The organism is Limnomicrobium aquaticum (assembly GCF_040545545.1).
Taxonomy (GTDB): Bacteria; Pseudomonadota; Alphaproteobacteria; order Rhizobiales; family Rhizobiaceae; genus Ensifer_A; species Ensifer_A aquaticum.
The window spans coordinates 1-56,440 of the sequence record NZ_JBEPMB010000001.1 but is presented as its reverse complement, the minus strand read 5'-3'; the positions used below and the strand labels follow the sequence as shown (position 1 = coordinate 56,440).

At 60.7% G+C, this 56,440-nt stretch carries 56 protein-coding genes (1 of these 56 cut by a window edge); 35 read left to right on the top strand and 21 right to left on the bottom strand.

The genetic code is table 11. The annotated features are described in order from the left end of the window. The 11 genes from ABID16_RS00280 to ABID16_RS00230 form a co-directional block, all read left to right on the top strand. Nucleotides 1-435: the 3' portion of a phage portal protein family protein gene (locus ABID16_RS00280; protein ID WP_354553975.1), read on the top strand. 2,505 nt of this gene lie to the left of the window's left edge; the window shows 435 of its 2,940 coding nt (coding positions 2,506-2,940); its start codon lies off the left edge, out of view; its stop codon occupies nt 433-435. Between the two features lie 109 nt (nt 436-544). Further along, nucleotides 545-1,147 carry a phage virion morphogenesis protein gene (locus ABID16_RS00275; protein WP_354553972.1) on the top strand — a complete coding sequence of 201 codons (603 nt, stop codon included), beginning with the start codon at nt 545-547 and terminating at the stop codon, nt 1,145-1,147. Between the two features lie 258 nt (nt 1,148-1,405). Then, the gene (locus ABID16_RS00270) at nt 1,406-2,512 is read left to right on the top strand and encodes a hypothetical protein (RefSeq protein ID WP_354553968.1); all 1,107 of its coding nucleotides are present in this window, start codon (nt 1,406-1,408) and stop codon (nt 2,510-2,512) included. Between the two features lie 20 nt (nt 2,513-2,532). Next, nucleotides 2,533-2,868, top strand: a complete 336-nt coding sequence (locus ABID16_RS00265; protein WP_354553964.1) for a capsid cement protein — start codon at nt 2,533-2,535, stop codon at nt 2,866-2,868. 15 nt (nt 2,869-2,883) lie between these two features. Next, nucleotides 2,884-3,840: a major capsid protein gene (locus tag ABID16_RS00260; protein WP_354553960.1), complete on the top strand. Its 957-nt coding sequence runs from the start codon at nt 2,884-2,886 to the stop codon at nt 3,838-3,840. A 14-nt stretch (nt 3,841-3,854) separates the two neighbouring features. Further along, the gene (locus tag ABID16_RS00255) at nt 3,855-4,400 is read left to right on the top strand and encodes a hypothetical protein (protein WP_354553956.1); all 546 of its coding nucleotides are present in this window, start codon (nt 3,855-3,857) and stop codon (nt 4,398-4,400) included. A gap of 89 nt (nt 4,401-4,489) precedes the next feature. Further along, nucleotides 4,490-4,909 (top strand): gp436 family protein, encoded by a 420-nt coding sequence (locus tag ABID16_RS00250; RefSeq protein ID WP_354553953.1) that lies wholly within the window; start codon nt 4,490-4,492, stop codon nt 4,907-4,909. Continuing rightward, nucleotides 4,909-5,331 (top strand): phage tail terminator protein, encoded by a 423-nt coding sequence (locus ABID16_RS00245; protein ID WP_354553950.1) that lies wholly within the window; start codon nt 4,909-4,911, stop codon nt 5,329-5,331. The genes ABID16_RS00250 and ABID16_RS00245 overlap by 1 nt, the downstream gene beginning before the upstream one ends. A 162-nt stretch (nt 5,332-5,493) precedes the next feature. Next, nucleotides 5,494-6,426, top strand: coding sequence for a phage tail tube protein (locus tag ABID16_RS00240; RefSeq protein WP_354553947.1), 933 nt, complete (start codon nt 5,494-5,496; stop codon nt 6,424-6,426). Between the two features lie 57 nt (nt 6,427-6,483). Then, entirely contained in the window at nt 6,484-6,858 is a 375-nt protein-coding gene (locus ABID16_RS00235) for a hypothetical protein (protein WP_354553943.1), read from the top strand. 98 nt (nt 6,859-6,956) lie between these two features. Next, complete coding sequence (locus tag ABID16_RS00230; RefSeq protein WP_354555866.1) at nt 6,957-7,229, top strand: DUF1799 domain-containing protein; 273 nt, start codon at nt 6,957-6,959, stop codon at nt 7,227-7,229. An 89-nt stretch (nt 7,230-7,318) separates the two neighbouring features. Here the strand turns inward: ABID16_RS00230 and ABID16_RS00225 are convergent, their stop codons facing one another. Continuing rightward, on the bottom strand, nt 7,319-8,149 hold the full coding sequence (locus ABID16_RS00225; RefSeq protein ID WP_354553939.1) for a hypothetical protein: 831 nt from the start codon (nt 8,147-8,149) through the stop codon (nt 7,319-7,321). Here ABID16_RS00225 and ABID16_RS00220 point away from each other — a divergent pair. From ABID16_RS00220 to ABID16_RS00180, 9 genes are all read left to right on the top strand, one after another. Beyond that, nucleotides 8,105-11,038, top strand: coding sequence for a phage tail tip lysozyme (locus ABID16_RS00220; protein ID WP_354553936.1), 2,934 nt, complete (start codon nt 8,105-8,107; stop codon nt 11,036-11,038). The two genes, ABID16_RS00225 and ABID16_RS00220, sit on opposite strands and share 45 nt — an antisense overlap. After that, nucleotides 11,035-11,385: a hypothetical protein gene (locus tag ABID16_RS00215; RefSeq protein WP_354553932.1), complete on the top strand. Its 351-nt coding sequence runs from the start codon at nt 11,035-11,037 to the stop codon at nt 11,383-11,385. Before ABID16_RS00220 ends, ABID16_RS00215 begins: the two co-directional genes overlap by 4 nt. Then, entirely contained in the window at nt 11,382-11,885 is a 504-nt protein-coding gene (locus ABID16_RS00210) for a DUF1833 family protein (RefSeq protein WP_354553928.1), read from the top strand. The genes ABID16_RS00215 and ABID16_RS00210 overlap by 4 nt, the downstream gene beginning before the upstream one ends. Further along, entirely contained in the window at nt 11,885-12,277 is a 393-nt protein-coding gene (locus ABID16_RS00205) for a C40 family peptidase (protein WP_354553924.1), read from the top strand. The genes ABID16_RS00210 and ABID16_RS00205 overlap by 1 nt, the downstream gene beginning before the upstream one ends. Beyond that, nucleotides 12,274-15,948 carry a host specificity factor TipJ family phage tail protein gene (locus tag ABID16_RS00200; RefSeq protein ID WP_354553920.1) on the top strand — a complete coding sequence of 1,225 codons (3,675 nt, stop codon included), beginning with the start codon at nt 12,274-12,276 and terminating at the stop codon, nt 15,946-15,948. Before ABID16_RS00205 ends, ABID16_RS00200 begins: the two co-directional genes overlap by 4 nt. Before the next feature lie 11 nt (nt 15,949-15,959). Further along, nucleotides 15,960-17,180: a hypothetical protein gene (locus ABID16_RS00195; protein ID WP_354553916.1), complete on the top strand. Its 1,221-nt coding sequence runs from the start codon at nt 15,960-15,962 to the stop codon at nt 17,178-17,180. A gap of 3 nt (nt 17,181-17,183) precedes the next feature. Continuing rightward, a complete protein-coding gene (locus tag ABID16_RS00190; protein WP_354553912.1) occupies nt 17,184-17,654 on the top strand; it encodes a hypothetical protein in 471 nt (156 codons plus the stop codon). 172 nt (nt 17,655-17,826) lie between these two features. Then, nucleotides 17,827-18,012 carry a Com family DNA-binding transcriptional regulator gene (locus tag ABID16_RS00185; protein ID WP_354553908.1) on the top strand — a complete coding sequence of 62 codons (186 nt, stop codon included), beginning with the start codon at nt 17,827-17,829 and terminating at the stop codon, nt 18,010-18,012. Further along, a complete protein-coding gene (locus ABID16_RS00180) occupies nt 17,987-18,898 on the top strand; it encodes a DNA cytosine methyltransferase (protein WP_354553904.1) in 912 nt (303 codons plus the stop codon). The genes ABID16_RS00185 and ABID16_RS00180 overlap by 26 nt, the downstream gene beginning before the upstream one ends. A 57-nt stretch (nt 18,899-18,955) precedes the next feature. Here the strand turns inward: ABID16_RS00180 and ABID16_RS00175 are convergent, their stop codons facing one another. After that, nucleotides 18,956-19,906, bottom strand: coding sequence for a LysR family transcriptional regulator (locus tag ABID16_RS00175; protein WP_354553900.1), 951 nt, complete (start codon nt 19,904-19,906; stop codon nt 18,956-18,958). Nucleotides 19,907-20,040: 134 nt separating this feature from the next. On the opposite strand from ABID16_RS00175, the gene ABID16_RS00170 reads away from it, so the two are divergent. Continuing rightward, complete coding sequence (locus tag ABID16_RS00170) at nt 20,041-21,549, top strand: MFS transporter (protein WP_354553896.1); 1,509 nt, start codon at nt 20,041-20,043, stop codon at nt 21,547-21,549. A 396-nt stretch (nt 21,550-21,945) separates the two neighbouring features. Here ABID16_RS00170 and ABID16_RS00165 read toward each other — a convergent pair whose 3' ends face one another. Then, a complete protein-coding gene (locus tag ABID16_RS00165; RefSeq protein WP_354553892.1) occupies nt 21,946-22,335 on the bottom strand; it encodes a nuclear transport factor 2 family protein in 390 nt (129 codons plus the stop codon). Then, the gene (locus ABID16_RS00160; RefSeq protein ID WP_435532373.1) at nt 22,332-22,781 is read right to left on the bottom strand and encodes a VOC family protein; all 450 of its coding nucleotides are present in this window, start codon (nt 22,779-22,781) and stop codon (nt 22,332-22,334) included. Before ABID16_RS00160 ends, ABID16_RS00165 begins: the two co-directional genes overlap by 4 nt. 45 nt (nt 22,782-22,826) lie before the next feature. Here ABID16_RS00160 and ABID16_RS00155 point away from each other — a divergent pair, with 45 nt between their 5' ends. After that, on the top strand, nt 22,827-23,420 hold the full coding sequence (locus tag ABID16_RS00155; protein WP_354553885.1) for a TetR/AcrR family transcriptional regulator: 594 nt from the start codon (nt 22,827-22,829) through the stop codon (nt 23,418-23,420). 315 nt (nt 23,421-23,735) lie between these two features. Here ABID16_RS00155 and ABID16_RS00150 read toward each other — a convergent pair whose 3' ends face one another. The 14 genes from ABID16_RS00150 to ABID16_RS00085 all read right to left on the bottom strand — a co-directional run bounded on the left by ABID16_RS00150 (nt 23,736) and on the right by ABID16_RS00085 (nt 39,979). Next, the gene (locus ABID16_RS00150) at nt 23,736-24,485 is read right to left on the bottom strand and encodes an SDR family oxidoreductase (RefSeq protein WP_354553881.1); all 750 of its coding nucleotides are present in this window, start codon (nt 24,483-24,485) and stop codon (nt 23,736-23,738) included. A 113-nt stretch (nt 24,486-24,598) separates the two neighbouring features. After that, nucleotides 24,599-25,519 carry an AraC family transcriptional regulator gene (locus ABID16_RS00145; RefSeq protein ID WP_354553877.1) on the bottom strand — a complete coding sequence of 307 codons (921 nt, stop codon included), beginning with the start codon at nt 25,517-25,519 and terminating at the stop codon, nt 24,599-24,601. 261 nt (nt 25,520-25,780) lie between these two features. Beyond that, complete coding sequence (locus ABID16_RS00140) at nt 25,781-26,905, bottom strand: zinc-dependent alcohol dehydrogenase family protein (protein WP_354553873.1); 1,125 nt, start codon at nt 26,903-26,905, stop codon at nt 25,781-25,783. Between the two features lie 28 nt (nt 26,906-26,933). Next, nucleotides 26,934-28,850 (bottom strand): hypothetical protein, encoded by a 1,917-nt coding sequence (locus ABID16_RS00135; RefSeq protein ID WP_354553869.1) that lies wholly within the window; start codon nt 28,848-28,850, stop codon nt 26,934-26,936. Then, complete coding sequence (locus ABID16_RS00130; RefSeq protein ID WP_354553865.1) at nt 28,850-29,275, bottom strand: hypothetical protein; 426 nt, start codon at nt 29,273-29,275, stop codon at nt 28,850-28,852. The genes ABID16_RS00135 and ABID16_RS00130 overlap by 1 nt, the downstream gene beginning before the upstream one ends. Nucleotides 29,276-29,343: 68 nt before the next feature. Further along, entirely contained in the window at nt 29,344-31,014 is a 1,671-nt protein-coding gene (locus tag ABID16_RS00125; protein WP_354553861.1) for a flotillin family protein, read from the bottom strand. Between the two features lie 48 nt (nt 31,015-31,062). Next, nucleotides 31,063-31,764: a bacteriorhodopsin gene (locus ABID16_RS00120; protein WP_354553857.1), complete on the bottom strand. Its 702-nt coding sequence runs from the start codon at nt 31,762-31,764 to the stop codon at nt 31,063-31,065. A gap of 48 nt (nt 31,765-31,812) precedes the next feature. Then, on the bottom strand, nt 31,813-33,174 hold the full coding sequence (locus ABID16_RS00115; protein WP_354553853.1) for an ABC transporter permease: 1,362 nt from the start codon (nt 33,172-33,174) through the stop codon (nt 31,813-31,815). Then, nucleotides 33,174-34,577 carry an ABC transporter permease gene (locus tag ABID16_RS00110; protein ID WP_354553849.1) on the bottom strand — a complete coding sequence of 468 codons (1,404 nt, stop codon included), beginning with the start codon at nt 34,575-34,577 and terminating at the stop codon, nt 33,174-33,176. The genes ABID16_RS00115 and ABID16_RS00110 overlap by 1 nt, the downstream gene beginning before the upstream one ends. Continuing rightward, nucleotides 34,574-36,424, bottom strand: a complete 1,851-nt coding sequence (locus ABID16_RS00105) for a sugar ABC transporter ATP-binding protein (RefSeq protein ID WP_354553845.1) — start codon at nt 36,422-36,424, stop codon at nt 34,574-34,576. The genes ABID16_RS00110 and ABID16_RS00105 overlap by 4 nt, the downstream gene beginning before the upstream one ends. 109 nt (nt 36,425-36,533) lie before the next feature. Beyond that, nucleotides 36,534-37,700, bottom strand: a complete 1,167-nt coding sequence (locus ABID16_RS00100; RefSeq protein ID WP_354553841.1) for an ABC transporter substrate-binding protein — start codon at nt 37,698-37,700, stop codon at nt 36,534-36,536. Nucleotides 37,701-37,744: 44 nt separating this feature from the next. Beyond that, nucleotides 37,745-38,515 (bottom strand): AttM family quorum-quenching N-acyl homoserine lactonase, encoded by a 771-nt coding sequence (gene attM, locus ABID16_RS00095; protein WP_112693969.1) that lies wholly within the window; start codon nt 38,513-38,515, stop codon nt 37,745-37,747. Between the two features lie 193 nt (nt 38,516-38,708). Further along, on the bottom strand, nt 38,709-39,557 hold the full coding sequence (locus tag ABID16_RS00090; protein ID WP_112693853.1) for an alpha/beta fold hydrolase: 849 nt from the start codon (nt 39,555-39,557) through the stop codon (nt 38,709-38,711). Nucleotides 39,558-39,589: 32 nt separating this feature from the next. Beyond that, nucleotides 39,590-39,979, bottom strand: a complete 390-nt coding sequence (locus tag ABID16_RS00085; RefSeq protein ID WP_112693854.1) for a hypothetical protein — start codon at nt 39,977-39,979, stop codon at nt 39,590-39,592. 163 nt (nt 39,980-40,142) lie between these two features. On the opposite strand from ABID16_RS00085, the gene ABID16_RS00080 reads away from it, so the two are divergent. Next, nucleotides 40,143-40,949, top strand: a complete 807-nt coding sequence (locus tag ABID16_RS00080; protein ID WP_354553836.1) for an IclR family transcriptional regulator — start codon at nt 40,143-40,145, stop codon at nt 40,947-40,949. Nucleotides 40,950-41,100: 151 nt separating this feature from the next. Then, nucleotides 41,101-41,946: an alpha/beta fold hydrolase gene (locus tag ABID16_RS00075; protein WP_354553833.1), complete on the top strand. Its 846-nt coding sequence runs from the start codon at nt 41,101-41,103 to the stop codon at nt 41,944-41,946. A 14-nt stretch (nt 41,947-41,960) separates the two neighbouring features. On the opposite strand, the gene ABID16_RS00070 is transcribed toward ABID16_RS00075, so the two are convergent. Beyond that, the gene (locus tag ABID16_RS00070) at nt 41,961-42,743 is read right to left on the bottom strand and encodes an IclR family transcriptional regulator (protein ID WP_354553831.1); all 783 of its coding nucleotides are present in this window, start codon (nt 42,741-42,743) and stop codon (nt 41,961-41,963) included. Between the two features lie 152 nt (nt 42,744-42,895). Here ABID16_RS00070 and ABID16_RS00065 point away from each other — a divergent pair, with 152 nt between their 5' ends. Further along, nucleotides 42,896-43,711 carry an AraC family transcriptional regulator gene (locus tag ABID16_RS00065; RefSeq protein WP_354553828.1) on the top strand — a complete coding sequence of 272 codons (816 nt, stop codon included), beginning with the start codon at nt 42,896-42,898 and terminating at the stop codon, nt 43,709-43,711. 73 nt (nt 43,712-43,784) lie between these two features. Here ABID16_RS00065 and ABID16_RS00060 read toward each other — a convergent pair whose 3' ends face one another. Continuing rightward, nucleotides 43,785-44,309: an invasion associated locus B family protein gene (locus tag ABID16_RS00060; RefSeq protein ID WP_354553826.1), complete on the bottom strand. Its 525-nt coding sequence runs from the start codon at nt 44,307-44,309 to the stop codon at nt 43,785-43,787. Between the two features lie 550 nt (nt 44,310-44,859). Between ABID16_RS00060 and ABID16_RS00055 the strand changes: the two genes are divergently transcribed. Then, the gene (locus ABID16_RS00055) at nt 44,860-45,564 is read left to right on the top strand and encodes an outer membrane protein (RefSeq protein WP_354553823.1); all 705 of its coding nucleotides are present in this window, start codon (nt 44,860-44,862) and stop codon (nt 45,562-45,564) included. 394 nt (nt 45,565-45,958) lie between these two features. Then, nucleotides 45,959-47,062 (top strand): helix-turn-helix domain-containing protein, encoded by a 1,104-nt coding sequence (locus ABID16_RS00050; RefSeq protein ID WP_354553821.1) that lies wholly within the window; start codon nt 45,959-45,961, stop codon nt 47,060-47,062. A gap of 3 nt (nt 47,063-47,065) precedes the next feature. On the opposite strand, the gene ABID16_RS00045 is transcribed toward ABID16_RS00050, so the two are convergent. Then, on the bottom strand, nt 47,066-48,457 hold the full coding sequence (locus tag ABID16_RS00045; RefSeq protein WP_354553819.1) for a putative bifunctional diguanylate cyclase/phosphodiesterase: 1,392 nt from the start codon (nt 48,455-48,457) through the stop codon (nt 47,066-47,068). A 226-nt stretch (nt 48,458-48,683) separates the two neighbouring features. Here ABID16_RS00045 and ABID16_RS00040 point away from each other — a divergent pair, with 226 nt between their 5' ends. From ABID16_RS00040 to ABID16_RS00005, 8 genes are all read left to right on the top strand, one after another. Beyond that, nucleotides 48,684-49,205, top strand: a complete 522-nt coding sequence (locus tag ABID16_RS00040) for an L-lactate permease (protein WP_354553817.1) — start codon at nt 48,684-48,686, stop codon at nt 49,203-49,205. A 131-nt stretch (nt 49,206-49,336) separates the two neighbouring features. Further along, nucleotides 49,337-50,122 carry an FCD domain-containing protein gene (locus ABID16_RS00035; RefSeq protein WP_354553815.1) on the top strand — a complete coding sequence of 262 codons (786 nt, stop codon included), beginning with the start codon at nt 49,337-49,339 and terminating at the stop codon, nt 50,120-50,122. Between the two features lie 6 nt (nt 50,123-50,128). Next, nucleotides 50,129-51,262: an FMN-dependent L-lactate dehydrogenase LldD gene (lldD, locus tag ABID16_RS00030; RefSeq protein WP_354553813.1), complete on the top strand. Its 1,134-nt coding sequence runs from the start codon at nt 50,129-50,131 to the stop codon at nt 51,260-51,262. 62 nt (nt 51,263-51,324) lie between these two features. Beyond that, on the top strand, nt 51,325-51,645 hold the full coding sequence (locus ABID16_RS00025; RefSeq protein ID WP_354553811.1) for a YnfA family protein: 321 nt from the start codon (nt 51,325-51,327) through the stop codon (nt 51,643-51,645). A 187-nt stretch (nt 51,646-51,832) separates the two neighbouring features. Next, nucleotides 51,833-52,762 (top strand): DUF1003 domain-containing protein, encoded by a 930-nt coding sequence (locus ABID16_RS00020; RefSeq protein WP_354553808.1) that lies wholly within the window; start codon nt 51,833-51,835, stop codon nt 52,760-52,762. A 249-nt stretch (nt 52,763-53,011) separates the two neighbouring features. Next, nucleotides 53,012-53,287, top strand: a complete 276-nt coding sequence (locus ABID16_RS00015) for a hypothetical protein (protein ID WP_354553805.1) — start codon at nt 53,012-53,014, stop codon at nt 53,285-53,287. Nucleotides 53,288-53,569: 282 nt separating this feature from the next. Next, nucleotides 53,570-54,892 carry an acetylglutamate kinase gene (locus ABID16_RS00010; protein ID WP_354553803.1) on the top strand — a complete coding sequence of 441 codons (1,323 nt, stop codon included), beginning with the start codon at nt 53,570-53,572 and terminating at the stop codon, nt 54,890-54,892. 229 nt (nt 54,893-55,121) lie between these two features. After that, a complete protein-coding gene (locus ABID16_RS00005) occupies nt 55,122-55,913 on the top strand; it encodes a hypothetical protein (protein ID WP_354553800.1) in 792 nt (263 codons plus the stop codon). Nucleotides 55,914-56,440: the final 527 nt, after the last annotated feature.

Here is a 56,440-nt window from a genome sequence, read left to right as displayed (position 1 = left end):
TACGTGGATGCCTTCTTGCAGGCATTCGGCGCAAAGCGTGGTGAAGCGGTGCTCTTCACTGACGTTGCCGGCGACGTGATCCCGATTTCGGATCAACTGTTCAAGGATGCGCAAGGTCAGATGAAGGTGATGAAGCGCGGGCGGAATATTCTAACGCCGCTGATGGCTGAAACGCTCCTGGACCCGGACGAAATCTGGATTGGGGTCGCAAGCAAGTCCGATCCCATCAATCCCGATGTCGAAGAGCTGATCGTTGACCGCAGGTATATTCGTGTTGACCCGCGAAACGGCATTCAGGTCGTCTTCGAGATCGGACAACGGTTCTGGGAGGCTGTCACCTCTTACAACCCGACCACCAAGAAAGGGGAGCCGGATTTCAAGGCGATCGATAAGCGCCGTGGCGGAAAGCTGCTCTACAAGCGGCCGACAAAATAAAAAAGGCCGGGAATGATCCGGCCTCTATGCCAGGGAGCTACCTGGACCATCATCGGTCATCGCGTGCCTGACATGTCCAGATATAAGGTTTGAGAGAGGAGTTGTCCACATGACCGGCGTCACCGTCACCTACAGCCTCACGATCAATGACCAGAGCATGGTAGGCCAACTCGGCTCACTCGTCGATCACATGGACAACCCGATGGGCTTCTACAAAAACGTCGGCGAGTACCTGCTGAACTCCATCCATGACAGTTTCGACCGGGAGGAAACGCCCGCCGGCATGGCATGGCAGGGGCTGAAGGAGAAGACGAAGCACCGGCGCGAACAGATGCGCCTGACGCCGATCCGCATCCTGCGCGCGCGGGGCCGTCTCTCAGGTTCATTTTCTTCGGTCGCAACGGTGACGGAAGTTCGTGTCGGGACTCCGGTGCCCTATGCTGCGATCCATAACTTCGGCGGCGACATCGAGCAGCCCGCCCGCAAGCAGACGATCTACCAGCGCTATGATGAGAAGACGGATACGCTGCATCAAAAGTTCGTCCGGAAGTCGCGGTCGAATTTCGCACGGGATGTCGATGTCGGTGCGCACACGATCACGATACCGGCACGTCAATTTGCCGGCGTCACCCAGGAGGGGGAAAGGATAATTTTGGGCATTGCCCAGGATTGGCTTAGGGTCGAAGCGGATGGTCAGAAAACCCGCCCGTAGACGCGCGCGCCGGGTCGCGATGTCCGCTCATACCGGATTCCGGATCGACCCCCGTTAGACCCCCGTTAAAAATCGATTGTGAGGGCATCCGAATGGCATCTTGGCTTACCGATCGCAGCCCGGCCTTGAAACGTCGCCTGACCTGACGCATTGTGGCCGCTGAAGGGGAGTGGGTCCGCTTGACCGGACCTATTGTCCAGACGCGGCAAATCACCCGCTGATGCATGGTCTATCCAGTATTGCACTGGAAAGAACCACATGCAGAGCCCCGCTCCGAAAAAAACCGCACGTATCGAAGTTTTCCGCACCGGCACCTTCACGGCGATGGACGGCCGGCAGCTTTCCTTTAGCGCGGCCGACCTGAAGGCGATGGCGGATGCCTATGCCTATGCGACCGCGCCGGCCCCGGTTGTCGTCGGCCATCCGAACACGGATACGCCGGCCTTCGGTTGGGCCAAGAGCTTCGACTATGATGCCAAGGCCGATCGCCTCTTCGCAAATGTCGGTGAGATCGCGCCTGCCTTCGCCGAAGCCGTGAAGGCTGGGCACTACAAGAAGGTCTCGCTTTCCTTCCATAGCCCGGAAGCGCCGGCCAATCCGATCCCCGGCACCTGGTATCCGAAGCACATCGGCTTCCTGGGCGGAACGCCGCCGGCCGTCACGGGGCTCGCCAACGTCCAGTTCTCCGCCGACGACAGCGGCAACGCCGTCACCGTCGAGTTTGGCGGCTTCGAGGACGCGGCGGGCCTCTTCAGGCAGCTCCGGGAATTCTTCATCGACAAGTTCGGCCTCGACGATGCTGACAAGGCGCTGCCCGGCTACCGCATCGACTGGCTGGAGGAACAAGACCCCGAGCCGGGCCGCTATCCGAACTTCTCTTCACCCACCAACAAGGAACCTCCTGTGACGAACAAAGCCGATCCGGCCTTCGCTGCCCGCGAAGCCGAGTTCTCCACCCGCGTTGCCGCGATTGAAGCGCGCGAACGCGAAATCGCTAACGCCGACAACGTTGCCTTCGCGGAATCGCTGGTCACCGGCTGCAAGCTGCTGCCCGCGTCGAAGGACAAGGTCGTTGCGATCCTGAACGCGCTCCCGGCGGCAACTGCCGTCTCGTTCGCTGATGGCTCTTCGACCGTTTCCGTTTCTCTGCACAAGGCGCTGCGCGACGTGCTGGAAGCGCAGCCGAAGATCGTCTCGTTCGGCGCAACGGAAATGCCGCCCGTCGGAAAGGATGCTGCCGTGAGCTTCGCTGCTGACGGTCACAGCGTCGATCGCGAACGGCTGGACACCCATGTCAGGGCGCTCGCCTACCAGCGCGAACATCCCGGCACCGAATACATCATCGCCGTCAAGGCCGTTTCCTGACCTGAAGGAGCCCACCGACAATGCAGTATCTCATGGATGTGTTTTCGGACACGAGCACACTCACCACGGATGTCGAGGCCTTCGACCTCGTGGGTTACAACGACGCAAAGGTCACGGCCGATGACGCGCCCGTGAAGGGCGTCGCCAAGAATCCCGGCAAGGCCGGCGACGATATCGGCGTGGTGCTGATCGGCGCTGCCCGCGTCCGCGCGAAGGGCGCGATTGCGAAGGGAGACAAGCTCGTTTCGGCCGCAACGGGCGGTGTGAAGACGGCGGGTGCCACACCTGCCAACGCCTTTGCCCGCGCACTCACCGACGCGGCCGATGGTGCCTTCGTCAAGATTTTCATTCGCTAAGGACTGTCTTCGCTCATGGTCAATGTTCTCAACAATCGCACCGCCGCCGTCGTCGATCCGATCCTTTCGACCCACGCACGCGGCTATCGCAACTCCAGCTTCATTTCGCACGAGCTGTTCCCGCGCGTGACGATCCCGAACCGCTCGATGCGCGTCATCAAGTTCGGCAAGGAGGCTTTTCGCCTTCTCAACACGCGGCGCGCGCCGGGCACGGATAGGAAGCGCGTCCAGTATGGCTATGCTTCCGATCCGGTCTCTCTCGCCCAGGACTCGCTTGAGGCCGTCGTGCCGCTCGAACACCAGCAAGAGGCTGAAAGCGTGCCCGGTATCGACCTTGGCGCCGGCGCAATCAACATGGTGCTCGAAGTCGTGGATCTCGGCCTTGAGGTCGAGACGGCGAATATCGCTCGCCTGGCCAGCAACTACGACAACAATCACAAGCTCATGCTTACCGGGTCCGATCGCTGGAAAAGCCCGACGAGCGACCCGAAGGATGACTTCGACACGGCGAAGGAAGTCATTCGTCAGTCGATCGGCCGCTACCCGAACACGCTGGCCCTCGGCCCCAGCGCCAAGAATGCGCTCAGTAAGCACCCCAAGATTATCGAACAGTTCAAGTATACGGGCCGTGACAGCATCACGGTCGAAATGCTGGCTGCCTATTTCGAGATCAAGAAGGTCGTCGTGGGCGCTGCCGTCTACCTGCCGGAAACGGCCGACGACTCCATGCTCGCAAACGATGTCTGGGGTGACGATGCCATCCTCGCCTACGTGCCCGACGCGGGCGACAATTTTCAGGTGCCATCCTACGCCTACACCTACGAGCTTTCCGGCTATCCGCAGGTCAACCAGCCGTATTTCGAGGACCGGAACGGTAGCTGGATTTATCCGACGACGGTGGAGCGCCGTCCGATCCTCACGGGTGCCGAGGGCGGCTTTCTCTTCATCGGGGCCGGCGCGCAGCCGTCGTAAGGGGAGGATGAGCCATGGACGATAACAAGGTTTCAGTCACGCTTGCGGCTCCCGCCAAGATTGGCGGCAAGGTTCTGAGCGCTGGCGTAACGGTCACTGTCTCCGCCGGTGTTGCAAAGCAGCTCGGCGAGCCCTTCGACACGTCTGATACGCCGCTGGCGGTGGACTTCGATACGGAGGTCGAAGAGGTCGCGAAGGTTCTTGCCGATCAGCGCATTAAGGACGCGGTTGAGACTGCAGTTGCGACGATCGCCAGCGAAAACGAAAAGCTGGTGGCCGAGAACGATCACCTGCGCAAGTCGCTGACCGATGCCAACAACGCAGTTGCAACGATTTCCAGCGAGAACGAAAAGCTGGTGATTGAGGTCGATCGCCTGGGTAAGGCGCTTGAAGATGCGAAGGCCGAGGTTGCCGCTGCAACGGACAATCAGAAGGACGCCGCCGGTACGATCACCGATCTCCGCAATCGCGTGACCGAACTGGAGACGGCTTTGGCCGATGCGACGAAGCCTGCCACTGAGGGCGACCCTGCGCCCGCTGCCGGCAAGGCGACGAAATAGGGCCGTTCCGAAGTCTCCCAAGCCGGCCCTGAAGAGGGGCGGATGATGCCACCATCCGCCCCGATTTCCCGAAAACCAATGGTAGTCCGATGACCTATGCAACGCTTGATGACCTGATTGCGCGCGCTGGCGAGACCGAAATCCGCCAGATTGCCGACCGCGATCGTGACGGTGTGATTGACGCCGGCGTCGTCGCCGACGCCTTGGCTCATGCCGACAACCTGGTCAACGGTTATGTGGCGACCAAGTACACGCTTCCATTTTCCGTCGTTCCCGATCTCGTCCGCACCTGGGCAATCGATATCGCCCGCTGGCGCCTTCACTTTGCCGACCCGCCGGAATGGGTCGTGACCGATTACGACAACGCGATTGCCGCGCTGAAGGATGTCGCCAAGGGCGCGATCACGCTGCCAGTTTCTAACGGCGATACGCCCAGCCAGTCTTCCGGAACGACGATGTTTTCAGCACCCGACGAAGTCTTCTCCGAACACGCTTTGAGGGGGTGGTGATGCTGGACCTGGTTGAACAGCGTCTGAAGGACCGCGCCGCCATCCTGCCTTCGGTCGATATGGCCGAGGACCTGGACGCGATCGGCAAGGCGACGGCCCGGCCGAGCGGAACGACGTTCGTCATTCCGTGGCGTGAGAAGGCCAATGCCAACAAGCTCATGGGCGGGTTCCGTCAGCTCGTGGTCGAACAGTTCCTGACCGCGATCATCCTTCGCCACTACGGCGATGCGCTCGGCTCGATGCGTGCCGCCGAGTTCAGCGAGTTCAAGACCGCCATCGAGCAGGCCATCGCAGGGTGGCAACCCACTGACATGAGCGACCCTTGCGAGCTTGTCGGCGGCCAGAACACGCCGCTCGGAAACGGCGTCTCAGTCTACGTCCAGACGTGGGAAACCACGCGATATCTAACGCTTGAGGAGTGACATGGATCAGCCAGAGACAGGCGGGCGTTGGGTCCGCGATCCCCAAACCGGCGCGCTTTCGAAGCTCGAAGAGCCTGTTGGCTCGCCCGAGCCTGCAACTGAGGCCGACACTGAAACTGACGTGAAGGCCGAAAAGCCCACCACTGCCAAGAGAGGCGAAGCATGAGCAACTCGCGATTTTTCAGAAAGCTTGCCATTCTGGTCAAGCCGGAAGTCACCCAGGGCGTCGACTCCGTGCCGGTGGCGGCGAATGCCGTTATCTTGTCGAATGTGACGTTCACGCCCATGACCGGCGACCGCGTTTCGCGCGACCGCCTCTTGCCCTACATGGGCAACCAGGGCGTCATTCTCGCGGGCATCTATGGCCGGATCGAGGGCGATCTTGAGCTTGCCGGCTCCGGCACGCCGGGCACGCCGCCTAAGTTCGCTAGCCTTCTGCGTGCAGCCAACTTTGCCGAGACCGTCACGGCTGCCACGAAGGTCGAATACACCATCATCGAAGACGGTGATGAGACGGTTTCGATCTATTTCATCTCGGACAAGGTCCAGCATGTCTTCGTGGGCGCGAAGGCCAGCATCGCGCCGTCATTCGTGACGAAGAACTATCCGAAGGCTCGCGTGAATATCGTCGGCATGCTCGGCTCGATCACCGATCTCGGGTCCATGCCTGCAGTGAGCGATACCGGATGGGGTACGCCTGTCCATGTCAGCAAGGCCAATACGACCGTGAGCCTGCATGGCTGGAACGCAGTCGCGGAAAGCATTTCGCTCGATCTCGGCAACACGCTCACGCCGCGCTTCCTGATTGGCGATGAACGCGTCGTTGTCTCCAATCGCTCGTCTACCGGCACGGCGGTCGTCGAGGCTAAGGCGCTCTCCGAGGTGAACTGGTTCGACAAGTCGCTGACGAAGGTAGGCGGAGCTTTGTCGATCATCCATGGCACCCAAGCCGGCAACATCCTGACCATCACCGCCCCCAAGGTGCAGATCGGTGAGCCGAGCCAGGGGCAGACGGATGGCATCCTCAACTATTCGCTTCCGCTCGATCTCGTGCCCGTCAACGGCCGCGACGAACTGAAACTCACCTTCACCTGATCGGCCTCCGATCGGGCGGCGATCCAACCAGCTCATTACCTTCAGGAGACACAAGGTATGAAATTCGTTCTTGAGACCACGCATCGCTACTGGTGGCCGGTCAAGGTCCGCATTCCGGACCCGGAAGCGGCCGGCAAAATCATCGAACAGACCCTGAAAATTCAGTTCGAGCCGAAGGGGCGTGACGAGGCGCTGGCGTCTGACGAGGTTTATCAGAACCTCACGACTGCCAAGGACCGCGCGGACCACGAGCAGAAGCAGCTCATGGATGTCTGCAAGGGCTGGGATGACGTGGTGGGCTCTGACAAGTCGGCCGTCGCCTTCACGGAAGAAAACTTCCGGCTCGCTCTCCAGCACAGCTGGTTCCGCACTGCCGTTTATCAGGCCTATGCCGACAGCCTGAACGGGCAAGAGGCGCGCCTGGGAAACTGAGGGCGGCGGCGCGCGCGTGGGCTTTCTCACGCCTCGGCCGCGCCGATCCGCAAGAAGCCGCCACTCTCGATGAGGATGTGGCGGCTCAATTCGAGGCGATGGGACACCGCGTCGATCAATCGGAAATCAGCCGACAAGAGAGTGAGGCATTCAAAGTGGCACCTTCGAACTGGGATAGCGTGATGGCTTTTCTCGCCTGCGATACGCAGTGGCGGGTCGTTGCCTTGCCGTCCCGTTTGAGTTGGATTGGCCTTGATTATGCCGGCGTCGATGTTGTGCTGCGCCGCTTTGAATTTCCATCGTCTGTCTTTTCTGATCTTCAGGTGATGGAGCATGCGGCTCTCTCCGTTCTCGAAGGGAATTCTGCATGAGCGCTCAGATGCAATTCGAGATGGTATTCAAGGCCAAGACCGCCTCGGCGAGGGCTGCTACCAATGACCTGCGGAAAGATGTCGGCGCGTTAGGAACAGAGGCCGTTCAGAGCGCCGGCGCGCTGGACCGGCACGCATCGTCCATGGACCGTGATGCAGCGGCGGCGACCTCGCTGTCTCGCTCCAGCGAAAATGCGCGCCGAACGCTGGCCTCTATCGGAGCTGCGGCCGGATCGGCGCAGCCGAGCATGGATAGGCTCATCGCCACCTTCGCGCGCCTTGATGCGCCTGCCGCCAATCGTAACGGCCGCGTTGCCGACATTACAGCCTATGGGCAGGAGCTTGACCGGCTTCAGGCGAAGTTCGATCCGTTGTTTGCAGCCCAGCAGCGTTATCAGGCGAAGATTGCTGAAATCACGCAGGCCGAGCAGGTCGGCGCGCTTTCGGCCACCAACGCAATCGAAATCAGGCTGCGGGAAAAGAACGCCTATGATGCGCTTATCTCTAACGTTGATCGCCTCAATATCGCGCGGAAAGCGGCTGCTGAAGGTGTCGTGTCCAGCCGTTCGATCGTTCCGGATCGAGGGTCTGATATCGAGGCCTATGGCCGCCAGCTTGATCAGCTGCGCACGAAGTTCAATCCGGTCTACGCGGTCATCAGCGGTTATCGGGAGCGGCTGACCGAGATCCGCGAGGCGAACAGGATCGGCGCGATCTCGACGGATGAAATGACTTCCGCCATCCAGCGTCAGCGTCAGGCGGCTTTGGCCTCGATCGATGTGATCAAGGGGCGAAACACGGCGGTTCGCTCCGGTGGTGCTGCCAATAATAATATTGCGGCAAGCAACGCGATGTTCCAGTTTCAGGACATTGCCATGACATCGGCTATGGGGATGAACCCCCTTATGGTCGGGATGCAACAGGGCTCACAGCTTGCGGGCGGCTTTGCCGGAATGTCCGTAAAGCAGGCGGCTTCGACCGCTCTGAGTGGACTTGCCGAAATGGCCAGCATGACTTCGCTGGTCACGATCGGTCTCACCGTAGCGGCTTCTGCCGCAATTCAGTTTTTCACCACGTCGTCGTCGCAAGGGAAAACTGCAAACGATGTAATTGAGGAACAAGCGAACCGCGTCAAGGAACTAGGCGAAGCGTGGGGCGTCGCGACCAATGAGGCGAAGACGTACACTGAGGCGCAGAAGATCATTGCTCAGACAAATGCGAGCGCCGGCCTTGTCGAGACACAAAAGCAGCAGCAGAAGGCCTTTGATACCCTCAACGCCAAGTTCTTTGATTTCGCGGTGGGCAAACAGTACGCGAATATTCCCGGATTTGCCGAGCAGTTCGGAAAGGCGTTCTCCGATCTGGAAACCAGCATCAAGAATGGCAGTGCCGATGTCGATGGCTTCGTTGAAGCGATCAAGCGGATCGATGATGCCAATCCGGGTTTCGCGAAGGTCGGCAACGAGTTCATCAAGCTTGCAGAAGATCTCTACAAGCTGAACGGTGAGGCCAAGAAGACAGTCGATATCATGGCGCAAATTGCCCTTCAGGGTTCGCGCCTCGATCCGCTCGGCGTGTTCGACTCCGGAAAGCAGCAACAGCGGCTCGCCGAGCTGACGCCGTCGAAGACAGAGTTGCAGACTCAACAGATCGACGCTTACCGGCTGACGACGGATGCTAAGAGCCCCCAGGAGAAGGCCGCAGCTGCACGAGCGACCGCCGCCGCGCAGTTCAATCCGTCCGAAAGCTCCACGGATCGGGCAAACAGGATTGAACTTGCCGGGCAACAGGCGCTGATTTCTGCTGAAAAGCAGCTTGCCGAGGCGAAGCGCGATCGGGCACGTTCCATCGATGACACGCTGACCAGCGCGCGACTGGAGCTGTCGCTGATCGGGCAGACGACATCGTCCATCGAATCGCAGCGGATGGAGCTTCGGTTGCTCACCGAAGCCAAGACGGCTGCCGAAAAGGCAGGAACTACTGTCTCCGGCGAAGAAATCACGCGCATTAAGCAGGCGGCTTCCGAGTATGGCCGTCTGCAAGAGGCCATCAAGGCCACGAACATCCTGCGCGATCAGGCGGACAATCTCCAGCAGCTCCGCCTCGAAATATCGCTGATCGGCCAAAGCGAAGCGGCGCGGTCCCGCGCTCTGGCGCTCGCCAAGGCGGAAAAGCAGATCCGTGACCAGGGCATCACCGCCAATAGCCAGCTGGCACAACAGATGCGCGTAGGCGCAGTTCAGGAGGCGGACCAGGCCACAAGGCTTAGCCGCTTGCAGGATGCCTGGAACACCCTTCAGACGACGGGCGAAAGCGCGATCGATTCAATTGGTGACGCGCTACGGACAGGTGATTGGGCCGGTGCGGTCAATTCCGTTCTCGCCGACATCCAGAAGTCGTTCATCCAGCTCGGTTTTAGTAACCCGCTGAAGAACGCATTGTTCGGGACGAATTATGGCACGCTTGCAGACGCCGGCGGCCTCATCGGATCGATATTGGGTGGCTCGGCCGTCTCTTCAACGACAACGTCGTCGATCGGCGCAATGAATGTGAACGCAGCCAGCGTCATTATCAACGGCGCGGTCGGTTCGGGTGGTCTGTTGAGCGGTCTTTCCGGTGCCGCCAACGATAATTTGGTCGGCGGTGCGGTGGCAATGACCGACAAGGGCGGTGTGGGTGCTCAAGTCTGGAACTTCTTTGCGAGCAAGGGACTGAAAGATTTCCAGATTGCCGGCATCATGGGCAATGTAGCGCGTGAAAGCAGTTTCAACCCCACGGCTGTCGGCGATGGTGGGGATGCGCTCGGGCTATTCCAATGGAACGATCGCGCACCAGCGATGCTGAACGCGATCGGCGGCCGTGGTAATCTCTCTAACGTTTCAGCGCAATTGAACTATGCTTGGAAGGAATTGCAGAGTTCAGAAAGTGGCGCTCTGTCGAGGTTGCTCAAATCGACGAACCTGAATGACGCAACTGCGGCGTTTGCAGGTTTCGAGCGTCCGCGTGGCTGGTCCCTCCAGAACCCGCAGGGGGCGGATGGTTTCAGCGCCAGGCTGAGCGGCGCGGAGTCAGCACTCGCAAAGTTCGGCTCTACAACAAACGCTACCAGCACTGCTTCGGATGCGCTCGGTCGCGGTCTGACAGGTGCAACGGATGCAAGCGGGAAGCTTGGCACTGGTCTGAACTCGGCCGCGTCCGGATTGAGCCAACTAGGTTCAGGTCTTGACCGTTTCGGCCAAGCGCTCGCGGCAGCTCAATCAGGTGGCAATTCTGGCCTTACTGATCTTCTAGGCTCATTCACGAAGGTCGGTGTCAGCGCGTTTAACACATCCGCGCAGTTCCAATCCGCCGTGATGTCGGGCTTTCCGGGCCTTTGGTCTGAAGGTGGCTTCACCGGCAATATCGATGAGAAGTCGATTGCCGGTTATGTGCATGGCGGTGAATTCGTCTTCTCAAAGCGTGCCGTCGATAAAATCGGCCTCGGCCCTCTCGATGCCATGCACCGCCAGGCGCGTGCAGGTTACGCCTCGGGTGGATACGTCGTGCCCGTTGCCAATAGCAATATCCCGGCCGCGCCGACGTGGCCCGCAGCGGGTCAGACTTCTGTCGCCTCGGCTGCGCCGGTCATCAACATCATCAACGGCAACGGGTCAAACGTGAAGGTTCGCGACCGTTCGACGGCTAACGGTGTCGCCATTGACGTGATGATTGACGAGGCAGTCGCAGAGAAGGTCTCGAAGGTCGGATCGAACACCGGCCGCGCGATCCAGTCTCAGTTTGGGCTCAACAGGAGCTTGTCGCGTCGATGACAGCATCTTGGCCCAACACGCTCCCGCAACATTTTCTGCGCGAGGACTTCGCCGGAACATCGCCGGATAACCTCGTTGCATCCGAAATGTCCATCGGCCCTGCCAAGGTGCGCCGCCGGTCAACGGCGGCCGTTTCGACAATGAACGGGTCGATGGTCATGACAGACGCAGAGTTCACCATCTTCGAAGCCTTTGTTGCCAACGATCTTGCAGGCCGGGCGAAAGCCTTCAACTTCCCACATCCACGCGGCGGCGCGCCCGTGCTCGTTAGAATGACGAAGTCCTATACCTGGGTTCCAGATGGCATCGAATGGAGGGTCAGTATTCAGCTTGAGGTGCTGCCGTGAGCCGGAACCTTTCGCCAAGATTTCTAACGGCAGCATTTGCCCAGGAGACCGATGAAGTCGTCATCTGTCTACTGACGATCACGCATCCGGACCTCTCTGCGCCGATTTACCTGTCGTCGAACCCGACCGAGCGGATTTCGGATGATCCGCTGATTTATGCGACGAACAGCCGTGGTAATCAGTATCTGTTCCTGCCGTTCGACTTCACGATGCCGGACGACCAGGCCGACAGCGCACCTCGGGTTCAGCTTGTAATCGACAACACCGAACAGCAGTTAGTCGCGATGCTGAGGTCGATTTCGACGCCAGCGACGATCAGGGTCGAGATCGTCCTGGCGTCAGCTCCTGATCAAGTCGAAATTGCGCTGCCAGGCCTCCAGCTTGGCAATGCCAAGATCGGCGAAAAATCTGTCTCGATCGACCTTGTAGCCGATCCGCTCGTCAATGAACCGTTTCCGGGCGGTTCGTTCACGGCCGGCGCATTTCCGGGGTTGTTCTGATGGACGAGCGCTTCATTGGCATCCCCTATATCGCGCACGGCCGGGACTATTCGGGCGCCGATTGCTGGGGGATCGTGTTCCTTTTCTACCGCGACGTGCTCGGCCTTCAGATACCTGCCTATTCGGCCGAAATGAAAGCCCGTGCGTTTCACCATCGCGAAATCGGTGCGCTGATCGAGGCAGAACGCGCCGCGCACTGGATTGAGATTTCTGAACCTGCAAACGGCGATGTAGCCCTGATGCGCAGCGGTCGGGATGAAAGCCATGTTGGCATCTTCGTCGCCGGCGGAATGATCCTCCATTCCGAGGGCGAACCCGGCTCATGTCTCGTTCGTGCCGACGACATGCGGGTTCGCTCCCGCCTCGTCGGATACTTCCGGGTGCGCGCATGAAGCTGGAAAACCTTAGTCAAGTGGAGATTATAGAGCCCGGCGCCGGCGTTGACGTTTGGCTTCGGCGTTCGCCACTCCGGACAGAGCGCGAGCATTTCATAGCGCCGGTTGGTCTCACGCTGGCCGAGATCGTCGAACTGGCCCGCGATCTCCACGGTCTCCATATCAGTCGCGCGATGTATGTGACGATCTCCGGTCATCCGGTTGAGCGGAGCCGCTGGCATCGCGTCCGTGTCAAGCCAGGCGCGACCGTCAATATTGTCGTTATTCCGGGTCAAAATGCCTTTCGGGCGATCCTGGGCGTCGTCGTCTCCATCGCGGCAGTGTTCCTTGCGCCTATCCTTGCAGCCCCGATTATTTCAATACTCGGCGTCGGCGGCACGGTCATCGCGACGGCGATTACCGGCGCGATCGGCGTCGGCCTTTCGGTCGCCGGATCACTTGCCATCAATGCGCTTTTTCCTGTCTCAAACTCCGCGCCGACCAATAGCCTCGGCCAAAGTGACAGCACACGGACACTCTATTCGATTGCCGGAGGCCAGAATTCCGCTCAACGTTATGGAGCGATCCCGGTCATTTTCGGGACACACCGGATTTCGCCACCCTATGGCGCGCGTGAATATACGGAGATCTCGGGTGACGATCAGTATCTGCGGATGCTCTTTGTCATCGGTTACGGCACGATCGACGTCTCGGATATTAAGATCGGTGAGACGCCAATTTCGAAGTTCGAAGGTGCACAGGTCGAAATCATCACCGACAGCACGTCGCAAGCTCTGACGCTGTATACGGCACCCGTCTATGAAGAGAGCGTGTCTGTGTTGCTGCAGAGCACCGACGACTGGACGGTGCGCACCACGGCCGACAAGATTGAGACGATCTCGGTCGATTTTTCGTTTCCCAACGGCGTCTACCGCTACCAGAAGTCCGACGGCAACCGCGTCAACTATGCGGTGACCGTCGAAGTGCAATATGCGGCGAAGTCGAGCGGTGCATGGGTCTCGGCCGGTACCGTGTCGATCGCCAGCAGCTCACCGCAGGCCGTGAGGCGAACGCTCGCCTGGAGCGTTGCATCCGGTCAGTATGACGTTCGGGTGCGCAAGATCACCGCCGATTATTCGGGCAGCGATACAGTTTCTGAATCGGTCTACTGGATTGCCGTTCGCGGGCGCCGGCCCGTGAAGCCCGTAAACTTTCCGAAGAAGCTGACCCTTCTAGACCTCAAGATACAGGCGACGAACTCGCTGTCCGGCACGGTCGACAAGCTGAACATGATCGCAAAGCCGCGCATGAAAGCTTGGAACGGTGCGACATGGGTTGACGATCAGAATACCAGGAACCCGGCCGACAATTTCCGTTATGTGCTTCAGGGCGACGCAAACGCGCGGCCCGTGCCTGACAGCATGATCGACCTGCAGTCGATTCAGGATTGGCATGCCTATAATGTCGCCAATGGCTTCGTGTTCGACTACGTCACGACTGAGGCCAAGTCGGTCTATGACACGCTAACGATGATCGCTGCTGCCGGCCGCGCAGCTGTGTCGATCCGCGATGGAAAATGGGGTGTCGTGTGGGATGTCGAGAACTCACCGATCGTCCAGCATTTTTCGCCGCGCAACTCCTGGGGTTTCCAGTCGGCGCGGGCCTATGCGGACCTCCCGCATGGCTTTCGGGTCTCGTTCATCAATGCGAAGAACGGTTATCAGCTCGATGAACGCGTCGTCTATGATGACGGTTATTCTGTAGGCAATGCGACAAAGTTGGAAGGCATCAATTTTGAAGGTCAAACAGAACCAGACTTGATCTGGCGTCATGGCCGCTATCACATCGCTCAGCTCAGACTTCAGCGCGAGGTCCACTCGCTCTACGCGGACTTCGAGCACCTGGTCTGCACCCGTGGCGACCGCGTTCGCGTCAACCACGATACTGTGCTCTGGGGCGCTGGCTCGGCGCGCGTGAAGTGGGTCTCGGCCGCGCCGGACGTCGTCACCATCGATGACACCTTTATCATGGAGGCCGGCAAAACCTATTCCATGCGCTTCCGGCTCGTGGACGGCTCGTCGATCGTGCGGACGATTGTCGGTGTAGCTGGAGGGTTCAGAACGTTCAATCTGGCTGGCTCCGGCGCACTGCCTGAAGCAGATGATCTTGTACTCTTCGGCGAGAACACACTCGAAAGTGTTGTGCTGCGCGTGAAGTCGGTGACGGCGCAGGCCGATCTCACCGCGAAGATTGAACTCGTAGACGACGCGCCGGCCATCATGCAGGCCGACAAGGGCGCAATACCGGCGTTCTCAACAGGCATCGCAGGACCGATTGACTACGGCGCGGTTGCTCCGGCCAACCTCTCTGTGGTCGAAAGCGTTTGGTCCACCAGCCCCGCATCGTCTGCCCTCACAATCAGCTGGACCATGTCGGACGTCGCCACGGTCTTGCGCTTTTATCTGCAATATGCGCCGCGTGGCTCAGATCAGTGGTCATCTGCAATCACGACAACGACGCATCAGGCAACTGTGACCGATGTAGCGGTCGGCTCCTATGATATCCGGGTGCGGGCGATATTCTCGAATGGTCAAGTGTCCGGCTGGCTTTTTGGCAATGCGACTGCGTCCATCTTTGCAGGGGCACCCGGCGACGTCTCAAACTTCAGGATATCTGTTACTGGCGATAATTCGATCCTCCAATGGGATCAGACACAGGACGAAATCACTGGATATTACGAGATCCGTTATTCCTCGTTGCGGGCCGGAGTTTCATGGCAGACTGCCACGGTGCTCGTGACAAATGTCACCGGCGGCCAGGTGCAGATCGGCACGATGGCTGGCACCTACTTGATCAAGGCAGTGAGTGTTGCCGGGATCCCATCTGAAAATGCTGCGTTGATCGTGTCTGACGTGACGTCGGTGACCGCCTTCAACGCTGTTGAAACTGTCGTTGACACCGCATTCGTCGGCGCGAAAACAAACACGTCCTTCGATGGTGAGACCTTGCGTTTGACCGTGCAGGGCGACTTTTTTGGCGACGCAGATTTCTTCGATGGCACCGATTTCTTCCTCGGCGATGGCGGATATTTCGCGACCGGTTACTACGACCTCGACAACACGATCGACCTGGGGGACACCTATACCGTTCGTATCAGCGCTCAGATTGATGGCGGCGGTGTTCAATCGAGTGTCGACTTTTTTGGCGATGGAGACTTCTTCGACGGCTCCGATTTCTTCGGCGATGTGGCGAACAAGTGGGACGTCTCCATTGAAGTCGCACTCACGCAAGACAACCCTGCCGGCGTGGCCACATGGTCGGACTGGGTGCCTCTGACAATCTCGCACGTCGCCGGTCGCGCCTTCAAATTCCGGGCAAAATTGATATCCGGTCAATCTGACGTGACGCCGGTCGTATCCTCATTGGTCATTGTGGTCGATATGCCCGATCGCATCGTCGCTGGAAACGACCTGCCAGTTGGCACCGGTGGCGCGGCCATCACATTCAACCCGCCATTCAAAGCGCTCCAGGGTCTCGGCATTGCCGCTCAAGACCTTCGGACCGGCGAATATGCCGAGATCAGCGGGAAATCGGAAAGCGGCTTCTCGATCATCATCAAGGATGCCACCGGATCACCGGTCGTCAGGACCTTCGACTACGTGGCCAAGGGCTACGGCGCAGTTCATTAGAGGATAAAATTATGGTGCAACCAGCAATATGGGGAATGCAATCGGCCGCTCCGGCGGCGCGAACGGATGTCGCTGCTCGTCTGAACGGGAGCCTGGATGGCGCATTGTCGTGTCATGAGGGAGCTGCAGCACCGGCATATAAGTTGGTCGGTACGATTTGGGCAGATAGCTCTGTCGCGGGCTATCTCTCATACAAGATTTGGGATGGCACAGCATGGCGCCAATTCATGCGCATCACGAAGGCCAGCGGAGCGGTTGTCTTTGCCGATGGCGTCAATATTGATGCATTATCGAAACTGCAGGACATAGCGTCGCGCGGCTCACTTTCTGGCCAGCGGAACAAGCTTCTCAATACATCAGGTCAGCTTATTCAGCGTGGCAGTGCGACCATTGCGGCCGGGTCATCAGCGTACGTTTTTGACCGCTGGTACGTGACCAACAACACGAACCAGAGCGTCACCGTTTCACAAAACTTGTTGGCACTTGGCAGCGGTTTCGCCATGAACGCACGCACCACGATGCGTCATACGTTCGCGTCGGCACCGACAACAGGAACACTTCGCATCGAGCAAAGAATAGAGTTTGTTGATGCTCTCGCATCCGGATTGGCAACATTTACGAGCTGGATGAGCGGCCCGGCCGGAGCGGAGACGCTGGCGGCTGAGATTGTTCAGAACTTTGGCACGGGCGGTTCGCCGTCAGCGCAGGTCGTCACCACCATGATCTTCGCTGGTAGCAGCCCGACCACAATCTACAACTCATCGACAAATCGACGCTGCTGGGTCGTCACTATTCCGTCGATCGCGGCAAAGTCTAGAGGCAGCGCCGGAAACGACTACTTGGCTGTGGCGAAGATTCTAACACCGCGCCAAGCTGGCAATTACGATGTTACGTGGGAATCGTTTGTCGAGGGAGATGCGTCCAACGAGAACGATCCACAGTCGCCTATTCATCCTTCGCTTCTTGAACTGTACTGCTTCCGCTATTTCCAATCGTTTGCCCACATTATCGATTTTGCCGGTTCTGCTTCATATTCTCCTTATCAATCGACGCGATATCTGGCGAGGATGAGGGCTACGCCTGCTCTAGTACCGACACGAACATCATTCAGTGGTTCGTTTACAGGACCGTCATTCTACCCATACGTCGACTCGTTCAACGCATATTTGTCGTCGCCGAGCGGAAGTTCGAACACATGGGTGGGCAACATTTCTCTCAACGCGGAACTCTAAAACATGACATATAAGCTTGATCGAATGGGCTGGATAATTCGTATTGACGATGGCGCTGTTATACCTGCAGATCCGGGAAATCGCGACTACGGCCTGTATCTTGAATGGGTTGCGGCCGGCAATAAGACAGCGCCCTACGCTGAGGCTATCACCTCCGAGATGATCCGCGCTGAAGGCGCCCGCCGCCTTGCACTGATTGGCTCCCCATATTCTCAGGAAGAGCGGGAGACTTGGTCGCAACAGGTCACCGAAGCAAAAGCAATCATTGCGGATGCGAGCGCAGATGCGCCGCTACTCTCTATTCTTGCCGCCGCAGATCAAGTTCCGGTCGCTCAGATGGCCTCAACCGTGCTCGCGAAGGCTGATGCCTTTGCCGCAGCTGCCGGCGCGGTGCTGGCTGCGCAGCGCACGCTTCTATCAATGGACCCGCTGCCGGCGGATTACGCCGGAAATAGCCGGTGGGTTCGATCTTAAACAAAATGTGGTCGCCGACGGCGACAGCAATCGGAAAGTACCAGGTGCCGGCCCGAAGGCCGGAGGCGGGATGAAGTTTGGCGACCGAACCCGCCCGGAAGCGACCAAGGATAACCTCCGCACCTGTGGCCCCGAGGGGCCGACTGGGTTGTGGATTACGTCTGGTTAAAAAATGGAGAATATACGCTGCCAGTGCGGCGCTTTGCTTTTCCAAGCAGAGGCGATTCGCGCTGTTATCAAGATCAAATGCCGTCGTTGCGGCACCATGAATCATCTGAGGCCAATGAGCCCTTCACAAGATCGCCGAGAGCGACCTAATTGGAGAAACTCGTGTGGCTTTATATTCCCAGAGAAATGATAGGCTTAACGGACTTGCCCTCTGCGCTGGCGTTGGAGGACTGGAGGTCGGCCTCCATATCGCAGAACCCGGATATCGTACTGTCTGCTACGTTGAGCGGGAAGTTTTCCCAGCGGCCACCCTCGTGGCGAGGATGGCTGACGCGGCCTTGGATAACGCTCCTGTTTGGGACGATGTTACCACCTTCGACGGCGTGCCTTGGCGTAGAAAGGTTCATCTCGTCACTGGAGGATATCCATGCCAACCATTCTCCTTTTCCGGCTTGCGAAAAGGAGAAGACGACCCCCGCCATCTTTGGCCTAGCATCCGACGCATCGTCTCCGAGGTCGAACCGGAATGGTGCTTCTTCGAGAATGTCGAAGGTCACTTGTCGTTGGGAGCCTCCACTGTCATCGGCGACCTTCGATCAATGGGTTTCAGAGTTAAAGCGGGCTTGTTCAGCGCGCTCGAATGTGGCGCGAGCCAGATTCGGAGACGCGTCTTCATTATGGCCCACGCCGACAAAGTCGCTATACTGCAACCGGATCGAACTGGAGCTTTCGTCGGCCGGGATGAAGTTCAGGGACGACCCCACTCAAACGGGCTCGCAGGTTGCTCTGGGAAAGGTGGCGCGCCTCTGGACGCACATCTGGCTTTTGATGAAAGCCTGCGGGGCGACGCCAACACGGACGTTCAGGTTCCAGTCTTCGCACCCGCTCCACATCAGTTTGCAAGCTGGGCCGAGATCCTCGACAGGAGACCTGACCTTCAACCCGAATTTTTCGGACTGGGTGATGGGCTGGAAAATCGGATGGACCGATCCGATGCGGCCGGTAACGGAGTGGTCAGCTTGGCTGCAGCTTATGCGTGGCGAACTCTTAAGGCTGCCATGCTGAAGGGTAACTAAGAATGCTGATGGGCGTGCACTTTCTTCGATTGCCCGCGCCCATCAGCAACCCAATCGTTAGCGACGTTCTATTTTTTGTTTTCGTGTCCGAAAGCTAACGCCGTTTTGTCCAAAAGGTCGCGCCGCGCCACAGAAAAGGCGTCCGACCACGAAGTCGATAAAGGCCCTCAGGCGCGACGACATCTGCCGCCCCGACGACCATAGGATGGAGAACTGACCGGGATCGACGAGAAAGCGGTCCAGGAGGCTGACTAGCGCGCCGCCCCGGATCGCGTCTTCGGCGAGAAAGTCGGGCATATAGGCAATACCAAGGCCATTGATCGCCGCGGCCCGCATCGCCTCCATATTGTTGCAGGTCAGCACGGTGCGCATGCCTGGCACCGGCGCTTCGACAGAGATGTTCCAGTCCTGGATCTTGCCGGAGGTCGGGAAGCGGAAGCGCAGCGCATCGTGCAGGGCCAGATCGGCAGGTCGGGCGGGCGTTCCCTTGCGGTCTAGATAACAGGGCGCCGCGCAAAGCACGAAGCGGAACGGGCCGAGTTTGCGCGACATGAGACTCGAATCCGCCAGCAGTCCGCTGCGGATTACGGCGTCGAACCCGCCATCGACGACGTCAACGAGGTGATCGTTGAAGTCGAGTTCCAGTTCAATCCCCGGGTAGCGGCCAAGAAATTCGGCCAATACCGGCAGCAGGAAACGATAGCCGATGGTCGGCAGGCTGATCCGCAGCATACCGCGCGGCGTGCCAATGCTGCGAGTGACCAGCTCCTCAGCGTCGCGCAGGTCACCGAGGATGCCGCGGCAACGATCTCGGAACAGCGCACCTTCCTCGGTGAGCGACACACGCCGGGTCGTGCGATGGAACAGCCGTACCCCGAGAGACGCCTCCAGCCGCGCCACACTTTTGCCGATCGCTGATGACGACAGGCCAAGGTCACGCCCGGCCTCCGCAAAGCTCAGGCGTTCCGCGGCTCGCACGAATGCGGAGATGTCGCTGAGATTGTTCATAGCGCATTATTACATCCCCATAGGACACAATGAAAGGATCGCCCGGCGGATTATCGTCAACCCGGCAATGAGCGAGAAATGGGTTTCGACGTGGGGGGGCACCTCCCGCAACCGCCCGAGCCGGAGAGCACAGAATGATCGATACCCCCCAAGTCCAGGATAGAAGCACGTTGGTGCTGGGCGCGGTCTGCCTTGCTGCACTGACTCTTCCGCTGAGTTTTTCCGCAGGCGCGGTCGCGACGCCGGCGATCAGCCGGGATCTCGGCGGAAGCGCTGTGGCGCTCACCTGGATCACCAACGCTTTCATGCTGACCTTCGGCAGCCTGATGATGGCGGCCGGAACTCTGGCCGATCGTTATGGCCGCAAGCGGATCTTCGCCATCGGCGTGACCACGTTCACCTGCTTTTCGCTGATGCTTGGGCTCGCCCCCTCGGTCTGGCTGATCGACCTGCTGCGCGCCGGCCAGGGCGTCGGCGCGGCGGCGGCCCTGGCCGGCGGCAGCGCAGCGTTGGCGCAGGAGTTCGTCGGTCAGGCGCGAACCCGCGCCTTCAGCCTGCTGGGCACCACGTTCGGTGTCGGCCTTGCCTTCGGGCCGGTCGTGACCGGCCTCGTGGTAGAGAGCGTCGGCTGGCGGGCCATCTTCCTGACCAGCGCGATCGTCGGAGCGGCAGCGCTGCTGCTCGGGCTGCCGCGCATGCGCGAGACGCGAGATCCGGAGGCAAGCACCCTCGACTGGGCGGGAGCCCTCAGCTTCACGGCGATGCTCACCGTCTTCACCGTGGCGATGATCCAATCGTCCGCCGTCGGCTGGACCAGCCCGGCGATGCTTGCCCTCGGTGCGGCCTTCGTGGCCTTCATGGCGGCCTTCGTCGTTGTCGAACTGAGGATGGCGCGCCCTATGCTGGACCTGTCGCTGTTTCGCTATCGGCGGTTCGTCGGCGTCCAGCTTCTTCCAGTCGCGACTTGCGCGTGCTTTGTTGTCCTGCTTGTCCTGCTTCCGCTGCGTTTCATCGGCGTCGAGGGGCGCAGCGAGATCGAGACCGGCCTGCTGATGCTGGCGCTGTCCGCGCCGATGCTCGTCATCCCTACCGTAGCAGCAATGCTCGCGCGCCGTGTCTCGTCAGGCCTGCTATCTGGCATCGGCCTTGTCGCCGCGGCGGCCGGGCTGCTATGGCTGGGGACGGTGGAGGTCGGAGATGCTCGATCAATCATCGCGCCGATGCTGCTCATCGGTATCGGCAGCGGCCTGCCCTGGGGGCTGATGGACGGCCTTTCTTTGAGCGTGGTGCCAAAGGAACGCGCTGGGATGGCGACCGGCATCTTCGGCACGGTGCGCGTGGCTGGTGAAGGCGTGGCGCTCGCTGTTGTCAGTGCTACGCTCGCCGCGCTGATCGCGGCGGCACTCCATCACGGCCCCGGCCTGTCCGGCGATGTTTTGGCGCAGGCTGGGCAGCGGCTGGCGATCGGCGACGCGGCGGGGGTGACGGTATTGTCGCCTCAACTCGATAGCTCGACCGTAACGCAGGCATATCAAGCCGCCTTCACGACCCTCTCGCGGGTGCTGGCCGGCATCACCATGATATGCGCGGCTGCAGTCTTTGCACTGCTCGCGCGGCGAGACGAAAAAAGGCCACCGGCGTAGAGGTTTGAGAGCGGGCAGCCAAAAGTCGCGGAACTCGGGAGGGCCTTAGAGGGCGATAGCGTAGATGTATTTCTCGTCTTCACCCGGCGCGGTGCGCCAAATTCCGCCGATTGCCCTCCATGTTACGCATGCGCCGCCGGAACTGCGCCGGTATGAAACGCGCGCGACAGTTTGTGAGTGGAGAAGCGTAGCAACGGCGGCTTTCGGCGGCAGAAAAGTTCGAATCTTTCCGGTCCTTTCTCGTCGTTCAGATCGGGAAAGTTGGGCCACGTGCGATCCAACTGTCAAACCAGTGCCAGGGCGCGCGGAACCCAGTTTCTTCCTGTCCGGGACGTTTCACACGGAGGCGATGAGGATGCCGGGCCGACATTGCAAGCCGTGCCGGCATTTATGGCGTCATGCCTTCTCGTCGGGCGCAGCCGCCGGGGTCAGATGTGTCAGTTCGCACAACCAGCGGCCCTCGACGCGGCGATAGATGTCGGTGATCCATTCATCCGCGCTGATCGGGTCACCGCGGAACCAGCCCGTGTTGTGACCCCGGCCCGTGACGAAACCCGTATCGCCGAGGGCGCGAACAACCCTGCTCTGCTTCGTCATGGTATCGTGAACGAGGGTTCCGCTGGCGATCGCGTCCAACACGGCCGCGCCGGGGATAGGGCCGCGCTCGGGCGTCACCAGTATCCAGTCCGCGCTGATGCACTCACGGATTTTCGCGGGATCGTTGGAGATCATCGCGCGGTTGAACGCCGCCTCGGCATCCACCAGCGCCTGTTCGTCGGCGGTCATGCTCCGGTCTCTTCATTCCAGCGCCGCTGCATTTCCTGAGGTGATACTGTCTCGATCGTCTGCGACAACATCCAGCGATGACCAAAGGGATCGAGCACCAGCGCGCTGCGTTCCCCGAAACTCTGGTCGGTCGCCGCGCGCAACACGGTGGCACCATGCGCGGCAGCCAGGGCCACATCCGCGTCGACGGCCTTGGTGGACAAATGCAGCGTCACCGGGGAACCACCGATCGTGTCCGGACTGACCGCGCCGAAATCGGGATACTCGTCGCTGAGCATGACAACACTCTCGCCCAAGCGCAGCTCGGCATGGCCGATGCGCCCGTCAGACGGGTCAGTCATCCGGAAGATTTCCTCGGCGCCAAAGGCAGCCTTGTAGAAGGCGATGGCCGCTTCACCCCCGCGCACCACGATATAGGGTGATACCAAAGTGATGGACGACATGATCGCTCCTTGCAAAGATATTTAATTTACGATACGGAACGTAATTAAATGAGTCAAGATCAATCATTATCGCCGCGCCCGCGCGGCAGGCCACCGAGCGCGCCGGCGCGTCACAAAGCGTTGCAAGCGGCGCGCGACATTCTGTTGAGCGAGGGGTTCGGTCGGCTAACCATCGAAGCCGTCGCCGCGAAATCGGGGATCAGCAAACCCACCCTTTATCGTAACTGGGCCAATGCCGGCGAGCTGGCGATGGCGGCGCTCATGGCCGATCCCGATTTGCAGGCGGACAAGGCCAAGGGCAGCCTGGCGGGATCGCTACGCGCCCAGATGCAAGCCCTTGTCACGGCTTTTGCAACGACGCGCGGGCGCCAGATCGCGCTGGCGCTGGCAGCGTCCGATCCCGAAAGCGAAATGACGAAGGCCTTTCGCAACCGTGTCATCCTATCGAGCCGGGAAGCCGGGCGGCGCCTCATAGGCGAGGCCGTCACGCGAGGCGAGATAGTGTCGCCTGTCGATATCGAGACGGTGCTCGACATGATTTACGCGCCCGTTTTCTATCGGTTGCTCGTTGGTCATCTGCCGCTCGACCTTCAATTTGCCGACAGCCTAGTGGCCCGGGCGCTTGCCCTGCTTGTACGCTGATGGGGGTGGGAACCATCCGTTCGACTGCGCGCGGGACATTCTGATGCCCTCCTAAAGGAGGGCTATAGCGTAGACATAGTTCTCGTCTTCACCCGGCGTGGTGCGCCAACTTCCAACCGCCTTTCCGTTTTCATGCCGAAATCGTTGCCTATAGCGCAATGGGCCTTGCCTCCGGATCGATAACAGTCGGCCGTACGGAAAGAACGATGGCATTCGTCGGGCAGAGATTCGGGCACCCCGGATTGTGGGGTGCACCGAAAAGAGGCGGCACAGACCAGGGTCGATGCCGCACCACGTTCGGCAATGTGTCTGGCCTCACCCATTACCCGCTTCGTAGAGTGCGACCGCGTCGGCACCACCGGGAAACTGAAGCCGGGCTGACGTATCATGAACGGCATCCCAGACGGCCTCTGCGACATCCGTTTCCTTCGTCGTCATGGCGGGCCGCGCAAAAGCCTCGAAGATCGGCGTTGCAAAACCGGCATAGGGTGGCGGGATCAGATCTTCGATCCGAACATCCGTGTTCTGGGCGAAGCGCGTCGTCGGTGCGTAGCCCGGTTCCACCAGTTTCGCCCGCACATTGAAGTAGCCAAGCTCATGTGCCAGCGAACCGGTGAAGCCTTCGATCGCCTGCTTGCTGGCGGTGTAGGCGGCAGCAAGTGGCATGGCGGCTAGCGTCACGCTCGAGGTCACGTTGACGATCACGCCAGACCGGCGCCCACGCATCTGCGGAATGACCGCCTGGCACATGGCCATGACGCCGAACGTGTTGGTGGCGAAAACCTTGCGGACATGTGCCATGGGCGTCGCCTCGAATGCGCCGACAACGCCGATGCCGGCATTGTTGACCAGAACATCGATCGGCCCGGCCGCCGCGACCGTTGTCGCGATACTCTCATCGTTTGTCACGTCGAGCGGCAAAAGACGCAGCTTCGGTGATGCCGGGAAAAGGCTGGCGTCGGGGCGACGCATCGTGGCGATGACATTCCAGCCCTTGTCGAGGAAGTGGCGGGCCGTTTCCAGGCCGTAGCCAGAGGATGTACCGGTAATCAAGATCGTTTGCATGGGAACCTCCATTCGTTTCGGATGGTTCCTTGATAGCGCCGACCGGTGAGACGATCTATAATCAAAAGTCCAGACATATTTTCCAATCGTCCAAAATAAGGATTGGTGTCGCTTTAGCCTCCGACGCGAAAGCGACTGCCATTGATTCGGGCGAATTGCCCCGGCGGGTAGCCGAGCCGCTTGCGGAAGGCCGTGCTGAACGCGCTGGCGGATTCGTAGCCGATGTCGTCTGCAATCCGGTCAAGCGTCTTGGCACCCCGAAGCAGAGCGTCTTTCGCAAGAGCCATCCGCCAGCGAGCGAGATATTCGATCGGGCCACAGCCCAGCACCGCGCCAAAGCGTGCGGCAAAGGCGGAACGCGATTGACCCGCGATGCGGGCAAGGCCTGCGACCGTCCAGTCTGCCCGCACATCGGTATGCATGGCCGCAAGCACGCGCGCCAGAGCGGGATCACGCATGCCATGAAGCAAGCCGGCGCGGTCATCATCCATCGTCGTTCCCTGCGAGCGCAGAGCCTCGATGAGAAGAACCTCCAGCATACGTTGGAGTATCATGTCCTTGCCAGGTTCCTCGCTCCGGCATTCCTCCGCAATCAGATCGATCAACCGGCCGAGGCGCGCCGTTCTTCCCTCTGACGGCGGGAGATGGATCATGCGTGGTAACAGGGCAAGCAGCAGCGGCGCATTCGCCGTTTCGATGCTAAACGTTCCGCCGAGCGCTGTGAAATCAGCCTCGCCCTCCTGCTCTCCGTGACGAACCGGCACATCCATCGGCTCTGTGGGCGTCCCAACGATGTCGGATCGGCTGCCGAGCGTGAAGGCCGGCGTGGCCGGCAGAAGCAGGAATGCCCCCGTGTTCAGCTTCAAGGGCGCTTCGCCCTCAAAAGTGACCCAGCATTCGCCCTTCAGAACGATGGTGAAACCGGGGGCATCATGAGCAGCATAGCGCACCGCCCATGCGCCCCGGCCGGAAATAGGCTTCGAGACGGCCGTGTTCGGCCGAAGTAGGGCGATCACATCGCTGAGAGGGTCCACTTGGATGATCCATGGATTAATCTTAGAATAAATTATGGATCGTCCAGGCCGGCAAGTCTAGTGCCTGATAATGGGAAGGGTGGTACCTCGAGAACCGGGGGTTTAAGCAACCCGCGCAACCGTTTTTGCTGAGACAGGCTTGAAGCCCTTGTGCCCGTTTCTGACAATATGGCCATACAAAAAGAGTGATCTGCGAGAACGATCGCAAAGCACCCCGGCCGCGTTGAAGCACCTCCCATCTCTCAAACCCCACCAGGGCGGTTAGAACACCACGACCTGCCGGATCGCCTCGCCGGTGGCCAGCCGCTCGAAACCCTCGTTAATCTCGTCGAGCGTGATCCGATGCGTCATCAGCTTTTCGATCGGTAGCTTGCCGGCCTGCATCATGGCGGCGAAGCGCGGGATGTCGCGCACCGGCACGCAGGAGCCGACATAGGAGCCCTTCAGCGTCTGCTCGCCGACCGTCAGCGACACGGCGGGAATGGTGAATTCGGCCCTCGGGTTGGGCAGGCCGCCGGTGACGGTCGTGCCGCCACGACGGGTGATCTCGTAGGCGAATTTCAATGCGGGGGCCGCCCCGGCGAGTTCCACCGCCAGATCGACGCCGCCCCTGGTCAGCGCCTTGACCTCGGCGACAGCCCCCTCCTTGGTCGGGTCGATGGCATGCGTGGCGCCAAGCTCCTGCGCCAGCGCCCGCTTGTGTTCGGCCATATCGACAGCGATGATCGTTTCCGCACCCGCAGCGACTGCGCCGAGCAAGCCGGCAAGGCCCACCCCTCCGAGGCCGACGATGGCGCAGCTTTCACCCATTTTCAGCTCACCCGAGTTCAGCACCGCGCCGACGCCCGTCAGCACCGCGCAGCCGAGAAGGGCCGCGCGATCGAGCGGGATCGACTTGTCGATCCTGATGCAGGAGTTTTCGGACACCACGGCATGGGTTGAAAAGGCTGATACCCCGATATGGTGGTTGATCGCCTCACCCTTGTAGCGCAGCCGCCGTTCGCCGCCGAGCAGCGTCCCCTTGGCCGCCGCCGCCGCACCCGGCTCGCAAAGCGCCGGCCGGCCGGAGGCGCAGGGAACGCAGTGGCCGCAGGAGGGTACGAAGACGAGGACGACGTGATCTCCAGGGGAGAAGCGCGTCACCCCCGGCCCCACCGCCTCGATCACGCCCGAAGCCTCATGGCCCAGCGCCACCGGCATGTCGCGAGGACGGTCGCCATTGATCACCGAAAGGTCGGAATGGCACAGCCCGGCCGCAGCCATCTTCACCCGCACCTCGCCGAAGCCGGGATCCTCCAGATCCGCCTCGACGATCTCGAGCGGCTTCGTGTCCTGATAGGGACGCGCTGTCCCCATGGATCTCAGCAGGGCAATTCTGGCTCTCATGTCACTCTTCCCTTGATATTCATGTGTCTTATCGGTGGCCGAAGGCGAGCGCGGTTACGACCAAAAGGCTGGCTGCGATAGCAATGACAATGACCGCAGCGCGGCGGCGGCGCATCTCGGCTTGCGCCTGCCCCACCCGCAGGCGCGGGCGCGGCACATAGGCCGGCACCTGAACCAGGGCCGGGCTTGCCAGTTCCATCTTGTAGGAGAGAAACCAGACCAGACCGAGCCCGGCCACCCACATGGTCAGCGACCAGCCCCAGAGCGAGGGCATGCCGAGAACCCAGTGGCCATCCGTACCCAAAAAGGCGTAATTGCCGAAAACCAGCCCTGGACCAATCGCAAGAAACAGCCAGGCGAGCGTTGCCGACCAGGCAGTCGAGCGCAGCGCACGAACGCGCGGACTGCCGGCAAGCTGACCGAACAGGAAGCGCCGGGCCTCCTCTCCTTCCTCGCCGAAGCCGCGCCTCTGCGTGAAGGCGGAGATCAGAAGCGTGAAGGCGGCATTGGCAGCCATGCCCCAGGCGGCGGAATGAATGGTCCAGGGATTGCGCCCCCAGGGCAGATCAAGCCCGAAGAAGGACAGGACCGAGATGCCGAATGGCTCGGTGAGCAACACGCCGGCAATACCGAAGCCGACGCCGGTTACGGCGGCCGGCCGCGTGATCCAGCGGAACCAGGTCATGCCGAGCAGCGGCGTCCAGAGCTGGAAGCTGAGCGGCAGGGCGAGCGAGGCGAGAAGCGTCAGCGCCACGGGGGTCAGCACCTGCATGAGCACACTGGCCAGCACGAGCAGGCCGATGACGACGCGCGTCAGCGTCACCGTATCGCGCCGCGACAGACTGGCATGGAAGAATGGCTTGTAGAGATGGCGCACCAGCGTCTCCCCGGCAGACAGGAGCGCGACCGCTGCCATGACCTGCACGCCCGCCAGCAGACCCAGGAATATCCAGGCCGAGAACCAGGGCGAGAGACCGGCCAGCAGGCCCGTGAGCGCATGTGCCGGATCGATGAGCGCGCTGGCCCCGACAATGGCGATGCAGAAGGCAACAAGCGCGCCTGCCGCACCGGCCATGACCCAGGTCTGCCCGGCCGCGAAACCGCGCGGACTTGCGGTGGAAAGAACCACTTTCATGATCATCGGGCTCGCCTGCAGGCCCATCAGCGCCATGGCGAAGGAGAGGCTGGCAAGCGCCGTGCCTTCATGCCCGGCGGCTGCCTCTTTGCCGAGACCGGCCGTGAACTGCACGACACCTGTCACGATGAAGCGGGTTGCCGTTGCGGGATCGGCCGCGAGTTTCGCAAGCCCCGCATTCATCGCGGCAAATCCGCCCGAGGCAATCAGCGCGAAGCCGGCCAGCGCAACAATGGCAGCGCCCGCGACGACCGACTGGATCGCGCCGAGATAGCCTGCGGCACGCATGCCGCCGATGACGACATAGGCAAACAGAATGAGGCCAAGCAGGGCCGCAGCCATCTCCTGCGAGACAAGGCCGCCGCCGAGATCGGAGGCGAGCTGCGACAGCGCATGAAGCTGGAGCCCCGCAAAGGCGACCGCGAAGAGCACAGCGACGACAGCGGAAAATGCCGTCAGGAACTCCGAGCCCCAATAGGCGCGCAGCAATTCGGTCAGCGAGGAGACCCGCAACCGCTGGCCCAGCAGCCATATCCGCTTGAAGAAGACGACACCCGGCAGCGCCAGCGCCACGCCGGCCTGGAGGGTGGCGGCGAGCCCGAAACCATGGTGGCCTATCTCGTCCGCGCCGGCCAGCACGGCCCAGCCGGAGAGGCTCGCGCCCGCAATCACCAGCGCCGAAATCCAGGGCGAAAGGCCGTGAGCGGCGGAAAAGAACGTCTGGTAGTCGCCATTCGCCTGCGCACTGAGCCGCGCCCAGTAGAGAACGACGATCGAATAGAACAGCGCAAAGAGCGGAAGCCAGATCATCAATGCGCCTCCGATCCGTCGGTCGGCTTCATATGGAAGCGCGAGAACGCCCCGCGCAAACCATGCCGCGTGAACAGATAGGCGAGGAAACCCGCAGCCAGCACACCGAAGAGCGTCAGGCCGGAGTAATAGTCCGCCATCGTCATGTCGCCGCCCGTCGCCGAGATCACGAAGATGAGGCCGAGCACGCCGTAGGCGCCGATCCCCAGTGCCGCTTCGCCTTGCGTAAAGCCGGTGTCGAACAGGCCGTTGACGACGATATGGGCGACGAAGGCCAGAACGATCGCGAGAACGCCGGCGCTCGAGAGGGCCCACCAGTCGGTTTTCATGCCCTCCAGGAAGACGCAAAGGCCGAAAAGCCCGAGCACGGCCCAGATCGCGAAGATCAGCACGGAGCGTTCAATACGGGCGTCGGTCTGGCTCATGGAAGGGTTCCTGCATCGTCACGCGGGCGGAGGCGACCGGCCGGGCAGACCCCGGCCGGACATCAGGTTCAGTTCGGCCGGTTCTTTTCCTTGGTGGAGGCAACAGGTGCCGCCGGCTCGGTATAGACGACCTTGGAAAGGTCGCTCAGCGTATGCGGCCGATGGATGGTCTCGGCCGTCAGGCCGATCTCGCCGAGCAACGTGTCGACGAAGGGCGCCTGCGTGCGGTAGCGCAGCGCGGAGCTGACGACCTGTTCGGCAAGGTTCCCGTCACGCGGCGCGCCCGCCTCGTCGCCGGCAACCAGCTGGCCCGATCCGCCGCCGGCAAGGCCCGGAAGCCCTTCCACATGCAGGATCTTGATGCCTTCGATCTTCTCCATCGGCTTGACGCTTTCGCGGATGATCGCGGGCAGGTTCTCCACCAGCGAGCGATGCAGCGCCGAGCGGCGGCTTGCGTCGGAGCGCATGTTCTCCGCCGCATTGAGCCGTTCCTTGCCCGCAGCCTCGACCTTCATGCGCTCTTCCAGTGCGGCGACCGCGATCCGGTCGGCATCGGCGCGATCCTTGGCGGCGGCCTTTTCGGCTTCTGCCAGGATGCGGATGCGGGCGGCTTCGGCTTCCGCCGCGCGTTCGGCCTCGATGCGCTCGATCGCCTTCTGGCGGTTGGCGATCTCGGTGTCGCGAACCGTCATCACCTTTTCCTGCGCCTCGATCATCGCGGCGCGCGCCTTCTCGGCCTCGGCCTGCGCCTCGGAGCGTTCCTTGGACTTGATGGAGACGGCGATCTCGCGGGCCTGTTCCTCGATCTGGATCGTCTCGCGGCGGCGGATTTCCAGCCGTTCGACTTCGCGCTCCATGTCGATGCGGCTGCGCTCGACGGCTTCGCGCTCCTTCAGCTTGACCGACTCGATCTCGCGTTCGCGCTGGGCGTTCTGGGCAGCGATCTCGGACTTCTTTGACGCCCGCTCAATGGCGACCTGCGCCTCATGCGAGAGCCGGGCATATTCGCTGTCGCGTTCGATCTCGAGGCTGCGCTTTTCGGCTTCGAGGTTCTTGGCGCGGATGGCAATTGCCGTGTCCTTCTCGATGTCGTTGCGCTTCTTCTTCCGGCTTTCTATCTGCTCTGTCAGATGCGTCAGGCCTTCGGCGTCGAATGTGTTCGACGGGTCGAAGAGCTTGATGTCGGTCTGGTCGAGCGAGGTGAGCGACACGGATTCCAGCTCAAGACCGTCGAGCGCAAGGCTTTCGGCCACTTCCTGCTTCACTTCCTTCACGAAGGCCTGACGGTTCTCGTGGATGAATTCGAGCGTCATCTTGGCGGCGGCCCCACCCATGGCGTCGACGAAGCGGCCCTGGATCAGGTCCTTGAGCTGCTCGGCATTCATCGTGCGATTGCCAAGGCTGCGGGCGGCGGTCGCCACCGCATCCGTATTGGGCGCTACGCGGACATAAAACTCGACGGTGAGCTCGACGCGCATGCGGTCCTTGGTGATCAGCGACTTTTCCCGCGCGCGGGTCACTTCCAGCCGCAGCGTGTTCATGTTGACCTCGGTGAGGTCATGCAGGATCGGCAGCACCAGCGCGCCGCCGCCCATGACGACCTTCTCGCCGCCGAAGCCGGTCCGCACGAAGCTGACATCCTTTGTGGAACGGCGATAAAGCCAGTGCAGAAGATAGGCAGCGACCGCAATGACGATGGCCGCCAGAATGATGATGGCAATGACGTCTGCACCCTTCATGGACGTATTCCTTCTGAATGAGCAGGGGTTTCAGGCAAATGATGGAAATCAGGCACCGGCCTTCTCCTCGGACGAGAGGACGGCGGTCGACAGAACGGCGATGCCGAAGGCCATGCGGTTGAGGATATCGGCGACGTTGTAGGCGACCGAGATGCTGCCATCGTCGGTCATGCCGGCAAAGGCGGTAAGGAAGTTGCCGAGCGGGTAGATCGCCCAGCCGATGGTGACGATCAGCCGGAGCCAGAAATAGCCGCGCCGCAGCGTATCGCCGGTCGAAGACCGCACCACATCGTCCATGCGGCCGAAATAGAATTCGCCGAGCAGATAGAGCCAGAAGACGAGGCCGATGAGGAAGGCGAGTGTGGGATGCATGAAGGCCGCCTCGCCGAGATAGCGGACGAAAACCATGAGCATGGAGACGATGACCAGCCGCCAGAACAGACCGGCGGAAAGCTTACCGGCCGTGCCGGCGAGGAAGAAGAGCGCCATCACCTGGAGCGGCATGGACACCGCCCAGCCGACATAGTGATAGACGACCGGCACGCCCTGACCCGCAAACCACGCCTCGCGCGCCTCGTGGACAGAGCCCACGCCAACCAGCGCCGCCAGCGCGCAAAGCACGACGGGAAGTCTCCACTGCTTGCCGATCCAGGCCGTTCCCATCAGGAGCAGCACCGTGGTTGCGGCAAGACCGAACAGGTCGGCGGAGAAGCTGGCCGCAGTGAGGTCGGGTGTCTGATAGACCGCCATAGTCATTGTCCTCCTTGAAGGAAAAGGTCGTGTCGCATTGCGTTCACCTCAGATCTGCGTGCGGATATGCGGCGAGCGTGCATAGAGCGCCACCATGGGAAGGATGAGCAGGCCGAAGATGAACTGCTGCCATTTGAAATCGAGGCCGATGCCGACCAGGAAGCTGGAAAGAACCTGAAGCACGAGCACGCCGATGACCGTAAAACCGTAGCCACCCGCGCCGCCAAGGAGCGACGTGCCGCCCACGACAACAGCCGCCAGCGTCAGGAAGAGATATTGATCGCCCACCCCGATGAAGCCGCCGCCGGACCAGCCGAGCAGCAGCCCGCCGGTGAGTGCTGCAAAGAAACCGGACAGCGCATACATGATCACCCAGTAGCGCATTTCGGAAATCATCACGCGGCTGGCCGACGTGCGGTTGACGCCGAGTGCATAGAGGTAGCGGCCATAGACGGTCGTGCGCAGCCCGACGATGAGGATCAGCGCGATCAGCGCCCAGACGAGAATGACCGGCGGGAACGGCAGGCCGAAGGTGGTTCCGTTCATGGCCGAGATATTGGCAAGCCACGGCGGCACGGTGCCGAAGACGTTGCCGGAATAGGCCGAGCCGATGGAGGTGACGATCTGCACGCCGCCGGAAATCGCGAAACCCGTGCCGAGCGTCACGATCAGCGCCTGCCCCTGAAGACGATAGCTGAGCAGCCCGTTGATGACGCCGAAGATCGTGCCGATCAGCAGCACGATGATCGTGGCGAGCCATGGCGGCACGCCGAGGCCGATCAGATAGAGCAGCCCGACATTGGCCCCGCCGATAATGAAGGGGATCGACAGATCGAGCCCGCCGAGCAGCGCCACCAGCGTCTGGCCGATCGAAGCAATGCCAAGGAAGGAGGCAAAGAGCAGCATCGACTTGATGTTGTTGCCCGAGGCAAATCCCTCGATGTTCATCGAGCCGACGGAGAACAGGCCCGCCAGAACCATGATGCCGATGAAGGCGGAGCGGTTCTGCTGGAACTGCCGGCCGAGCGTGCGCGTCAAGACAAGAATGGCGAGCAGGATGATGAGCGACAGGACATTCCAGATATTGAAGAAGCCCGGAATGGAAAGCGACAGCAGCAGGAAGGCGGCGAGCACCAGCGCCAGCCCGATCAACGGCCACCGATATTGCATCCAGGCCTGACGCAACGGGCTCGGCCCATCGGCGACCAAGGTTTCGGTATCGACAAACTGGCCGATGACATAGCGCCAGGCCCAGACGGTGAGCGCGAGCGTCGCAATGGCCGACAGGATGACGACCTGCACGGCCATGCCCTGCGCGAAGCCGAAGCCCGCGCCGAGACCGGCGAGCAGGATGGCTATGACGAGGCCGAGAATGCGGGCCGGAAGGCCGATCTGTGGCAGCTTTTCCATTAGCGAACAGCCTCCGTGCCCGGCACTGAAACGCCCTCATGCATGACCCATGCACCGCCGAGAACGAGGGCGGCAACCACCACGGCCACCGCCGGTCCGATGCTGCGCCGGCTCGCCTGGCCAACCGCAAGACGCAGGAAGACGGCCAGTACGGCGAGGAGGATGGAGAAGAAGACGAAGGGCATGGCCTGAGCCCTCAGCGCCAGGGTCTGCGGCGTCAGCGTGGCGATCTCGAGCGGTGCGGTCAGCGCCTTCTGCATGTCCATCGGACCGGGCAGATAGGCGGGCGCCTCGCCGAGGCTCGTGTAGTCGAACGTGGCATGCAGCGCGATGCCGAACACGACGACGCCGAGCGACACGAAATAGAGCAGCGGCGAGAAATTGCGGATATGGCGCTGGATGACGGGGATCAGCAGCGTCAGAAGCAGCGAGATGACGAGGATCGCGCCATAGGCAAGGTTCGTCACGAAGCTCTGGACCGAGCCGAAGTTGAAGCTCGAGAGCACGAAGGTGATCATGTAGAGATTCAGCGCCCCGAGCGCCGAGCCGAAGACGCCACCCCGCCCGCCGGCAAGCGATGCGCCGCCCAGAACCAGCGCCGTCACCGCGATCAACGTATAGGTCGTGCCCTGCGACGGGTCGCCGGAGGAAATCAGCGCGGTGAAGCAGATCGAGGCAAGGCCGGCAAAACAGCCCGAGATCAGATGCGCGCCGATGCGCACGATGGTAATCGGTACGCCCGACGTATAGGCCGCGCGCTCGTCCGAGCCCATGAGGCGCAGGTGGGTGTAGAAGGCTGTCGCCGTGAAGAGCAGCCAGGCGACCGTCGCCAGCACCAGGATGACCAGAACCGGCGAGAAGATCGATGTGCCATAGCCCCATTCGGCCATGAAGGGAGGGGCAACGCCACCCGGTCGCGGCAGGATGACGAGATTGATACCCGACAGCGCCAGATAGCCCGACAGCGACACAATGATCGGCTGCACGCGGACGAAGATGACGATCAGCGCGAAAATGAACTGATAGGCCGCGCCCACCGCCATGCAGTAGAGGAAGACAGGGATCGGGTTTTCCAGCACGCCGCCGGCATGCAACTGGATCATCGTCACGTTGATGAAGCCGATCAGCGGGCCGACAGACAAGTCGACCGTACCGCGCCCTGCAATGGTCGATGCCATGAGCGTGTAGGTCGCAAGAATGAGCGGCGTAACGACGATGATGGCCGCGCCGATGCCCGAGGGTGTCATGAGGCTTGGCGTGCGCAGCACCGCGATCGACAGAAGCGCGAAGAAAAGCGTGATCGGCATCAGCAGAAACGGGTTGGAGCGCCCGCCCTGCTCGGCCGCCTTCGCGGCAACCGGTTCCGCACCGGATGTCTCTTGCTGCCTCACCGGAAGGCTCATGTCCGCCCTCCTTCGATGCGCGCGCCGTTTTCGCCGAATTCGACGATGCGGATGGGTTTCACCGTTGGTGTGGTCTTTGCGCGCGCAGGTGATGGATCATTCGCGAACCGTTCCGCCGGCACCGCATGCGCCACGCTTCCGGCCTGAACCGGTGCGGCGGAAGCCGGCTGCGGCCTGATTTCGGCGGGAACGTCAACGCGCACCCGCGGGCCGTCGCTTTGCACAGCGACGGCGCCGGCGGATGCGCCGGCAGCCTGCAGTGCGCCGGGACGCAGACCGTAGGCAGCCTTCAGTCCTTCGCCGCCGGTCTGGCCGAACATGGCCTCCAGCACGCGCTTCGGCTCCAGGCTCCGTCCGTCGAAAGCATCGAACGGCGCACCATCGCGAAAGACGATGACGCGGGTGGCGAAGCCCAGAAACTCCTCGATCTCGGAGGAGAGATAGATCACGGCCCTGCCCTCTTCGGCATAGGCGCGCAGATGCCGGTAAAGCTCGGTCTTGGCGCCGACATCGATCCCGCGCGCCGGATCGTTGAGAATGATGACATCGGGCCGCATGGCAAAGCCGCGCCCGATCAGCACCTTCTGCTGGTTGCCGCCCGACAGCGAGGTGATGCGGTCTTCCTTGACGCCGAACTTGATCAGCAGGTTCTCCGCCTCGCGCTTGAACAGCGTGGACAGCGTGCCGCGATCGATGAAGCCGAGAATGCCGCCGCGCTTTTTCTCGCGATAGAGCGGCATGACCATGTTTTCGAAGATGGAGAGCGAGGCGAAGATGCCCTCGCGCTTGCGGTCACCGGACACATAGGCCACCTTGTTGGCCACGGCCTCCGGCAGGTTTCGAACAGGTTGCCATGTGCCGTCGCGGGCGGCCACCTGCACGAGTCCCTGCGATGCACCCATGACCCCGGCCAGAACGCGCACGAAGGCGTCCTGCCCCTGCCCGTCCAGACCCGCAATGCCGACCACTTCACCCCGCCGCAGATCGAAATCGAAAGGTTTGGAATTCGGCCAGACGGCAAGCTTGCGCGCCTTCATCGCCCGCTCGGACGTCTTCGGCTGCGGGGCTTGGGCATTTGCATGGCCTGCCGAGCGGTCCTCGCCGGTCATCAGCCGCAGCAGGTTCTTTTCGGTAATGTCTTCCTTTTCCAGAACGCCTACATCGCGGCCGTCGCGAAACACGGTGGCGCGGTCGGAAATTCGGACCAGTTCGGCAATGCGATGGGTGACGATCAGGATCGTCGTGCCGCGATCGCGCAGCGCCCGCATCCGGGCAAACAGCCGCTCGGTGGAATCGAAGTCGAGTGCGGCGGAGCTTTCATCGAGGATCAGGATGCGCGGTTCAGACAAAAGTGCGCGCGCAATCGTGATCCATTGTTTCAGGCCCAGCGGCAACGTGCCAACCAGGGCATGCGGATCGACAGGCTCGCCGGACAGTTCCTCCATCAGCTCGGCGGCGCGCGCCACCTTGCGCTCCTGCGAGAGCGTCTTGGAAAAGAGCCGGTCCGAGCCCATGAAGATATTGTCAACGACCGAGCTTTCGTCCGCCACCAGCACTTCCTGATAGACCGTGGATATGCCCAATGCCCGGCTTTCGGCCGGCGTGGAGGGCGTTTCGCCCAGAATGGAAACCGTGCCGCTATCGACCGGCAGGATGCCCGAGACGACCTTGGCCATGGTGGACTTGCCGCAGCCATTGCCGCCGACAATGGCGTGGATTTCGCCCGCGCGTGCCGAAAAGGAAGCCCCGTCGAGCGCCCGGGTCGGCCCGAAATACTTCTTCACGCCACGCACCAGGATGGTCTCCCGGCCGGCAGGCTGTGCGATCTCTGGAGCTGTGGACGTCATGAGACTACCCATCTGGTCGCGACGCGACCGATGAAACGAAAGACACTGAGGTTGAAACGGTGGTTCGGGTGGCCGCGCCGTTTCCGGCACGGCCTTGCCCGTCAGGCGTTTACTTCTTGAAGGCGCGCGGATCGGCCGGGCGCAGGAAGAAGTTGTCGAGATAGGCCGAGCTGTAACCCCAGTGGTCTGCACCGACCTTCAGCCATTCGGCGCTGTTCAGGTTGCAGTTCTCGTCCATCACCTTTGCGAGATCGTCATAGGTGAGCTTCACCGGATCGACGAGGATCGACTGGATCTTCGGGCCCTGACCTTCCAGCGTGCGCATCATGATGTGCCACATCAGCTGGATATCGTCTGCCGCCGGCCAGAGCTGATAGGAGGCGTTGATATATTTCGGGTTCTTGCGCCAGTAGCAGAGCGCACCGAGTTCACCGCCGATGGCAACCGGGATTTCGCCACGGCCGGCCTGCTGGACGGCGCGCAGCACGCCCATTTCGGCAGCCGACTGCACGACGATGCCATCGAGCTTGCCGGGGTTGGTGGCCAGCCACTTCTGCACTTCGCCTTGGGCGACCTGGTCGGTCCACATGCCCGCGACCGAGCCGACGACCTTGATATCCGGAGCGGACTTCAGACCTGCGAGAACGCCGCGGTTCTGGCTGTCGGAGCCGGAGGTGCCGGGAATGCCTTCGACGACGAGAACATTGCCCTTGCCGCCGAGCTGGTCGGCCATGGCCTTGCCGATCTCATAGCCGCCAACCTGATAGTTGACCGACGAGTTGATGGCATATTCCGAGGTCAGGTAGCCGGTCATCGAGAAGACCGGAACGCCCTTGTCGGCGGCATACTTCACCGAGGCGTTGAGCGCCGTCGGGTTGGAGCAGCAGAGAATGATGGCATCCGCGCCCTGATCGACGAGCTGGCGGATCTGCTGGATCTGCGTGGAATCGTTCAGGTTCGACTGGGTGACGACGACATCGGAAATCAGGCCGAGCTTCTTCCACTCCGGCACGATGACCTTTTGCAGTTCGTCCATCGCGGCGGCGCGCCAGGTATTGCCGGCATAGGACGAGGCATAGCCGATCTTCCACGGCGGACCCTTCTTCGGCTTGAAATCGCGCCACTTGCTCGGCCCGATCGGCTGCATCGGGTCCAGCATCTCCTTGTTGTAAAGGCGCTTGGCGACATCCGGGTTGATCTCGTCAACGCCGGCGGCGAAGACGGCGCTTGCGGAGACGGCCACGAAGGCCGCTGCGCATACCAGTTTGCGTAACATTCCAACTCTCCTCCTAGTTGCGGGCCGGTCATCCGGTCCAGCGATCAGTCATAAAAATCCTGCGGGGATTTGCGGAAGCCCGGCCAGGTCACCGGGTCATGGCCGGTGACGACCATGGCATTCGTGTCCTGGGCGATGCGCCTGAGCTTGGCGACGGAGTCCGCCGCCTGCGTCGAGGACGTGACAAGGCCCGGCAGCGCCCGGTTTTCCCAGTGATCCACCGTATAGGCGGCATCGATCGTCAACAGGATCGGCCCGCTTTCCGGCAGCGTGATCAGGAAGGACTGGTGTCCCGGCGAATGGCCGGGCGTGAAGATCATCCGCACAGTGCCGTCGCCGAAGAGATCGAAATTGTCAGTGAACTCGCCGCCGAGGAACTTCCAGTTCAGGCCCGGCCGGTCGAAATCGGCGCGGATATAGGCACCGGCGGAAAACCAGTGCGGCTTGAAGGCATATTCGTATTCGCTGCGCTGAACGATATGCTGCGCCTTGGGGAACCGTCCAATGGCGCCTGTATGGTCGAGATGCAGATGCGACTGCACGACATAGCGCACATCCTGCGCGCTGACGCCGACCATCTTCAGCTGATCGACGCAGTTTTCCGAGACCGACATGACCGGATCGTAGGCTTCGACCACAGCGCCCCAATGACCGCGCTTGTCGATGGCCGTTTCCACCGCATTGCCGCCATCGATGACCACGTTGCCTTGCGGGTGCTTGATCAGAAACCACGGCACGGGGATTTCGAAATCCCCCTCGCCCTGATTCATCTTGATGTATTTCGTCTTCGTTTTCAGCGTTCCGGTCTGGAACATGTGCAATTCGATCCCCGAAGACTTGCGCCTCGTACGCGGCGCTTCCTTCGGGGCCGGGGAGAAACTGGGGCGCGGGGCAAGCGACGAGGCGTTCCCGGACCGCGCCGGTGCGGATGCATCGCTCTCGATGCGCCGTCCCTTGTCGTCGAATTCAATGATCTTCATGGCTCGTCATCCGCTCTCGGCTACGATTTCAGGTCCGCGCTTCGATCAGGCGAAGTGCTTCTTTCAGATAGACCGCGAAGAGCGGGTAGTTTTCCGACATCGGGAAATGGCCGATATCCTCCATCTCGATATAAATGCCACCAGGGATCTGGCGCGCCGTGTTCTCGGTGGCCTCGGGCGGCGTCAGATAGTCATAGGTGCCGGTCATCATGATCACCGGGCAGCGCCGCGTATCGATATTGCCGAGCTTGCCGCGCAGGTCGTGATCGACCGAATAGAAGAACAGGTCGCCCTTGAAGGCTTCAGAGCCTTGCGTGTAGTAGTGCCAGGTGAGCCAGCGATCCATGTCCGGGCTTTGCGGGGCCATGAGGTCCCACACACCGCTCGCGCAAACCTGCGCCGCATTGGCATGCGGATGACGCCACCAGTCGAGATAGAAGCCCGGCGCATGTTCCGCCGCCTCGACGGGAATGACGGCGCGGAACTTGTCGGGGTGGTGCAGTGCCAGCTGCAGCGCGACATTGCCGCCGAAGCTCGAACCCATGAAGATCGGCCGGTCGAGTTCGAGCGCATCGCAGAGCGCTATGATGAAGTTCATGTAGTGCTGCGCCGTCAGCACATATTCTTCCTTCCACCACTCCTTGTTGAGCGGCGGATCGGACTTGCCGTGACGCGCCAGATCGTAGGCGATCACGTCATAGTGCTGCGTGATCGTCTCGTCCTCGAGCAGCCCGCGCCACTGGTGGTTATGGCAGCCTGCCGTGTGCTGGCAGACCAGCGGAATACCGCTGCCGTTACGCAGGTAGAAGACCTTGTATTCGAAGCCGTCGACCTCGATGGTGACGTAGCGTCCGATAACGGGAGAGTGCTTGGCCATTCCTGTTGATCCTGTGGGCTTTAAGGGACGTCTCAGACCGGCACGCCGACCTTGCGAAGCAGCTCGAACTGGACTGTGAAATTGCGCAGGTTCTGCATCATGACGAGGATGTTGCCCTCGATCTTCAAATCGCGCCGGAAGCTGGCCGACCAGATGCCGTGATACATGGGCTCCGGCACCGGCTTGGCGAATTCACGCCAGGTGGCAGCACTGGCCCTCAAGGCAAAATCGTAAGGGTCGAGCGGCTGCGGATCGGTGTTGATGCTATGGACGCGGCCGTCGCGCATTTCCACGATGACCTTGGCCGGCCCCATGTCCCAGAGATAGCGGCAGGTGAAATACCGCGCCATGGCCCCGATGGTCGGGTCCCGATCCGAGGCCTCGCCAAAACGGACAGCCCAGTCGCGCACGCTCATGACCATGCCTGAAACCTCCCACCCTCTGCTTATGCGAAGTCCAACAAACTCGCATTCTTCATTTCGATCACTGTTCAATATGTTGAACACTATTCTCTGGACGGAACAAATGTCAATAGGTTATACAAGGCGACAGATGGGGACGGTGAATTGAAGGTGCGAGCGTTTCATGGACGTGAGGGAAACCAAGACGCAGCAGTCGCCGGCGCTGGAACGCGGCGCCCGCATTCTCGACGTCGTGGCGCGCTCCAAGACATTTCTCAGCCTCTCGGATCTGTCGCGAGAGCTGAACATCGCACGCTCCAGCGTTCATTCGCTTTGCCAGACGCTGGTCAATCTCGAACTTCTGATTCGGCGCAATGACCAGACCTTCCAGCTCGGTCCGCATGTCATGCGCTGGTCGAATGCCTTCACCCTGCAATCGGACGTGGCGACCGAGTTCGCCGCCATCTGGGATCAGGAAACCGGCCTTCCGGGCGCCACGATCACGCTCACCGTCCAGGATGGCGCGGAGGTGGTCTATATCGCCGCGCGCAACGCGGCCCGCAGCCGCTCGTCACTGGAGTTCCGCGTCGGCATGCGGCTACCGGCCGTCTTTACCGCAACGGGCAAGGCATTCCTGAGCCACATGCCGGACCACGAAATCCGTCGGCTGTACGCGCAAGGTCTGCCCGCCCCGCGCACCGGACGCAGCGTCCGCACGATCGATGATCTACTCGCAGAACTCAGGATCATCAGACACCAGGGCTACAGCTGCGACGAGGAACAGGTCGCCGAAGGCATGGTTTGCTTCGGCGCAACCGTGCTGGACGCCCAGAACCGTCCCATCGCGGGCGTCGCCGTCAGCCTGACACTGGACGCAGAGGCGATGAGCGACCGCAACACCGTCATCGACAACGTAAAGCAGATGGCCACCCGCCTGTCTCACCGCATGGGTGCAGACCTTCCCGCAAACGATCAGATGCGAGGCGGGTGAAGGGCTTCCAGTGCACAAAATGAGATTTTTGGGCAAGTTCCGGCGGCGGTCCGGACTTACCGGCCCTGCCCGATGATGTCATGATCCGAGGCGTTCAGTGCAGAAATGGCAACAAGCCTGCGGCGCGAACATCATGCCTTGGGAGGGGCGCATGCTTCAATTCAGACAGGACGAAAGGACGAAAGGCGCGCGCATCGTCAAGGCAACGCCCTGGCGCCGCCAGATCATCGACACTGACGCCGGCGGAATCGAAACTCTCGACAACGGCGCGGGACAAAACCGGGCGATCCTTCTTGTAACGCATGGCCTCGGTTCGATCCATTCGGCGGAAGAGATCGCCGAGGGTCTCAACGCCCGGTTTCCCGGACGCCGCATCATCGCATACTCGCGGCCCGGCCGCGGCGCGAGCCCGGAATGCGGGCACCTGGCATCGACCGACCCTCTGTCTCAAGAGGCACATGCTCTCCTGCCTGCTCTGCTGCGCGCCCTTGGTCTCACCTCGGTGGACATTGTCGCCCATAGCGATGGCGTCGCGGTTGCCGTGCTGTTTGCCAGCGCGCATCCCTGGATGGTCGGCCGCATGGTCGCCATATGCCCGCAGGTCCATACGCCGGAACGCGTAGACCCGAGCCGTTGTGTCGAAGACATCGAAAAACTCGGCGCGGACCATACAAATACGCTTGGCGCGATCCGCTGCTGGTCTGCCCAATGCGAAACGCTGACCGCCAACCCCGGCATGGTTCTCGATCGTGTCGGCGCGCTGACGGCGCCGCTATTGCTCATCCAGGGGCTGAAGGACGAATATGGTGCGCAGCGTCAGATGGAAGCGCTCTCCGATCGTGTTCATGGGCCAATGAAATGGGTGATGCTGCGCCATGACGGTCATTTTCCACAGCATGACAATGCCGATGTGGTGATCGACATGATCTGCGGCCATTTCGGGGATTTGTCCTCGGAAACCACGAGCAAGCGCCGCCAGCGTCGCGGGGCGATCTGATGGCGGCTGGCTGCTTACACGCCGGCTTCTGCACCGAGCCGCCGCGAAAGCCGGCCAGCGAGACCGGACGCATGGGCCGCAAGATCCTGCATTTCGGCCGTTGCCACCTCTTCCGCATCAACGCTGACCAGCACGGCGGCAACCGTCCGGTTGAGCGAATTCAGAACAGGCGCTCCGAAATTCGTCACGCCGCGTTGGCACTGGCCGATTTCCACCGCAACACCAGCGGAGCGGATCTGGCGGAGTTCCTCGGAAAATGCTCCGAGATCGGCAACGGACCGATCGGTGAGCGGTGCGGGAAAGGACTTGAAGGCGCGCTGGACTTCGTGATCCGGCCAGCGAGCCAGGATCGCCTTGCCGGCCGCACAGAAGGCCGCAGGCAGTCGCATTCCCGGTCTGACCGCAAAACGCTCCAGCGCGCTGCGCTGCCGCGCGGCGATGAAGACGACATCCAGTTCGTCAAGAATACAGAGCGAAACGATCGCGTCACTGGCAACCTGGGACTGGTCCCACAACGCGGCAAATTCCGCAGCGATATCCGTCTGCCGGTCGAAGGCGTTGGACCATTTCAGCAGATGGGGCCCAAGCACATAGGTCTGGTCGGGCCTGCGCATGAGCAGGCCCAGATGCGTCAGCGTCATGCAGAGACCGTGAACCGTGCTCTTCGGCAGGCCCGTCTCGCGCGCCAGATCGGAGACCGTCGGATAGCGCTTGGCCTCGGCCACGATATCGAGAATGATCGAACTGCGTTCGACGGCAGGCACCAGTTTCTGTCGAAGGGGACCCTCTTCGTCCAACTGGCTTCTCCTCTCCAATCCGCGTCGGCGGATATCCTATTGCGTTCCGCTCATGCCAAGTCAATTCCCGACTTGCAAGGCGGATCTCCTTCTGCTCTCTTCAGATATATGAATGCTTATATAGTGAGGCCATGACGACAGGTGTGCGTGTCATGTTGGGGGCTTTTGGCCGGGTCGCGCTTGTCGAGCTGGAGCATTGCCTCGTGCGCCATGCGCATCCCTATTGTCACATGTTGTTCAAGGTTGGCGGCGCGGATTCGAGCTTCATCGTCGATGACAGACATATTCCCCTGACGGACGAATCGGCGGTGCTGGTGGATGCGTGGCGCCCTCATGAATTCGTCTTTCGTCCCGGCCAGCCGGCCACGCAGATCATTGCGCTCTATATCGATTCCGACTGGCTGGCGACGCTGAGTTCCGATCTCGGCGAGTTCAATCCGCTCGACTTCTTCAAGGTCAGCGCAGGCCGGGTCTCGCGGGACACCTACCGCATTCTGATGGAAGTCCACGACTGCCTGAACGGCGCCTCCCCCTCCACGGCAGACATGGAATTCCTGCTGGGCAGGCTGGTGCTGTCGACTATTCTCAGTGGCGCAAGTCACGGTTTCGAGCGGCAAACGCGCCCGCAATTCATCGACTGGCGCATCAGACGCGCCGTGAAATACATGCAGCAGAACGACGGCGAGTTCGATCTGATCGACGACATCGTCGCCGATATCGGCATGAGCCGCGCTAATTTCTTCCGTCAGTTCAAGGCCTGCACCGGCATGTCGCCCGGCCTGTTCCAGAACGTCGTGCGGCTTGAACATGCCATCCGCCTGACCGTGGTGTCAGAGGAGTCGCTGAGTGCAGCCGCAAGCAGGCTCGGCTTTTCGGACATTGCTCACTTCAGCCGCTTTTTCCGCAACCACACCGCGGTATCGCCGAGGCTCTACCGGCAGGGCACGCACCATTTGCCGTCCCGCTGAACGTTGGGCCGAGACCATCCACGCGACTTTCCGCGTTGAAATGCGCGGTCTCATTTCATGCAGACCGAACCGCTTACTTGGCGAGTTCCGCAAGCCTGTTCCAGCCCGTAGCAAAACCGTTCAGGGAAACAGTTGCGGTAAAAGCCTTGCCTTCGGCTGCCGCCACGGCGCCGATGTTCAGTGCCTTTGCCGACAGAATGGATTGGGCGGTCGCATCGTTGATGCCAAGTGGCGCAAGGCAGCCGTTCGGCAGGCAGGTTGAAAACTCCGCCTTCAACATCTGCTTTGCCTGATCCGCCTGAAGCGTCACCCCGTTCTTCAGCGCCAGCCCGAAGGGCAGGAGCAGGGTCGCGTCCATCGAGCCGTCACGGTTGCGGCGAACTTCCATGGCCAGGAACAATTGCTGGCTCTTGGGCTCGGTCTGCGTCTGCGTCATCTGACAGCGCGGCGCATCATTCTGCATCTGGCATGAGACGAGCCAGTCGCCATAGGTCTCACTCAGGGAGGTCATGCCGTTGGGAAGCGGCGCGGCCGACGCTGAAGCTGCAAGAGAAAAAGCAAGGATGAGCGGCGTCAGTATGGATCGAAAATGTTTCATCAAAATCTCGCGTCATAACGGGCGTTGAAGGATTGGTCGGAGACGCCGGAACCGATCTGGCCGGAATAGCGCGGCCTGCGTGAGAAAGCAGGCAGGGGGACGAAGACTATGGGCAAGGCACGAGGACCGATCAAAGCAATGTGGGTTTTCCGTCGCGATCGTGACGATGCGATAGGTTTCCCAGCTTGGGACAAACCCGCCCATTCGCCAACCGAAGCTCTGAAATCAGACATGTGACCCCTGCGCCTAAACCGGCACAAAAAATTAAAAAATCCCTGGCGAATATCTGAAGTCGGTATCGTATCTCAGTTGCCAATGTCAATTTCTTGTTGTGGCACGATCCATCGCAGCAGCTGCATTTCCCGAATATTTAAGGGATGTTTTCCCTCGCTCCAGCCCCCCCAACCTTCGATAGCGAAATCGCCGCACAACGCGCACCTATCCCCCAAATGGAGGATGCGGCGCGCAGACTTCCCGCCTACAACCGGCCTGTCTACTTCGCAACCGGGCGAAGCGTTGAGCCAAATTTGGAAATTGAGGATATTTGGGAATGGGACAAAAAATCGCGACAACAATCGTGCTGCTGGCACTGTCGTGCTCTGCCAGCTTTGCGGCTGACATGGCGAAGGCCGATCCGGCACCCGCTGCCCCCGCTGAGACACCTGCATACACCTGGACCGGCGCTTATGTGGGCGCTTATGCAGGCGGTGCCACCGGCTGGAATGGGCTCATAAGCCCGGGTGGATCGAGCAGCGTGACACTCTTCCCCGGCGGCTTTACGGGCGGTGGCTTGGCCGGCTTCAACTATCAGGTCAATCCTTTCGTTCTGGGCATTGAGGGCGAATTCGGCGTGGACGCCTGGAAGCAGAGCGGAGCCTATACAAACGCCAGAAACCAACCTCGAAATGCAACGTCCGAAGGAACCTATGCGGGACGAATTCGCGCGCGTGTGGGCTACGCCGCAGGTGATTTCCTGTTCTACGGTGCAGGCGGCGTTTCCTTTGCGGACGATCGCGTGACCGAGTCGAACCCGAACGGGAACTCCGATAACATTCGGAAGGATCTCGTGGGCTGGAACGCAGGCGCCGGCGTCGAATATGCCTTCAGCCAGAACTGGACAGGCCGCTTTGAATACATCTACGACAATTACGGTCGGACAAACTACGACTTCTCGTCGCTTCAGTTCGGCTTCTCGAATCGTAGTGTTGCGTTGGAAAGAAACACGTTCCGCGTAGGCGTCGCCTATAAATTCTGATCCTCCAGGACGGCGGCCTGGCTGCACATTGTCGAGATGTGTGGCCGGGCCGCTGCATTTCTGTGCGCGAGATCATCCAACCCACATCCTGAAACGCAGGCGGCGGCCAGGAAAGCCCGGCCGCCGCTAAATCGTTACCTCTGAAAATTTCCACTGGGGCGAATATAAAACTCTGAAATTGCTTGGTATTATGTTTTCTGAATATATAAGTCCTCGTCGGTTCGCAATATTCCGGGGCATCAGGCAGTGCATTTTGAGACGCTGGGTCGAAAAAATCTCGATTTCGCAAGGCTGCGAAACCTCGGAGACAGCGTTTTGAAAGAGAGGACGTAATTTTGGCGCGTGACTGTTCGAACATTTGGCCATACCCCTGGGTCCGCTGGAGCCATCGGACATGAGCGAGAACGAACGCTCATCGCGCCTGCCTTTCGTCCACATTGACATCGCGCCCGACATGCCCGAGCCGCTTGAGGCGGCGCGGAAAGTGGTCGCGCAGATGTTCGACCTTGAAGCGCCGAGTGCCGAGATTGCCGAACGCTTTGAGATGAAGGTCTCTGTCTACGACCTGGGCGCGATGCAGATGTCCACCTGCACGTCGTCAGCCAGCATCCTCACCCGCTCCACGGCGCTGGTCGCTTTGACGCATGTCGAACACTTCATCGCCGTCTTTTACAGAAGTGGCAGCTTCTCCGTCACGCTTGAAGACGAGCGGATTGACGTTCCGACCGGAGCGCTGACCTTTTTCGATCTGTCCCGGCCGAGCACAATCGTGGCTGACCGCGTCGATAACCTGGGGCTCACGATTCCACCGGACCTTCTGCTGCCGCTGGTCGCCAACCCGAGCGTGATCCACGGCCTTGCGCTTCGACCCGAAAGTGAAGCCAATGTCGCACTGACCATGCATATGGAAGATCTTTGGTTGCGCCTACCGGATATGACCCCGCAGGAGGCAGATGCGGAATGCCAATCGCTGGCCGCGATGTTCGCAGCCGTCATCGGCGCTCACGTCAACCGGCGCTCCATGGCGCGCGCGCATCTCCGCAAGAACCAGTTCGGTGCGATCTGTCGCTGGATCGACGGAAATCTGGGCAATGCCGGCCTCGACCCCGCAACCATCACCGCAAAATTCTGCATGACCCGGCCAACGCTCTACCGCATGTTCGAGCAGCGCGGCGGGCTTATGAAATACATTCTGGAACGCCGGCTGGAAAACGTTTACCGCGATCTTCTGGACGCGACGCTGCGGCACGAGAAGATCAACGCCGTCATGCATCGCTGGGGATTGCGCGATCACACCTCCGCCGGTCGCGCCTTCCGATCCTATTTCGGCGTCACCCCACGGCAGGTCCGCGCCAACACGGGGTCGCAACTGGGCTGGCCGCCCGTCGCCAGCACCGAAGCGTTTCGGATCAAGAACATGGAGCGCCTTGGGCCCTTGCTGGAACAGCACAAGGTGCGCATTACGCAGGACAAGACCGGCAAAACCTCGCCGGGATGACGCTTACCGCAGTGTCGGGCGAGACATGGCGACCCGGTCGAGCCCGATCAAGGGTACGGATGGCCGCGGCCAGGAGGACCACACGGTTGAGGCGGCTTCGGGCGCCAGCAATTTGGTGAATGCCTCAATATCGACAGGCGGACTGAAAAGATAACCCTGGTAGGCAAGACAGCCGGCTTCCCGCAGCCTGTTCAACTGCGCCACCGTCTCGACGCCTTCGGCGATGACCTGCAGGTTGAGGTTTGCCGCCAGTGCGATGATGGCTTCCGTGACCACCATGTTCGACGAGTTGGTCAGCATGTCGCGGACAAAGGCCTTGTCGATCTTGATCTGTCCAAGCGGGAAACGATGCAGAACGCTCAGCGATGAATATCCCGTGCCGAAATCGTCCAAGGACCAGACAATGCCGATGGCCTTCAGCGCATTCATCTTCGCGGTCGTGGATTCGACATTGTCCACGAACATGCTTTCCGTCAGCTCGAGCTTCAATCTGGAGGGCGTGATGCCGCTGAGCCGAACGATCTCCGTGACGCTCTGGACAAAGTCCGGCTGCCGGAATTGCGAGGCGCTGACATTGACCGACATGGTGAGATGCCGCGTCTCGGGCTGTGTCTCCCACAGCGCAAGCTGGGCACAGGCCGCGCGCAGGACCCAGTTGCCGATGGGAACGATCAGGCCCGTTTCTTCGGCGAGAGGGATAAAGTCGGCAGGCGGGATGTTGCCCGTCCGCGGATGCCGCCATCGGATCAGCGCTTCCGCTCCCACGATCTGCCCCTCTTCACCGATCTGCGGCTGATAGTGGAGCTGGAAATCGCCATCCTGGATGGCCTTGCGCATGTCGATTTCCAGGGAGCGGCGTACGGTCAGGTCCGTGTTCATGACGATGACAATGAAAATCAAACTCATCATCCCCGTTGCGGTGTTCACCCACACCGAGGCCAGCGCCATACCTTCCGGGAGGATCAGATCGGGATCGTGAAACCCGATCGACGTGGCAGACAGGACGACATAGGCCACAAGGCAAACGGCCGGCAGGACATATCGAAGATAGATGCCTTTGCCACGGAAAATGAAATAGCCGGCCAGCGCAAACGAAAGGAAATGCAGCGGTGACGCGCGATGAAGACCTTCCGGTGCCCTGTCGAACAGGCACAGCAGACCGGCAAAAATCGGCAGAAGATGCCCGATGAGCCAGGCGGCTAGAGCGATGCGCCCCCGGCTGGCAAGCCAGAACATGCCGAGGCCAAACAAGGCCATGCAGGTCACGATCGCAGCAACCAGTGGCCGGTCAACGATGAAAAAGGCTATTCCCCAGCACCCACCGAGCACAAAGGCGAAGAGGCCGGAGCCCATCAGATTCGCCCTTACGCGCTGGATGTGACCATCATCTTGCATGAAACGCGCTGCACCTGAAATTCATAATTGACATGAGCTGCGACGATGCACGTCAAAGTCTAAATTTATCGTAATGCAAACACGGGCATTTTAGCGGTGCGTACGGCGCAATACTGCGGCGTTCTCCGTTCGACTTGCACATGAAAAACGGCATGTCTTTCGGACGACCGACTGACGCAGAAATTGCAAGCCTTGCCGACATCCTTACCTCGCACCGAAGCTCCGGATGGAACTTGCGAATCCGGCCGCCAACGATTTTGGTAGGACCAAATTCGCCATTAGACTTAGGTTTCACGCCAAATATTTGACTTGGTCTGACCATAATGCCATCATAAGCCACGAAGCCTGCGATTTTGGTAGAACCATTCCCGAGAGGATGACAATGGGCGCTTGGAACCAAGTCTATGACCCGCTTGGCAATATCTGGCTTTCAAGCCTGATCGCCGCGGCACCGATTATCTTTTTCTTCGTCGCGCTGACCTTTCTGAAGTTGAAAGGCTATCTCGCCGGCGTGGTGAGCCATGTCAGCGTCCCCTTGCTCGACACGATGGTCATCAAGCGGGCGCCGATCGTGACCGGCAAGATGATCTTGCCGCAGTCGATCGCCATCGCCTGTGCCGCGACAGGACTGATCGGCCGCGAATCTGATCTCTTCCGTTTCACGGTCAGGCACAGTCTGGCGCTCGCCGCCCTCGTCGGCATCATCACGACGGGACAGGCCTATCTGCTACCGTGGATGATCCCTTGATCAAACCCGCAGCCGCCCGTCGCAATCTGGCAGGCGGCAGCGCCTTTGGGCATAGTGAAGGACCGAATCGGGCGCAGGAGGAAAGACGCCTGATCCTCCACCCCATCACGAGCAAACGAGGTTATCCGACCATGTCGCCGACTGCCGCCTCTTCCGCCCCTGAAAGCGTGACGGATCGCGTGGAGCGCGCTGTCGAGGCGCTGATCGGGGAACGGGGTCTTGCCGTGGGCGATCGATTGCCGTCTGAACGGGCGCTCTCCGACATGCTGGGCGCATCGCGCAATAGTCTGCGGGAAGCCCTCATGCGTCTTGCCGCGCACGGCCGCATCATCATCCGAAAGGGCGGCAACATCATTGCAGAGCCGGCTGCGGCGCGCTGGGCCAACACCACTATCAACGATCCGCTCACCCCGTTCGTAGCCGGCAATCCCGGCTTCGGCCAGGATGTGCTGGAGGTTCGTCGCGGTCTGGAAGGCCAGGCCGCCTTTCATGCTGCCCTGCGCGCCACGCCGGAGGACATCGACCTGGTTCGCCGATGTGTCGATACGCTTGCCGAAGCCCATGACAAGGGCGACGCCGCAGCGGAGTCCCATGCGGACGCCGCCTTTCATCTCGCCATAGCCGACGCCTCCCACAATGCCGTTTTGCGGTCGGTCATGTCGAGCATGTTCGGCCTCCTGCAAAGCAGCATCTCCGAAAGCCTGGACAAGCTTTACATCGTGCCCCGCACCTTCGAGCGCCTGTCGGAGCAGCATCAGGCACTGGTCGACACGATTGCCGCCGGCGACGCGGATGCCGCCCGCCTCGCCTCCGACACGCATATCGCATTCGTCGCTGAAACCATTCGAACCATAGACGAGGAGCGCGCGCGCATCGAACGCGCTAGAGCCCTTCGCGCAACACTTTCAAGGACCTGAACGACCATGATCATTTCTTCCCCTTCCGACTATCGCGAAGCCGCCCGCCGCCGCCTGCCGCCATTCCTGTTCCATTACATCGATGGCGGAGCGAACGCTGAATACACGCTTGGCCGCAACGTTTCCGACCTCTCGGAAATCGAACTGCGCCAGCGCGTGCTGAAGAATGTGGAAAGCCTCGACATCTCGACCGAGCTCTTCGGCCGCAAGATGGCAATGCCCGTGGCGCTCTCCCCCGTCGGCCTCACCGGCATGTATGCGCGGCGCGGCGAAGTGCAGGCCGCCCGCGCCGCCACCTCGCGCAACATCCCCTTCACGCTCTCCACCGTCTCGGTCTGCCCGATCGAGGAAGTGCAGAAAGCCACATCGGCGCCGATCTGGTTCCAGCTCTATGTGCTGAAGGATCGCGGCTTCATGAAGAACGCACTGGAGCGCGCCATGGCCGCCGGCGTCACCACGCTGGTCTTCACGGTCGACATGCCCACCCCTGGTTCGCGCTACCGCGACGCCCATTCCGGCATGTCCGGCCCAAACGCCGCCTTCCGCCGCATGGTGCAGGCGGTGCTCCACCCGCACTGGGCCTTCGATGTCGGCCTCTTCGGCCGTCCCCACGATCTCGGCAACATTTCCGCCTATCGCGGCCAGCCCACCAAGCTCGAAGACTATATCGGCTGGCTCGCCAACAATTTCGATCCGTCGATCTCCTGGAAGGATCTCGAATGGATCCGCGACTTCTGGAAGGGCCCGATGCTCATCAAGGGCATTCTGGATGCCGAAGACGCCCGCGACGCCGTGCGCTTCGGCGCCGACGGCATCATCGTTTCCAACCATGGCGGCCGCCAGCTCGACGGCGTGCGCTCCACCGCCCGCGCCCTGCCTGACATAGCCGATGCGGTGAAGGGCGAGCTGAAGCTGCTCGCCGATTCCGGCATCCGCTCAGGGCTTGATGTCGTGCGCATGCTGGCGCTCGGTGCGGACACAGTCATGCTCGGCCGCGCCTTCATCTACGCGCTCGCAGCTAACGGCGAAGCCGGCGTCGCCAACCTCCTCGACCTGATCGCAAAGGAAATGCGCGTCGCCATGACGCTGACCGGGGCACGGTCGATTGCCGAAATTGACAGGAGCATGCTGGCCATGTGAGGCAAAGGCGATGGTGGTCACCTCTCTGGAAAACCCGCCTCCTCTGTGCAACTCTCCCGCCCATGACCTATCTCGTCTACGCAGCTGCAGCGCTTGCCGAAATTGCCGGATGCTACGCGTTCTGGGCCTGGCTTAAGCTTGGGAAATCGTCACTTTGGCTTGCGCCGGGCATGGTGTCGCTGGCGCTCTTCGCCTGGCTTCTCACGCGGGTTCCCACTGAGGCAGCGGGCCGCGCCTTCGCGGCCTATGGCGGGATCTATATCCTCATGTCGCTTGGCTGGATGTGGCTTGCCGAAGGCCAGAGACCCGACCGCTGGGATATTTTCGGCGTTGCGATCTGCCTGATCGGTTCGGCATTCATTCTGCTGCCGAGCCGCGGATGAGGCACGGCTGGACCCGACGCTCGCTCCGGAGCGACGCAGATGTCACAAATGCTTGCAAATTGTCTTGGTTCTGTCGTCTGATGATGGCATGAGCATTCGAAAATGCGCGCGCCTTTCAAAGCGCTGCGCTCGCCCGAAGCCTTGCCTTTGCTCCAGACGACAGGCCCGACAAGAGGATAGCTCTGCCATGACTGACACCACGCTCGAACACGAGGACATGTCGGAAAACACCATCGTCGACTTCGACGCGGGCGACGGTGAGACGGCCGCTGCGGTCAAGATGGAGACCTATTCGAGCAACCTCAATGTCGCCAAGCAGAAATCCGTCCGTCTGGTCGATGCCATCACCGGTGCGCCGCTGAAGCGCAAGGACGCCATCCGCGTCGACGACCTGCGCCCGGCACTGGCCGAGTACATCCGCAACCAGCATCCCACCATCACCTCGGACGACTATGTCAGCCGCCGCGCCATGGACGACCTGCGCGGGCGCTATATCGCCGAACTCCTGAAGGACGAGCGCGGCGAGATTTCCTCCCTCGAAAACGAAGTGGTGGAAAGCCTCAAGACGCATGACACACTAACCGAGAACATCGAAGACGAATATGACGATGTGCGCACCATCGGCGACCGGGTCGCCGACTGGGTGGCTGCCTTCGGCGGAAGCTGGACCTTCATCATTGGCTTTTTCGCCTTCCTCGGGGCGTGGATGGCGCTGAACGTCGCGCTGGGCGAGAAGGAAGCCTTCGACGTCTATCCCTTCATCCTCTTGAACCTGATCCTCTCGACACTCGCCGCCTTCCAGGCTCCCATCATCATGATGAGCCAGCGCCGCCAGGAAGCCAAGGATCGGCTGCGTGCCCTCAACGAATACAAGGTCAACCTGAAGGCCGAACTGGAAATCCGCCACCTGCATGAAAAGGTCGATCACCTGCTGAACCGCCAGTGGGAGCGTCTGACCGAAATCCAGCAGGTGCAGATCGAGATGATGAACGACCAGGCCAAGGCGACGAAGCGCATGCTGAAGGCCGCGCGCGACATCAAGCCTGTCAAACCCGCAAAGGCGCCGAAGGCAGCCAACCCCAAGACGCCGCCCGCCGCATCCTCGAACGACGCCTGAGAGATCAGAAGGGGATGGCGCGCACCTCGCCCGCCACCGAAACGCGTCCACGCCGCCCGCGTCTCAACCCCGCTGACGCGCACAGCGCCCTGAAATGAACACCAGATGAACGGCACATTCCGGCATCGTTCAGGCCAGCCGGGCTAGGGTGTCATCGTTCGCTGATGAAGCGACTGAGAGACAAACGGATCGTCCGCGGACATGGCGCCGAGGAACCCCCGCCAACCCGGGCATTTGAGGAGAAATTCGATGAGCAACTTTATCGGCAAGGCATTCCTGGCAGCCGTGATCGGCCTCGGCACGCTCGCCGCCATCCCGGTCAACGCTTCCGCTGACGAAATCTTCGTCGTCCATGATCGGTGGAACCGCGGCTGGCACAATGGTTACGAACGCCGCTACGAACACCGTCCCCGCTACGAACGCTATGACGCCCCCCGCTTCGGCTTCTATGAACGCCCCTGGCGCCGCCACCACCAGATGCGCTGCTGGGAAAACCGTTGGGGCCGCCTGATCTGCGAACGCTAAATCAGTCTTTCGCCCACCGAACATGACTTTGAAAGGCCTCCGGAATCGGAGGCCTTTCCATACCTGGATAGGCCCATCCCCGGTTTGAAGCGTATAGGCTCTCAACCCTCGCTTTTGGAACTGGCGAAATATACGGGGAACAAAGGGGCCACAAACGCACCATTTCCCCCCGACCGGAACTTGGGCAGTTCGCGCAAAAATCGGGCAAGATCGGATTGCCCCGCCTTGCCTCCCGCGACGGCTCATGTTTACTGCCGCTTCCCGGCCCCTGTGAGCGCTTCGATGACCATGACTGCACCCAAAAGCGATACGCGTCAGACAATCCTGCGGCTGCTTTCCGTCATGGCGAGCGCCAAGGAGATCAATCAATATCTGAAGCGCTTCTCGCAGCTGGACGCCAAGCGCTTTGCGGTGGTGAGCCTCGATGAGGCCTTGCTGACGGACGAACTGGAGGCGATTGCGTCCTCGCTGTCGTTCCTTCAGGACGTGGGGCTGACGCCGGTCGTCCTGCTGGGTGCGGGTCCCAGGCTTGAAGCAGAACTCGCGGCAGCGGACGGCAAGACCGCAGCCGGTTCCGGTGACGGCCACACGACGCCGGAAGCGCTCGCGCGCCTGCGCCGGACATTTCAGCAACTGAACCTTCGGCTGGTCGAAACGCTTCAGCAGAGCGGTGCGCGCGCCACCTCCATCATCGGAGGCGTCTTCGAGGCGGATTATGCGGATCGCGATGCACTCGGGCTTTTGGGCAAGGTTTCGGGCGTGAACCTGGCCCCCATCGAGTCCAGCCTCCAGGCCGGCTCCATCCCGGTCATCAGCAGTCTCGGCGAAACCGCCGGCGGCCAGATTCTGAAGATCGATTCCGGCTGCGCCATCGAGGAGATGGTGCAGGTGCTGCAACCCTTCAAGGTCATTTTCCTGACCGCGGACGGCGGTCTGGTTGGCCCAAGCGGCCGCGTCGTCGACTCGATCAACCTGTCCACCGAATACGAGCAACTCTCCCGGCAACCCGCCCTGAAGGGCTCCATTACCTTCACGCTCCGCCGCATGAAGGACATGCTCGACCGCCTGCCGCTCGAATCCTCGATTGCCATCACCAGCCCGGCGCATCTGGCAAACGAACTCTTCACCCATAAGGGCTCGGGCACGCTTGTACGCCGCGGCGAAAGCGTGCTGCGCGTGTCCTCCTGGGACGAGCTGGACCTGAAGCAGATGCGCGCACTGATCGAATCAAGCTTCGGGCGCCGGCTGGTCGACGACTATTTCGAAACCACCCGCCTCTATCGCGCCTATGTCAGCGAAAACTACCGCGCCGCCGTGATCGTCACCGAAGAAGACGGCATCCCCTATCTCGACAAGTTCGCGGTTCTCGACGACGCACAGGGCGAAGGGCTGGGCCGCGCGGTCTGGAAGATCATGCGCGACGAAACCCCCCGTCTGTTCTGGCGCTCGCGCCACAACAATCAGGTCAACATCTTCTACTACGCCCAGTCTGACGGCTGCTTCAAACAGGAAAAATGGAAAGTCTTCTGGTACGGGCTGAACGATTTCGACGAGATCCAGCAATGCGTGAACCATTGCGCAAAGAGAAGGCAGACGCTGGCGTAAAGCGCAAAGAGCGGGTACCAACTCGCAGAAAGAGAATTATCCACACCACGCAATCCCTAGCTCATCCGGCCTGTTGCGAACGAACTCATCGCGGTGATTTCGCAGACCTCACGAGATAAACAACTCCATAGATACTTCGGTGAATTAAGGAAAATCTAGAAGAAGGTTGTTTCCTTTCGTTTCGCATTGGGTAACCTCGGGAAAACGTCATCAGGTTCCGGAGAATGCCGTGGATTCAGATTCAGAGCTCGCAAAGTCTCAAGGCAAGCAAGTAACCGTTCGCTTTCAAATATGGCTAACAACCCTTGCCACCGTGCTCAACGTCTGTTCAACAGCCGCTGCAGTTGCAGGAATATTTTTTGCCTCCCAGCAGGTGCATGCAGCATTGGAATCCGTTGATAAAAGCTCACGAAACCAAGCGTTTTCCAATTTTCTTGAAACATATCAGAATCTTTGTCAGCAAAGCATCACGATGTACGACCAAATGGATGGCATTGTTTTGAACTTACCAGACGATGGCAGTATCACCCTTCCAGACAATTTTGACGCGACGATACTGACTGCTCCATACGAAGCGGTTCTGTCCTTAGTAACAACAGACAAGCGAAATACCTATGCTCAGGAGACTGTTAGGCTTAGGGCTAAACTCGAGAATCAATATAAATTACTAACCGTATGGCTCACACAGCACCAGTCAGAGGAGTTTTTCGGACTGATACCGTCACGGGAATCATCAGATTACCGCACTTCAACCTCTGGCCCACCGACAGATTATGACGTTTTCCAAGCGATCGACAACCAGTATCGGTGCAGACGAAATATGGAAGGCGCTCTCAGCTACTTCAGGCGCATGAGTGACCCCACGAGTGTGGCAGACAAAGATCCTGGAATATTTATGCTGCCAATCTCAAAAACCAAATCTGTCAAAGCCATCCTTGCGGAATGGGGTGATACGGTGATTCTTGATTATTTAAAGACATCGGGAGTACTTGAATACGTTGATGTTCAAGGGAAGGAGTAGTTGTCACTCTGAGTGAGAGATAACACAGCTCTCGCTGCTCTGATCCTGACGACTTCCGTAACGGCATGACCCGTCATAACGACAACATTCCACACGGAATAAGGCCTGACAAAAAACATGATTTCATTGAGAAAAAAATGGTAGCGGAGGAGGGAAAAAAACCTCCGAACCAAACTAATCCTCTGATATCATAAGAAATAAGACGCGAGACATCCAATTAATTTCATGTCCCCCGGTACAAGATTTCGGGTGACCATGCGAGTCAATAATAAAGCCACGCCTGACGGAACCATCAAGCCCGTATCGACAAAATCACCAATTTCGCCCTAGCGAGCATATGAATTGAAGCGATCTACGGTTAGCCACCTGAATCGCGTTTAAGAGACGTTCGACGCTGCCAAGGCCTTACAAATGTCGATCCACCGTATTATCGTGAGCGTCCGGTGAGCGCTTTTTGCTGAGCGGGCCAAATGGGCGATGTTCTGAAATTAGAACCGGCATTAGTGCCGGCATTAATTCCAGATCTG

What these genes read in the sequence shown, in the direction of transcription:
- ABID16_RS00275 (WP_354553972.1), top strand. Translation starts at nt 545, where the DNA reads ATGACCGGCGTCACCGTCACCTACAGCCTCACGATCAATGACCAGAGC.
- ABID16_RS00270 (WP_354553968.1), top strand. Translation starts at nt 1,406, where the DNA reads ATGCAGAGCCCCGCTCCGAAAAAAACCGCACGTATCGAAGTTTTCCGC.
- ABID16_RS00265 (WP_354553964.1), top strand. Translation starts at nt 2,533, where the DNA reads ATGCAGTATCTCATGGATGTGTTTTCGGACACGAGCACACTCACCACG.
- ABID16_RS00260 (WP_354553960.1), top strand. Translation starts at nt 2,884, where the DNA reads ATGGTCAATGTTCTCAACAATCGCACCGCCGCCGTCGTCGATCCGATC.
- ABID16_RS00255 (WP_354553956.1), top strand. Translation starts at nt 3,855, where the DNA reads ATGGACGATAACAAGGTTTCAGTCACGCTTGCGGCTCCCGCCAAGATT.
- ABID16_RS00250 (WP_354553953.1), top strand. Translation starts at nt 4,490, where the DNA reads ATGACCTATGCAACGCTTGATGACCTGATTGCGCGCGCTGGCGAGACC.
- ABID16_RS00245 (WP_354553950.1), top strand. Translation starts at nt 4,909, where the DNA reads ATGCTGGACCTGGTTGAACAGCGTCTGAAGGACCGCGCCGCCATCCTG.
- ABID16_RS00240 (WP_354553947.1), top strand. Translation starts at nt 5,494, where the DNA reads ATGAGCAACTCGCGATTTTTCAGAAAGCTTGCCATTCTGGTCAAGCCG.
- ABID16_RS00235 (WP_354553943.1), top strand. Translation starts at nt 6,484, where the DNA reads ATGAAATTCGTTCTTGAGACCACGCATCGCTACTGGTGGCCGGTCAAG.
- ABID16_RS00230 (WP_354555866.1), top strand. Translation starts at nt 6,957, where the DNA reads ATGGGACACCGCGTCGATCAATCGGAAATCAGCCGACAAGAGAGTGAG.
- ABID16_RS00220 (WP_354553936.1), top strand. Translation starts at nt 8,105, where the DNA reads ATGACATCGGCTATGGGGATGAACCCCCTTATGGTCGGGATGCAACAG.
- ABID16_RS00215 (WP_354553932.1), top strand. Translation starts at nt 11,035, where the DNA reads ATGACAGCATCTTGGCCCAACACGCTCCCGCAACATTTTCTGCGCGAG.
- ABID16_RS00205 (WP_354553924.1), top strand. Translation starts at nt 11,885, where the DNA reads ATGGACGAGCGCTTCATTGGCATCCCCTATATCGCGCACGGCCGGGAC.
- ABID16_RS00200 (WP_354553920.1), top strand. Translation starts at nt 12,274, where the DNA reads ATGAAGCTGGAAAACCTTAGTCAAGTGGAGATTATAGAGCCCGGCGCC.
- ABID16_RS00195 (WP_354553916.1), top strand. Translation starts at nt 15,960, where the DNA reads ATGGTGCAACCAGCAATATGGGGAATGCAATCGGCCGCTCCGGCGGCG.
- ABID16_RS00190 (WP_354553912.1), top strand. Translation starts at nt 17,184, where the DNA reads ATGACATATAAGCTTGATCGAATGGGCTGGATAATTCGTATTGACGAT.
- ABID16_RS00185 (WP_354553908.1), top strand. Translation starts at nt 17,827, where the DNA reads ATGGAGAATATACGCTGCCAGTGCGGCGCTTTGCTTTTCCAAGCAGAG.
- ABID16_RS00175 (WP_354553900.1), bottom strand. Translation starts at nt 19,906, where the DNA reads ATGAACAATCTCAGCGACATCTCCGCATTCGTGCGAGCCGCGGAACGC.
- ABID16_RS00170 (WP_354553896.1), top strand. Translation starts at nt 20,041, where the DNA reads ATGATCGATACCCCCCAAGTCCAGGATAGAAGCACGTTGGTGCTGGGC.
- ABID16_RS00165 (WP_354553892.1), bottom strand. Translation starts at nt 22,335, where the DNA reads ATGACCGCCGACGAACAGGCGCTGGTGGATGCCGAGGCGGCGTTCAAC.
- ABID16_RS00155 (WP_354553885.1), top strand. Translation starts at nt 22,827, where the DNA reads ATGAGTCAAGATCAATCATTATCGCCGCGCCCGCGCGGCAGGCCACCG.
- ABID16_RS00150 (WP_354553881.1), bottom strand. Translation starts at nt 24,485, where the DNA reads ATGCAAACGATCTTGATTACCGGTACATCCTCTGGCTACGGCCTGGAA.
- ABID16_RS00140 (WP_354553873.1), bottom strand. Translation starts at nt 26,905, where the DNA reads ATGAGAGCCAGAATTGCCCTGCTGAGATCCATGGGGACAGCGCGTCCC.
- ABID16_RS00135 (WP_354553869.1), bottom strand. Translation starts at nt 28,850, where the DNA reads ATGATCTGGCTTCCGCTCTTTGCGCTGTTCTATTCGATCGTCGTTCTC.
- ABID16_RS00130 (WP_354553865.1), bottom strand. Translation starts at nt 29,275, where the DNA reads ATGAGCCAGACCGACGCCCGTATTGAACGCTCCGTGCTGATCTTCGCG.
- ABID16_RS00125 (WP_354553861.1), bottom strand. Translation starts at nt 31,014, where the DNA reads ATGAAGGGTGCAGACGTCATTGCCATCATCATTCTGGCGGCCATCGTC.
- ABID16_RS00120 (WP_354553857.1), bottom strand. Translation starts at nt 31,764, where the DNA reads ATGGCGGTCTATCAGACACCCGACCTCACTGCGGCCAGCTTCTCCGCC.
- ABID16_RS00115 (WP_354553853.1), bottom strand. Translation starts at nt 33,174, where the DNA reads ATGGAAAAGCTGCCACAGATCGGCCTTCCGGCCCGCATTCTCGGCCTC.
- ABID16_RS00110 (WP_354553849.1), bottom strand. Translation starts at nt 34,577, where the DNA reads ATGAGCCTTCCGGTGAGGCAGCAAGAGACATCCGGTGCGGAACCGGTT.
- ABID16_RS00105 (WP_354553845.1), bottom strand. Translation starts at nt 36,424, where the DNA reads ATGACGTCCACAGCTCCAGAGATCGCACAGCCTGCCGGCCGGGAGACC.
- ABID16_RS00100 (WP_354553841.1), bottom strand. Translation starts at nt 37,700, where the DNA reads ATGTTACGCAAACTGGTATGCGCAGCGGCCTTCGTGGCCGTCTCCGCA.
- attM (WP_112693969.1), bottom strand. Translation starts at nt 38,515, where the DNA reads ATGTTCCAGACCGGAACGCTGAAAACGAAGACGAAATACATCAAGATG.
- ABID16_RS00090 (WP_112693853.1), bottom strand. Translation starts at nt 39,557, where the DNA reads ATGGCCAAGCACTCTCCCGTTATCGGACGCTACGTCACCATCGAGGTC.
- ABID16_RS00085 (WP_112693854.1), bottom strand. Translation starts at nt 39,979, where the DNA reads ATGGTCATGAGCGTGCGCGACTGGGCTGTCCGTTTTGGCGAGGCCTCG.
- ABID16_RS00080 (WP_354553836.1), top strand. Translation starts at nt 40,143, where the DNA reads ATGGACGTGAGGGAAACCAAGACGCAGCAGTCGCCGGCGCTGGAACGC.
- ABID16_RS00075 (WP_354553833.1), top strand. Translation starts at nt 41,101, where the DNA reads ATGCTTCAATTCAGACAGGACGAAAGGACGAAAGGCGCGCGCATCGTC.
- ABID16_RS00065 (WP_354553828.1), top strand. Translation starts at nt 42,896, where the DNA reads ATGTTGGGGGCTTTTGGCCGGGTCGCGCTTGTCGAGCTGGAGCATTGC.
- ABID16_RS00060 (WP_354553826.1), bottom strand. Translation starts at nt 44,309, where the DNA reads ATGAAACATTTTCGATCCATACTGACGCCGCTCATCCTTGCTTTTTCT.
- ABID16_RS00055 (WP_354553823.1), top strand. Translation starts at nt 44,860, where the DNA reads ATGGGACAAAAAATCGCGACAACAATCGTGCTGCTGGCACTGTCGTGC.
- ABID16_RS00050 (WP_354553821.1), top strand. Translation starts at nt 45,959, where the DNA reads ATGAGCGAGAACGAACGCTCATCGCGCCTGCCTTTCGTCCACATTGAC.
- ABID16_RS00045 (WP_354553819.1), bottom strand. Translation starts at nt 48,457, where the DNA reads ATGCAAGATGATGGTCACATCCAGCGCGTAAGGGCGAATCTGATGGGC.
- ABID16_RS00040 (WP_354553817.1), top strand. Translation starts at nt 48,684, where the DNA reads ATGGAACTTGCGAATCCGGCCGCCAACGATTTTGGTAGGACCAAATTC.
- ABID16_RS00035 (WP_354553815.1), top strand. Translation starts at nt 49,337, where the DNA reads ATGTCGCCGACTGCCGCCTCTTCCGCCCCTGAAAGCGTGACGGATCGC.
- lldD (WP_354553813.1), top strand. Translation starts at nt 50,129, where the DNA reads ATGATCATTTCTTCCCCTTCCGACTATCGCGAAGCCGCCCGCCGCCGC.
- ABID16_RS00025 (WP_354553811.1), top strand. Translation starts at nt 51,325, where the DNA reads ATGACCTATCTCGTCTACGCAGCTGCAGCGCTTGCCGAAATTGCCGGA.
- ABID16_RS00020 (WP_354553808.1), top strand. Translation starts at nt 51,833, where the DNA reads ATGACTGACACCACGCTCGAACACGAGGACATGTCGGAAAACACCATC.
- ABID16_RS00015 (WP_354553805.1), top strand. Translation starts at nt 53,012, where the DNA reads ATGAGCAACTTTATCGGCAAGGCATTCCTGGCAGCCGTGATCGGCCTC.
- ABID16_RS00010 (WP_354553803.1), top strand. Translation starts at nt 53,570, where the DNA reads ATGACCATGACTGCACCCAAAAGCGATACGCGTCAGACAATCCTGCGG.